Origin of the sequence: Corynebacterium sp. Marseille-Q4381 (genome assembly GCF_036881695.1) — a bacterium.
GTDB lineage: Bacteria > Actinomycetota > Actinomycetes > Mycobacteriales > Mycobacteriaceae > Corynebacterium.
In genome coordinates this window covers 1-57671 of record NZ_JBAJNR010000008.1, presented here as the reverse complement: position 1 = coordinate 57671, position 57671 = coordinate 1, and the positions used below count along the sequence as shown (strand labels likewise).

Sequence of the window (57671 nt, the reverse complement as noted above, 5' to 3'; positions counted from 1 at the left end):
GGTCGGCGGCTTGGCGGTGACCCTCTTGGTTATCGGCGTCGCCGTGGCCATGGTCCTGTCGGGCCTGTCCACGGCCCAGACGTTCACGGTGCAGCAACTACAGTCCCAGGAGCGCGCGTTAGAGAACGAGGTGGAGTCGCTCAGCCGCGACCTGGAGGACCTGCGTTCCTCGGCGGAGCTCGCGCAGCGCGCCGCGGAGGCCAACATGGTGGTGGCGAATCAGCCCGGCATCGTGGAGGTCGACGCCGACGGCCGGGTCGAGGAGCGGCGCGAGTTCAACCCCGAATCCGTCGCCCCGGTTCTGGACGTCAACGGCCAGCCCACCCGCGCAGGCCGCGCCACCAGCGACCAGCGCGCAACCGATGAGCTGGGCGACAACCTGACCCAGCTGCCCGGCGGCAACATGATGAACCCGCCCGCGGCCGCGCGCACGGACAACCTCGCGCCGTACCAGCCCAACGTTCCCGCAGCGTTCTAGCGTGTGGCGCGCCCTGAAACGAGCGCGCTGCGTGCAATATAAGGGTCGTTACGCAACCCGTCTCCGCAAACGAAGCAAGGTAGGTGAGAACGCACGTGGCCAGGCGCGAGCAACCGATGACGCAGTCGCAGATCACGAACCGCCGCGCCACGTGGCTGGCAGTTGCGTTCCTTGCCGTGGCTGCACTGCTCATCGGCCGGTTGTTCTGGGTGCAAGTGGTGTGGGGGCCGGACCTGCGCGAGCAGGCCAGCGCGCAACGCACCCGCACCTACGTGGACCCGGCGCGCCGCGGCGAGATCGTTGACCGCGAGGGCAACCGGCTCGCCTACACCATGCAGGCGCGCTCGCTCACTGTTTCGCCGGTGACGCTGCGCAAGGAAATCCAGGAGCAGCAGGAGCTCCAGATGCGTGTCGACGGCCTTTCGCAGGACTCCATCGACGCCCAAATAGACGCCCGCGTCGAGGACGTGCTGCGCACCATGGCCAACGAGATTCCAGCCATGATCGGGGAGCAGGCCGCCAAGGAGACCACCTCGCGCGACGCCCGTGCGACCGAGAACGTGAAGGTGGGCAACGTCTCCGCCCGCGAGATCTTGGACAAGCTGCACGCCGAGACGGACTACGAGGTGCTGGTGCGCAACGTCGACCCGGACGTGGCGGCGAAAGTTGCCTCCAACTTCCACGGTGTCGCGGCCGATCACCAAGACATCCGCCAGTACCCGAACGGCGCGATCGGCGAGAACATCTTGGGCAAGGTGTCCATGGACGGCCACGGGCAGTTCGGCCTCGAAGCGTCCAGCGACGCGATGCTCACCGGCATCAACGGACGCTCCACCGAAGACGTCTCCGCGGACGGGTTGGCCATCCCCGGTTCGCTGCGTGACGTGGTGCCCGCCGTCGACGGCTCCCGCATCGAGCTGACTATCGACCTCGACCTGCAGACGTTTGTTCAGCAGACGCTGCAGCAAGCGAAGGAGAACTCGCTGGCCAAGGAGGGGCAAGCGGTCGTCCTGGACGCGCGCACCGGTGAGGTGCTCGCGATGGCGAACACGGACACCATCGACCCGAACGGCGACTTGGAAAAGCAGCTCAAGGAGGGGCGCGATTTCGACAACAACTCGATTTCCCACCCCTTTGAGCCGGGTTCAGTGGCGAAAGTGATCACCGCTGCGGCGGCGATCGAGGAGGGGTTAACCGACCCGACCGAGGTCCACCAAGTGCCCGGCTCTATCGACATGGCAGGCGTTACCGTGAACGACGCGTGGAGTCACGATGTTGCGCCGTACACCACGGCGGGCATCTTTGGTAAGTCCTCTAACGTTGGCACCCTGCAGCTGGCGCAGCGACTCGGAGAGGACAAGTACTGGGAGTACTTGCAGCGATTCGGCATCGGCACCACTACCGGCATCGAGCTGCCCAACGAGTCGCCGGGGCTTCTGCCCGTGCGCGAGCAGTGGTCGGGCGGCACCTTCGCCAACCTGCCCATTGGGCAGGGCATGAGCTGGACGGCGCTGCAGATGGCGGGGGTGTACCAGGCGCTGGCTAACGGCGGCGAGCGCATCGAGCCGCGCATCATCGCCAGCGTGACCGGCCCTGACGGGGAGACTGTGGAGCAGCCGGAGCCGGCGCGCACCAGGGTGGTCAGCGAGGAAACGGCGCGGACCACCGTCGACATGTTCCGCTCTGTGTTCCAGTCGGACCCCTCGGGGCTGCAGTCCGGCACAGCCCAGGGCAGCGGGCTCGAGGGCTACCAGCTGGCCGGCAAGACGGGCACCGCGCAGAAGGTGAACCCCGATACCGGCGCGTACTCGCAGAGCCAGTTCTGGATCACATTCGCGGGCGTGGCACCAGCGGACGACCCGCGGTTCGTGGTGGCTGTGATGCTGGACGAGCCGCAGCGCGGCCCGCTCCGCGGGGGCGCCGGCGGCCAGTCCGCCGCACCGGTGTTCACCGAGATCGCGTCGTGGCTGCTCAACCGCGAGAATGTGCCGCCCAGCCCGCCAGCCGAGCCGTACGTACTTCAGGCGCAGTAAGGAGAGAAGCATGCAGACCACATTGCAGGTGCTTGCAACAATCGCTGGCGCGGAGACCGTCAACCCGCCGGCGGCGCCGCTGACCGTGACGCAGATAACCCTGGACTCGAAGGCGGTGGAGCCGGGCGGGATGTTCGCGGCACTTCCCGGCACGCGGGTCCACGGGGCGGAGTTCGCCGCCGCGTCCCCGGCGGGGTCGATCCTGACAGACCGCGAGGGCCTTCGCATCATCGAGGCTGCGGGCGATACGCGCCCGGTGCTGGTGGTGGACGACGTGCGCGCGGTCCTTGGGGTGGTGGCGGCTGAGGTGTACGGGTGGGCGTCGAAAAGCATGAAGCTCATTGGCGTCACCGGAACGTCGGGCAAAACCACAACCACGTACATGCTTGAGCGGGGGCTTGCGGCCGCCGGGTGCAAGGTGGGGCTGATCGGCACCACAGGCACGCGTATCGACGGCCGCGACGTCCCCTCCCAGCTGACCACCCCCGAGGCGCCGAAGCTGCAGGAGCTGTTCGGGCAGATGCTCGCCAGCGGGGTCACGCACGTAGTGATGGAGGTCTCCTCCCACGCGCTAATGCTGGGGCGCGTCGGGGGCACAGACTTCGACGTCGCCGGGTTCACCAACCTTTCGCAGGACCACCTCGATTTCCACCCTACGATGGAGGACTACTTCGCGGCGAAGGCGCTGTTCTTCGACCCAGCGTCGGACCTCGCCGCCCGGCGAAGCGTGATCTGCGTGGACGACGAGTGGGGCGAGCGGATGGCGGGCGTGGCCCAAACGCCAGACCTTGTTGGCACACGTGGACAGTCCGGGCTGACCGTGGCCGCCGAGCAGCGCGGCACGCACGCGAACGGCGCCCAAGACATCAGGCTCACCGTCGACGGCGCCGCGTACGACCTGCGGCTGCCAATGCCGGGGGAGTTCAACGTGGCGAACGCGGCGCTTGCCGTGGGCCTGGCGAACGCGGTGGGCGCGGACGTCGAAGCGTTCATCCGGGGGCTGGAAAACGCCGCCGTCCCAGGCCGCATGGAGCGCGTCGACGAGGGCCAAGGGTTCGTAGCGGTAGTGGATTACGCTCACAAGCCTGCGGCAATCGCCGCGGTGCTGGACACGCTGCGCAGCCAGGTCGCCGGGCGCGTCGGGGTGGTTGTGGGCGCCGGCGGCGACCGCGACGCCTCCAAGCGCCCCATCATGGGGGCCGAAGCCGCGCGCCGCGCGGATTTGGTGATTGTGACCGACGACAACCCGCGCACCGAGGACCCGGCCACGATCCGCGGCGCGGTGCTTAAAGGCGCCCGCGAGGCAGCTGGCCCGGACACCGAGATCCGCGAAGTCGGCGGCCGCGGCGAGGCGATTGCGCAGCTCGTGGCGTGGGCGCGCCCGGGCGACGCGGTGATCGCGGTAGGCAAGGGCCATGAAGTGGGCCAGATCATCGGCACCACCACACACCACTTCGACGACAGGGAAGCGATGCGCGAAGCGCTCGCTGCATCCAAGGAGGAAAAGGCATGATTCCGCTGACGCTTGCGCAGATCGCGGAGATCACCGGCGGGCAGTTGAGCCCGGAAGCGCAGCCCGGCGCAAGGGTGACCAGCTTCGTCGAGTTCGACTCGCGGAAGATCACCCCGGGCGGCCTGTTCGTCGCGCTTCCCGGTTCGAGGGTGGACGGCCACGACTTCGTCCCGAAGGCGGTTGAGCAGGGAGCCGCCGCGGCGTTGACCACGCGCGAGGTGGGCCAGCCGGCCGTAGTGCTTCAGAAGGTGAAACGCGCCGACGGCGACAACAGCGACCTCGCCACGAACGACCCGGACGGTTCGGCGGCAGGTGTTGTGCGCGGGATGAGCGCGCTGGCCGCCCATGTTGCGCGCGAGTTGGCCGCAAACAGCGGCCTTGTCATTGCCGGTGTCACCGGCTCCGCGGGCAAAACCTCCACCAAGGACCTGTTGGCCGCGGTGCTCTCGCGGGGCGGGGAGACGGTGGCCCCGCCCGGATCCTTCAACAACGAGATCGGCCACCCGTACACGGTGCTGCGATGCACCGAAGACACGCGCTTCTTAGTCGCGGAGATGTCCGCCCGCGGCATCGGCCACATTGCGCACTTAGCGCAGATCGCGCCCCCGAAGATCGGCGTGGTGCTCAACGTCGGCTCCGCCCACCTCGGCGAGTTCGGCTCCCGCGAGAACATCGCCCTGGCAAAGGGAGAGCTGGTGGAGTCGCTGCCCAGCGCCGCGGACGGCGGAGTGGCAGTGCTCAACGCCGACGACGACCTCGTCTCCGCGATGCGCTCGCGCACCAGCGCCCGCGTGGTCACTTTCTCCGCCGACGGCAACAACGACATCGCCTCCGGCAAGCCCGCGGACTACTACGCCACAGACGTCGAACTGGACGAGCTGGCCCGCGCAACCTTTACCCTCCACAGCCCCGGCGCGAAGCCGCAGCCGGTCCGCCTGAACGTCTTCGGCGCGCACCAGGTTTCCAACGCCTTGGCGGCCGCGGCGGTGGGCATCGAGTGTGGCATTGACGCGGCCACGGTGGCGGACGCGCTGAGCAACGCCTACTCGGTGTCGGTGGCCCGCATGGATGTCAACACGCGCCCCGACGGCGTGACGGTGATCAACGACGCCTACAACGCCAACCCGGAGTCCATGCGCGCCGCGATTGCCGCGCTCGGCTTCACCGCCGCCGCGCGCCCCGGGGTGCGCTCCATCGCGGTGCTCGGCGAGATGGCGGAGCTGGGCCAAGACGCCGCCCAGGCGCACGCAGCCATGGCCGAGGAGCTCGCCCGCTACCGCGTCTCCCACCTTGTCACCGTCGGCGACAACGACGCTGTCGGGGCGCTTGCGTCGAGCGCGCGCGAGCACGGCATCGCGGTCGAGGAAGTTTCGAACGCCGCGGCCGCGGCCGAGGCGGTGGAGGCCATTCTCGCCGCCGCGCCGAGCGGCGTCGCCGGCTGGCACGAGCGCGAACACCGCGATGTGGTGCTGGTGAAGGCGTCGAACTCGCTGGGCCTGTGGGCAGTGGCGGAGCGGCTCATGCCTGCGCATACCCTTGAGGGCGAACGATAGGAGAGACATGATTCAGCTCATCATCGCCGGCGTGGTCAGCTTCCTCACCGCTATCTTCACCACGCCCGCGCTCATCCGGTATTTCCACCGCCGCGAGATGGGGCAGGAGATCCGCGAGGACGGCCCGCAGTGGCACGCCAAGAAGCGCGGCACCCCGACGATGGGTGGCATCGCGATTTTGCTCGGCATCACGCTTGGGTATCTAGCCAGCGCCACCTACGCAGTCGCGGGCGGGCACGCGGGATTCACCGCCTCCGGGTTGATTGTGCTCGGGTTGACCCTGGCACTAGGGCTGGTGGGCTTCGCCGACGACGGCATCAAAATCTTCTTCAAGCGCAACCTCGGCTTGAACAAAACCGCGAAGTTGGTCGCACAGTTCCTCATTGCGATTGTGTTCGGGTTGCTGATTACCCGTTTCCCCGACAGCAGCGGCGTGACTCCCGGCTCGACCTTCTTGAGCTTCACGCGCGACATTGAAACGCTCGGCATCGGTGCCACCGGCGGCGTGATCGGCACCGTGGTCTTTTTGCTGTTCATCTACATTCTTTTGGCCGCCTGGTCGAACGCGGTGAACCTCACTGACGGGCTCGACGGGCTTGCCGCGGGCACCACCGCGCTGGTGATGGCCGCGTACACCTTCGTCACATTCTGGCAGTTCCGGAACTCGTGCGAGACCGCCGCGGCCCCAGGCTGCTACACGGTGCGCGACCCGCTGGAGCTTGCGGTGCTCGCCGCCGCCGGCTTCGGCGCGTGCATGGGCTTTTTGTGGTGGAACGCCGCACCGGCCAAGATTTTCATGGGCGACACGGGCTCGCTCGCGCTTGGCGGCCTGGTCGCCGGCCTGTCCGTCTGCTCGCGCACAGAGCTTTTGATGGTCATCATCGGCGCGCTGTTCGTGATCGAGGCTACGTCCGTAGTCATCCAGGTCGCGTCGTTCAAGACCACCGGCAAGCGCGTGTTCAAGATGGCGCCGTTCCACCACCACTTCGAGCGCAAGGGCTGGCCGGAAACCACGGTGGTCATCCGCTTCTGGCTGATCGCGTCGATGGCCGTGGCGCTGGGCCTCGCCGTGTTCTACTCCGAGTGGCTCTTCCAGATCGGGGTGCACCTGTGATTCCGGCCGAGTTCGACCGCGGGGTCATCGTCGCCGGCGCCGGGGTTTCCGGCATCGGCATGACAAAGCTCTTTCAGCACCTCGGCGTGCCGGTGATCGTCGCCGACGACCACGCCGAAGGCCGCGCCCGCGCTGAGGCGCTGGGGGCTGAGGCGGTCACCACAGACGCCGCTCGCGAGCGTTTTGCGGATGTCGGTGTGGTGGTCACGTCCCCAGGTTGGCGCCCCGAAAGCCCGCTGCTTGTCGACGCCGCGTTTGCCTCCCTCCCCGTCGTAGGCGATGTCGAGGCGTGCTACAGGCTCGACCGCGCCGGCTGTTTCGGCGAACCGCGCCAGTGGCTCGTGGTCACCGGGACCAACGGGAAGACCACCACGACCGGCATGCTGGCGGCGATGATGGCCGAGGCCGGCAAGGCAACCGGCAAGCGCGCCGCCGCGTGCGGCAACATCGGGGTGGCCGTCGCTGAAGCACTCATGGCCACCCCCCGAGTCGACGTGCTTGTTGCCGAGCTGTCCAGCTTCCAGCTCTTCTGGTCCGACCAGCTTGTCCCGGATGCGGGCGTGCTGTTGAACCTGGCGGACGACCATATCGACTGGCACGGCTCCTTCGAGCACTACGCGCTGGCGAAAGCGCGCGTGCTGCAAGCGCCGCACGCGGTGGCCGGCATCGACAACGAGCATGTCCGCGAACTTGTCGCCCGCTCGGGGCGCGACGACATCATCGGCTTCACCCTGGGCGAGCCTGGCCAAGGGCAGGTTGGTGTGGTGGACGGGCGCATCGTCGTTAAGCGCAATGCTTCCGCCACCGACCTCGCGTCCGCCGAAGGGATCGAGCCAGCCGGGGCCGCGGGCGTGCTCGACGCGCTGGCCGCGGCCGCTGTGGCGTGGACCCAGGGCGCGGCGCCGGAGCACATCCAGACTGCGCTGGAAGGCTACCGCGTCAGCGGGCACCGCGGTGCGGTCGTGCACTCGGCCCGCGGCGTGCAGTGGGTGGACAACTCCAAGGCGACGAACCCGCACGCGGCAGACTCCGCGCTCTCCGGTGCGGGCGACGTGGTGTGGATCGCCGGCGGGCAGCTTAAAGGTGCCGCGGTGGATGAGCTCGTTGCCGCCCACAAGGACCAGCTGCGCGCAGTTGCGCTCCTTGGCGCCGACCGGGAGGTGCTGCGCGAGGCGCTTGCGCGCATCGCGCCCGAGGTCGACGTCTTTGTCACGGACTCCACCGACCCGGATGCGGCGATGGAGGAGGTCGTGGGCTACGCCGCGGCGAAAGCTCTGCCCGGGGACACGGTGCTTTTGGCGCCGGCGGCGGCGAGCCTGGATATGTATCCGGGAATGTCTGCGCGTGGCGACGCGTTTGCCGCCGCCGCAATGAGACACTGCTAGGCAGCAACCTCAACTAGAGGTTTACACTGACCCCTAACGTAGCGATCTCGAGCGAAAGGCCAGATGCACCCGTGACGGTCCGCAACCCCGCCAGCACACCGGCCCCGCAGTCCGGCGTGGCCCGCCGAAACCGCAAGCTGCACCAGGTCATGGAGTCCTACCCGCAGCTGGACTACACCATGATCCGCACTATTGTGCTCGTGCTCGCGGGCCTTGGCGTGGTGATGGTGATGAGCTCCTCCATGGCCACCTCGTTCGCGCTGTCGGAGTCGCCGTGGGCGCTCGCCGCGCGCCAGACCATGATGGTCTGCGCCGGCCTGTTCGCGTTCTGGGTGGCGTTGAAGACGCACCCGGAACGGCTGTACAAGTGGTCGTCGTGGATCATGCTCGCCGCGGTGGCGCTTTTGATCGCCGTGCTCATCCCCGGCATCGGCACGGGCAGGGAAGAGGTGGGCTCCCAGTCGTGGATCGTCGTCGGCCCGCTGCGCCTCCAGCCGTCGGAGGTTGCCCGCGTCGCCATCGCGATCTGGGGCGCGCAGGTGCTCGCCGGGCGCGACCCGCGTTGGCTGTTCAAGGCCAACAACGGCTTCCCGCAGTTCATCGTCGTCTCGCTGATCTGCGTGTTCCTGATCGCCATGCAGGGCGACCTGGGCATGGCGATGTCTTTTGCCATCGTCGTCGGCTTCATCCTCCTTTTCGCTGGAGTGTCCTGGAAGGCGATCGGCATGATCGCGGCCGCCGGGCTTGTCGCGTTGACCATCGCGTTCCTCTCCGGGGGCTTCCGCTCGCACCGCTTCCACGTTTACTTCGACGCGCTGTTCGGCCACTTCGAGGACACCCGGGGCGTGGCATTCCAGTCGCACCAGGGCTTTTTGTCGCTTGCCGACGGCTCCCTGTTCGGCGTCGGCCTCGGCCAGTCCCGGGCGAAATGGTTCTACCTGCCGGAAGCCCGCAACGATTTCATTTTCGCGGTCATCGGCGAGGAACTTGGCCTGTGGGGCGGCGCACTGGTGATCTCCCTGTTCGCTCTTCTCGGCTACTTCGGTCTGCGCGCGGCGCGCCGCGCGCAGAGCCAGTTCCAATCGCTGATGGCGGCGGCGTTGACCGCTGGCGTGGTCTCGCAGGCGTTCATCAACATCGGCTACGTGGTCGGCCTGCTGCCGGTCACCGGCATCCAGCTGCCGATGCTGTCCGCCGGCGGCACCTCCGCCATTATCACCCTCGCCGCCATGGGCGTGCTCGCCTCGATCGCGCGCCACGAGCCCGACGCTATCTCCTCTATGCAGAACCACGGCCGCCCCGCCTTCGACCGCATGCTTGGCATCCGCGAACCGATGACCTTGGACCAGCTGCGCGGTGCTCGCCCCAAGCGAACCTCGGCCACCCCGCGGGCGTCGCGCCCGGCGCGTGCGCCGCAGGCGCAGCAGCGCCAAGCCCGCTACGGTACCCCGGTAACAGGCGCCCGCCCGCCGCGGCCGCCGCAGCCGGCCCGGCAGGCAACCGCGCGCCCGAACCAGCGCCGCCGCACCACCGCCTACGGTGCCCACGGGGCTAGCGGCGCCCGCGGCGCCCGGGCGAGCCGCGAGAGGGGCTAGAAAAGAAGTATGAGCGAGAAGCACCTAAGCGTTGTCGTCGCCGGCGGCGGCACCGCGGGCCACATCGAGCCTGCGCTTGCCGTCGGCGAAGTGTTGCGCGATATGTACCAAGCTAACGTGGTGGCGCTCGGCACTGAGCGCGGCCTGGAAACCAGCATCGTGCCGGCCCGCGGGTTCGAGTTGCAGCTGATTGACCCGGTACCGATCCCGCGCCGCAAGCCGTGGCTCTTGCCCGGCGTGCCGGTGAAGCTGGCCAAGTCGGTCAACCAGACGCGCCGGGTGCTGAAGAACGCCGGCGCGCAGGCTGTGTTCGGCACCGGCGGCTACGTTGCGGCCTCGGCGTACCTCGCGGCGCGCAGCCTGGGTCTGCCGTTTTACGTGCTGGAGACAAACGCGCTGGCGGGAATGGCCAACAAGCTTGGCGTCAAACTCGGCGGCGTGGGCCTGAACGCCGTGCCGAACTCAGGCATGCCGGGCGACGTGGTGGGCATCCCGGTGCGACCGGGTGTAGGTGTTGACCCCGACGGTGTGAAGGCCGAGCGCGGCCGTAAGATGTGGCACCTCGAGGAGGGCAAGAAGACCCTGCTGGTCACCGGCGGTTCCCAGGGCGCGGTACGCATCAACGACGCGCTTGCTGGTGCGATTGAACGCCTCACCGCCGACGGGTACCAAGTCCTGCACGCCTACGGCCGCAAGAACGATGCGCCGGCAGCGGTAGACGGCTACACCGCCGTGCCCTACATCGACGATATGGAGGCGGCGTACGCCGTGGCAGATGTTGTTTTGTGCCGCTCGGGCGCGATGACGGTGGCGGAAAACTCCGCGGCCTCGCTGCCCGCGATCTATGTGCCGCTGCCGCACGGCAACGGCGAGCAGGGGCTGAATTCTGCGCACCTCGTCGCCACCGGCGCCGCGCTGCGCATCGACGACGCCGACCTTAACCCCGACACGCTGTACCAGGCGGTGTCGCGCACGCTTGGGGACGATGCGGAGCTTGCCCGGATGCGCGCCGCGCTGAAAGAAACCGGCGCCGGCAACGTGGCAGAAGAAATCGCCCGCCGCATCGCCGAAGCGGCGGCGAAGTAAGCGGAAGAAGGAGACCGAAACCTTATGAGCACGAACGACACCCCTGTTGATCTCTCCCGCGTCCACCTCATCGGCATCGGCGGCTCCGGCATGTCCGGCGTCGCGCACATTCTTCTAGACCGCGGCGCGGTGGTGACCGGGTCCGACGTGAAGGACTCCCGCCCAGTGCGCACGTTGCGCAGCCAAGGGGCGCACGTCGCGGTGGGGCACGCTCGCGAAAACCTTGAGCTGGCCGGCGAGCTGCCCACCGTGGTTGTGACCAGCTTTGCGGCAATTCCGAAGGACAACCCCGAGCTGCTGCGCGCCGCGGAGGAGGGCATCCCTGTCATCCGCCGCTCCGACCTTTTGGGCGAGCTGATGGAAGGCCGCACCCAGGTGCTGCTCGCGGGTACCCACGGCAAGACGTCGACGACGTCGATGACGGTGGTCGCCCTGCAGGCCGCGGGCGCTGACCCGTCGTTCGCCATCGGCGGTCAGCTCAACCGGGCAGGCACGAACGCGCACCACGGCCAGGGCGATGTCTTCGTCGCCGAGGCCGACGAGTCGGACGCGTCGCTGTTGCGCTACAAGCCCGATGTCGCCGTGATCACCAACATCGAGCCCGACCACCTCGACTACTTCGGCTCCCGCGAGGCGTACTTCGAAGTTTTCAACGATTTCGCGGACCGCGTGGCACCCGGCGGCCATCTCGTGGTGTGCCTCGACGACGACAACGCGGCCGCATGCGGCAAGCTCGCCGCGGAGCGCGGGGTGCAGGTTGTCGGTTACGGCACCTCGGAGGCCGCGGCGCGCCACCCGGAGATTGCCCCGGGGGCAGTGCTTGTCGACGAAGCCTTGGACACCGCCGCCGTCGCCGTCACGGTGCAGCTGCGCGCGGGGGAGAGCGAGACGCCGCGCCAGCTGCGCTACACGCTCGCTATCCCGGGCCGCCACATGGTGCTCAACTCGCTCGCCGCCCTGCTCGCCGGCGCCCTGACTGGCGCGGACTCGGAGCGCCTCGCCGCGGGCTTGAGCGAGTTCACCGGCGTGCGCCGCCGCTTCGAGCTCAAGGGCGAGGTCACCGGGGGCGCGTTCGCCGGCACCCGCGTATACGACGACTACGCGCACCACCCGACGGAAGTCGCGGCCGTGCTCAACGCTGCCCGCGCTCAGGTTGAGGCCGAGGACGAGGGCGCGCGCGTCGTCGTTTGCTTCCAGCCCCATCTGTACTCCCGCACTCAGGAATTCGCCGTCGAGTTCGCCGAGGCGCTCTCGCTCGCCGACGCCTGCGTGCTCCTCGACATCTACGGCGCCCGCGAAACCCCTGTCGAGGGCGTCAGCTCCCGCATTATTGCGGAGCGGATGGACGCCGCGACCGAGGTCCGCCTCGAGCCGGACTTCTCTGCGGCGCCGGCAACCGTTCGATCGTTGACCCGCCCGGGCGACATGGTGTTCACCATGGGCGCGGGCAGCGTGACCCTGCTCGGCGACGAGATCCTCGCCGAACTCGCGCAGGGATAAGGGCGCGCCGATGTCGACAAAGGTGATCGAAGCGCCGCAGGAAGCCCCGAAGCGCGGCAAGCGGCGCGCGCTGATCTCGCTCGCCGCTTCCGCGGCGGTGCTCGGCGGCCTCGCGGCGGTGGCGCCGTTCACCCCGGTGATGCCGGTGCGCACAGTGGCAGTGGACGGAAACCACATCTTGAGCAGCGAGCGCGTGGAAGAGCTCGCCGCTATCCCGCCGGAGACCCCCATGGGCAAGGTCAACCTAAAGGACGCGGCGAACGGCGTCGCCTCCGACCCCTGGGTGAAGACGGTGACGGTGTCGCGCAACTGGCCGTCAACCATTGACGTTGCCCTCTCAGAGCGCGCTGCGGTGGCGTTCGTGGCGGAATCCGACGGCACGCACCTGATCGACGAGGAGGGGGCAGACTTCCTCATCGCCGACCCGCCGCCGGAGGCCATCGAGCTGGTCAACGCACCTGTGCAGGATCCGGAAGCGATGGCGGATGTGGTGGCTATCGCCGCGTCGATAAGCAACCGTGCTCGAGCTGCGGTAGCCGCAATCGAAGTGCAACCGAACAACTACGTGCTGCGCACGGTGGACGGCAAACGGATCACGTGGGGCGCGTCCGAGGACAACGAGAACAAGTCGTACGCCCTCGAGGCCGTGCTGCAGATGGAGGGCACCGAGTTCAACATCGTGAACCCTCAGCTCGTCGGCGTGAAATAGTTCCGCAAAACCCCAGGTCACAACCCTAAAGTAGAGGTTGAGGGTCGAGACACGCCGACTGGGAACACGAAAATCCGCGCCTTTTCCTTAATGATGGGAACCACGTTAACTACTTGCTTCCCCTCACTACGTTGAAAGGCGAGAATCCTCTCATGACCTCTCCCGCGAACTACCTCGCCATGATCCGCGTTGTCGGTGTCGGTGGCGGCGGCGTCAACGCTGTCAACCGCATGATTGAGGAGGGTTTGAAGGGCGTCGAATTCGTCGCCATCAACACCGACTCTCAGGCGCTGCTGTTCACCGATGCGGACACCAAGCTCGACATTGGCCGCGAGGCCACCCGGGGCTTGGGCGCCGGCGCTAACCCGGAGGTGGGCCGCACCTCCGCGGAGGACCACAAGCAGGAGATCGAGGAGTCGCTCAAGGGCTCCGACATGGTCTTCGTCACCGCCGGCGAGGGCGGCGGCACCGGCACCGGTGCGGCGCCGGTTGTTGCCGGCATTGCCAAGAAGATGGGCGCGCTGACCATCGGTGTTGTCACCCGCCCGTTCTCGTTCGAAGGCAAGCGCCGCACCCGCCAGGCGCTCGAGGGCATTGAGAACCTGAAAGAGGTCTGCGACACCGTCATCGTCATCCCGAACGACCGCTTGCTCCAGCTCGGCGACGCTGAGCTGTCCATGATGGACGCGTTCCGCGCAGCTGACGAGGTGCTCTACAACGGTGTTCAGGGCATCACCAACCTGATCACCATCCCGGGCATGATCAACGTGGACTTCGCCGACGTGCGCTCCGTGATGGCCGACGCAGGCTCCGCGCTCATGGGCGTCGGCTCCGCGCGCGGCGACAACCGCGTGATGACCGCGACCGAGCAGGCGATTAACTCCCCGCTGCTGGAGACCACGATGGAGGGCGCGAAGGGCGTGCTGATCTCCATCGCCGGCGGTTCCGACTTGGGATTGCAGGAAGTTCACACCGCCGCCTCCATCGTCGAGGAGAAGGCCGACGACGACGCCAACATCATCTTCGGCACCATCATTGACGACAACTTGGGCGACGAGGTCCGGGTGACCATCATTGCCACCGGCTTCGACGAGGTCGCCAACAAGCTGCCGCAGCCGAACGAGCCGGCACATCACGGCCAGCAGGCGGCGCAGGCCCCGGGCGCGGACAACGCCGGCGGCTCCACCGCGGTCAACGTCGAGCAGTCCGCCAAGCCCGCCGAGCCCGCGACCCCGGCGCCGGCGCGCGGCTCGCTGTTCGACGACCGCTCCTCCGGCGACGAGTACCAGGCTCGCCACCGCTACGAGGCGGACCGTCCGGGCCTGTTTACCAACCCCGAGACCGAGCGCCGCGAGGTGCCGCGCGAGGAGTACCGCACCGAGACCCGCCGCGGCGGTTTCGACGACGACTTCGACGTCGACGTGCCGGACTTCATGCGCTAGTTTGGCCGCATGGCAGATCTTTCTTCACGCCCCGTCCGCATGGTGTTCACCACCAGAGCAGGCGGGGCGTCGTCGTCCCCGTACGACTCGTTCAACCTCGGTGCCCACGTCGGCGACGATGCCGCGAGTGTGGCAGCCAACCGCGAGCGCCTTGCCCGGGTGTTGGGCATTGCGCCGGAGCAGTTTGTGTGGATGGAGCAGCTGCACACCAACACCGTCACCGTCGTCGACGGTCCGCAGGCGGAACCGGTCGAGGCAACCGACGCCGTGGTGACCCGCGAGGTGGGCCTTGCGCTTACCGTGCTGGTGGCCGACTGCGTGCCAGTCCTTTTGGCTGATCACGCGGCTGGCGTAATAGCAGCCGCCCACGCCGGGCGCCTGGGCGCGCGCAACGGGATCGTGAAGAAGACGGTGGAGACGATGGTGTCGCTGGGTGCCACCCCGGCAAACATCCAGGCGCTTCTGGGCCCGGCTGCGGCTGGAGCGTCGTACGAGGTGCCGGCGGAGATGGCCGCGGACGTCGAAAAGCACCTGCCCGGCTCGCGCACCACCACTGCGAAGGGCACAAGCGGGCTGGACCTGCGCGCGGGTCTCGTGCGGCAGCTGATGTCGTTGGGTGTGACCGCAATCGACGCAGACCCGCGCGACACCGTCACCGACACCGACTTCTTCTCCTACCGCCGCGAAGGAACCACGGGCCGCCAGGCCGGCGTGATCTGGTTGACGGGGGCGAAGTAGATGATTTCGGAAAACCTTGAGCAGGTGCGGGCGCAGATCCGCGAGGCTGAGGCGCGCGCCGGGCGGCCGGAAGGCAGCGTGGCGCTGTTGCCGGTGAGCAAATTCCACCCAGCCGAAGCGATCCGCGAGGTTGCGGCCTGCGGCATCACGCTGGTGGGCGAGAACCGCGAGCAGGAGGCGCGCGACAAGGCGGCCGAGCTGGGCGGGACCTGCGGGATCGCCATGATCGGCCAAATCCAATCGAAAAAGGCCAACGCCGTTGCGCGCTGGGCTCGCGAGGTGCACTCGCTCGACTCGGTCAAACTCGCGGCGGGGCTTGACCGGGGCATGGCGCTGGCGCTCGAGCGCGACGACCGCACGTCGAGCGTGCTGCCGTGCATGCTGCAGGTGTCCTACGATGGCGACACCTCCCGCGGCGGGGTGGCGCGCGAGGGGGTCGACGTACTCGTCGCCGCTGTGGAGGAGGCCGAGCACCTCCACCTCAAAGGATTCATGGTGGTGCCCCCGCTTCACACCGACCCGCGCGAGGTGTTCACAGAGCTTCGGCTGCTTACCGACGCCCACGCCGTATCCCTCGGCCGCCCCTTGCAACTTTCCGCGGGCATGAGCGGCGATTTCGAAGCAGCAATTGCGTGCGGCTCCGATATCGTGCGTGTCGGAACCGCTGTCTTCGGACCCCGGCCCGTAGGCTGATCTCACACCTCGTTTACACCCTAGGAGCAGCACATATGTCTTTTATCGGCACCGCCAAAGAGTTCTTCGGATTCGGCCCGTTCGACGATGCTGAAGACGCCTACTACGACGATCCCCAGTACCGCGAGCCGCGCGAGACCCGCGAGGTTGCCGCTCCGCAGCGAGCCGAGCGCCTTGAGCGTCCGGAACGCGTTGAGCGCCGCGAGCCGATCTCGCGGGCGTTCACCCCGGAGATCGTGACCACAGCGCCGCGCTCCTACAACGACGCGAAGGAGATTGGCGAGCCGTTCCGCGACGGCGACGCGGTCGTGATGGACTTAAGCGACCTCGAGGCCGCCGACGCGAAGCGCGTCGTCGACTTCGCTGCCGGGCTGTGCTTCGCGCTGCGGGGCAGCATGCTGAACCTGACCCGCGGCACCGGCAGCCGCCGCCGCGTCTTCGCCATCGTGCCAGAGAACGCGCGCATCACCACCGACGAGCTCAAGCGCGCCGCTCGCATCTAAGTGCTTTCGGCAGCTGCCTGGTCGCCGGTGTGCTGCGGCGAGATGGGTAGGGTGTGACCCGTGGCTTATTTCGGAGCGATTCTTTACGCCCTTGTCGGGCTGTACATGCTCGTGGTGATCATCCGCATCATCATCGAAATGGTGCAGTCTTTTTCCAAGCGGTTCGACCCGCCGTCGTGGTTCTCGGTGGTGGCTGAGCCGCTGTTCGTGGTGACGGACCCGCCGGTCAAAGCGCTGCGCCGGATGATTCCGCCGCTACGCCTGGGCGGGGGAGTGGGCCTCGACATGAGCGTTATTGTGCTGTTCATCGCGCTTGTGATCGTCCAGAGCCTCATTCAAGTGTTGCTGATCGCCCCGGGTTTGCGCGGATAGCGTTTGGCCTAAAAGGTCAACCTGTAGTGCAAACTGAGGGTATAACGATTACAGTATCTTCTATTCCTGACCTTATTCGACATCGAAGGGAACGTTCATGCCGCTGACTCCAGCAGACGTGCACAATGTGGCTTTTAGCAAGCCGCCGATTGGAAAGCGTGGTTACAACGAGGACGAGGTTGATCAGTTCCTGGATCTCGTCGAGGATACCCTCGCCCAGCTGCAGGACGAGAACGACGAGCTGCGCGCCCGCGTAGAGGAGCTTGGCGAGGGCAAGGGCCAGTCTGCCCCGGCTGCCGCTGCGCCGGCTGCGGCCGCCAACAACAATGTCGATGAGGCAGCGGTGCGCCGCCGCGTCGAGGAGGAGCTGCGCCGCGAGTACGAGGAGCGCCTCCGCAACGCGAAGCAGGCTCAGGAGCAGGCGCAGGCTGAAGCTGCCGCCGCTCGCGAGGACGCCAAGCGCGCTAAGGAGCAAGCCGCAAACGCGGAGAAGGCCGCCAAGGCTTCGCAGAACGCGCCGAAGGCGGACGCGAACCAGTCTCGCCTGGTGGAGCAGAAGCCGGCCGCAGCCCCCGCCGGTGTCGCCACCCCGGACACCCACGTGCAGGCAGCCAAGGTCCTCGGCTTGGCTCAGGAGATGGCAGAGCGCCTCACCTCCGACGCGCAGAACGAGGCGCAGACCATGCTGCAGGAGGCCAAGGCCGCTGCAGAGCGCCAGCTCACCGAGGCGGACACCAAGTCCAAGAAGCAGCTCGAGGACGCGCAGCAGCGCGCGACCCGCTTGGTCTCCGAAGCTGAGAAGAACGCCGAGCAGACCACCAACGAGGCCAACACCCGCGCCACTGAGCAGGTGCGCAAGGCTGAGGAGCAGGCCAAGCAGCTGCAGGCGGAAGCTGAGCGCAAGCACACCGAGATCATGAACACGGTGAAGCAGCAGCAGACCGCTCTCGAATCCCGCATCGCCGAGCTGCGCACCTTCGAGCGCGAGTACCGCACCCGCCTGAAGACGATGCTGACCTCCCAGCTGGAGGAGTTGGAGTCCCGCGACTCCTTCGCGCCGAACGCTGAGAAGTAGGCTTTCGAAGGTCCTACTGCGAACTCCACCTGCCGGATGAAATCTGGCCGGTGGAGTTTTCGCGTGTTCAATGCGCTATAGTTAGCGCTTACACGCGTTGATCCGGCCATCACCGGGGAGTGTTCCGGAAGAACGGTTCCGCGCACGCGGGCTCATTAGAACCGGACGTTCATGGAAGACGTCACTTCCTCCACAATGAAGCGGGGTTCCTCTACGGGGCTCAAGCAGGGTGGTACCGCGGGGCTGAAAGCCGCGTCCCTGCACTGGATATGTGGAGGAGATTTCATGGTAGGCGGCGTGTACCCCAAGGTCGACATGACCGGCGGCAGCAGCAAGTTCCCGGATATGGAACAACACGTGCTGGCGTATTGGAACGAAGACGAAACGTTCAAGGCATCGCTTCAGAACCGGCAGGGTGCCCAAGAGTACGTGTTCAACGACGGCCCGCCGTTCGCCAACGGCTTGCCACACTACGGTCACCTTCTCACCGGCTACGTCAAGGATATCGTCCCGCGCTACCGCACACAGGCCGGCTACCACGTGCCGCGTGTGTTCGGCTGGGACTGCCACGGCTTGCCGGCAGAGCTGGAGGCGGAGAAGCAGCTCGGCATCACCGACAAGGCCCAGATCGAGGACATGGGCCTGGAGAAGTTCAACGAGTACTGCGCAAGCTCGGTCATGCACTACGCGGACGAGTGGGAGGACTACGTCACCCGCCAGGCCCGCTGGGTGGATTTTGAAAACGGCTACAAGACGATGGACCCGGAGTACATGGAGTCCGTTATGTGGGCGTTCAAGACCCTCTACGACAAGGGCCTGATCTACCAGGGCTTCCGCGTTTTGCCGTACTCGTGGGCGGAGCACACCCCGCTGTCGAACCAGGAGACCCGCCTGGACGATTCCTACCGCGAGCGCCAAGACCCGACGGTGACGGTGACAATGCCGTTGACCGGTGCGCGCGCCGGCTTCGCCGCGGAAGCAGCGTGGGCCGAGCACCCGGAGCTGCACGACGCTGCCGCTATCGCCTGGACCACCACACCGTGGACCCTGCCGTCGAACTTGGCGCTGGCCGTTCACCCAGAGATGGAGTACGCGCTGGTGAAGGTGGGCGAGGATGGGGTTGAGGGCCTCGTCGGCAAGCAACTGCTCCTTGCATCGCAGCTGATCGGCGCGTACGCGAAGGAGCTGGGCGAATCGCCGGAGGTTGTGGCGACGTTTACCGGCGCGCAGCTGGAAGGCTTGGAGTACGAGCCGGTCTTCGACTATTTCCGCGACACCGAGAACGCGTTCATGATCCTGAACGCGGACTATGTCACCGCCGAAGACGGTACCGGCGTGGTGCACCAGGCCCCTGCCTTCGGTGAGGACGATATGTTCACCTGCGAGAAGTACGGTATCGGCCTGGTCATCCCGGTCGACGCGGACGGCAAGTTCACCGCGCAAGTGCCGGACTACCAGGGCAAGCTGGTCTTCGACGCCAACCGCGACATCATCCGCGACCTGAAGGCGCGCGGGCGCGTGGTGCAGGACAAGGTCATCGTCCACTCCTACCCGCACTCGTGGCGCTCCGGCGAGCCGCTGATCTACATGGCGCTGCCGGCGTGGTTTGTGAAGGTCACCGACATCCGCGACCGCATGGTCGAGCTGAACCAGGAGATCGACTGGATCCCGTCCCACATGCGCGACGGCCAGTTTGGCAAGTGGCTCGAGGGTGCGCGCGACTGGAACATCTCGCGCACCCGCTACTGGGGTTCGCCGGTGCCGGCGTGGGTCTCCGACAACCCGGAGTACCCGCGCGTGGACGTCTACGGCTCCCTCGACGAGCTGGAGCGCGACTTCGGCGTGCGCCCGGTGTCGCTACACCGCCCGCACATCGACGAACTGACGCGCCCCAACCCGGACGACCCGACGGGCAAGTCGACCATGCGACGCGTGCCGGACGTGCTGGACTGCTGGTTCGAGTCCGGCTCAATGCCGTTCGCGCAGTACCACTACCCGTTTGAAAACGTTGAGGAACACGACGCCCGCCAGCCGGCGGACTTCATCGTGGAGTACTCGGGCCAGTCGCGCGGCTGGTTCTACGTGCAGCACGTGCTCTCCACCGCGTTGTTCGACCGCGTCGCCTTCAAGAAGGTCGTCGCGCACGGCATTGTCCTCGGCAGCGACGGGCTGAAGATGTCGAAGTCGAAGGGTAACTACCCGAACGTGAACGAGGTCTTCGACCGCGACGGCTCCGACGCGATGCGCTGGTTCCTGATGTCCTCGCCGATCCTGCGCGGCGGCAACCTGATCGTGACCGAGCAGGGCATCCGAGAGGGCGTGCGCCAGGCGATCCTGCCGATCTGGAACGCGTACACGTTCCTGCAGCTCTACTCGTCTGAAGATGCGGTGTGGTCGGTGGATTCCACCGACGTGCTCGACCGCTACATCCTGGCCAAGACGCACGACATGGTCGCCGAGGTCGGTGCCGCGCTTGACGACACCCGCATCGCTGACGCCTGCGATGAGCTGCGCCGCTTCGCCGACACGTTGACGAACTGGTACGTGCGCCGCTCCCGCGACCGTTTCTGGGAGGGCCAGGAGGCGCACCCGGAGGCGTTCAACACCCTGTACACGGTTCTGGAGATCACCTGCCGCGCGGCGGCGCCGCTTCTGCCGTACATCACCGAGGTGATCTGGCGAGGGCTCACCGGTGAGCGCTCCGTGCACCTGACGGACTTCCCGCGCGCGGACGAACTGCCGTCGGATGATTCGCTGGTGGCGACGATGGACGCTACCCGCGGGGTGTGCTCCGCGGCGTCGTCAATCCGCAAGGCGCGCAAGCTGCGCAACCGCCTGCCGCTGCCGTCTTTGACCGTTGCGATGCCGAACGCTGAGGCGCTCGAGGAGTTCGCTCCGGTCATCCGCGATGAGGTCAACGTCAAGGACCTCGTGCTGACCAGCGACGTGGACTCCGCGGGCAGCTTCGAGGTCGTGGTGAACGCGAAGGTTGCGGGCCCGACACTGGGCAAGGACGTGCAGCGCGCGATCAAGAACGTTAAGGCCGGCAACTACGTCCACGACGGTGACAACGTGGTCGTCGACGGCGACATCGTGCTCACGCCGGATCTCTACACCGAGCGCCTGGTGGCCGAGAACCCGGATTCCACCGCCCGCGTAGAGGCAGACGGCGTGGTCGGTCTCGTGGTGCTGGACACCAACGTCACCGAGGAGCTGGAGGCCGAGGGCTGGGCCGCGGACGTCATCCGCGGCCTGCAGGACGCCCGCAAGCAGGCGGGCTTCGAGGTCTCCGACCGCATCGCGGTGCGCCTCGTGGTGCCGGCGGAGCGAGTTGAGTGGGCCGAGCGCCACGCCGGTCACATCGCCGGCGAGGTGCTGGCGACCGACTTCGCCGTGGTGCCCGCAGGTGAGGCGGGTGCTGTAGACGGCGCTGTCGACGTGGTGGAGGGCGTGCGCGCCACGGTGGCGAAGAACGCGTAAGCGGGGTTTAGGGGGGCGTCGTCAAGCCAGCTCCAGCTCTGCCACCTGCACCGACGCACCGGTGCTGGTGGCGATGAGCGCCCGGCCCATGCCTACCCAGCCGATGTGGGGCGAGTGGCGCAGCGTGACCGGCTGGTGGACGTGGCCGAGCAGCCACGCGCCGTAGCCTCGGGCATCCAGCTCGTTCACGGTGCACGGCAGGCAGGGGTTGTTGGACCACTCGCCGGTGACGGAGGTGTGGAGCACGCCCAGGTTGGGGCGGCTGTCCACCGCGGCGGGGAACGCAGGCACGAGCTTCCGGGGGTCCTTGTCCACCTCGACGGCCGCGGTGTGCACCGCCCAGTGGCCGAGGTTGTAGGTGGCCGGGGTGGTGCTCGCGTGAGTGACACCCGCCGGTAGATCCAGCGTGTGGTGGGTGTCGTGGTTGCCGGCGGTGAACAGGACCGTGTCGAACAGCTCGAGCCCGCGGGTGAAGAAGCGGTCCACCTCGTCGTAGGTGGCGTCGGTGAAGCGTTTGCGGTCGATGATGTCGCCGAGCATGATCATGTGCCCCGCGCCGGCGTCCGCGCCGCGCTCGAGCGCTGCGAGGGCCCAGTCGATGCCGGGCCCGACTTTCTTGTCGCCGTGCTGTTTGCGTCCAAGGTGAATGTCTGCCAGCGCGAGAATGGGATCCATGGGGCCCAAGGTAGCGTATGGGGCATGCCTCGCTGGGTGCTGCACATTGACATGGATGCGTTCTACGCCTCCTGTGAGCAGCTCACCCGGCCCACGCTGAAGGGCCGCCCGGTCCTGGTGGCGGGGGTATCCGGCCGCGGGGTGGTGGCCGGCGCGAGCTACGAGGCGCGGAAGTACGGCGCGCGTTCCGCAATGCCGACGCACAGGGCGGCGCGCTTGGTTGGCCCGCAGGCGGTGCTGGTCGCTCCAAGGCGCCCGGTGTATTCGGCGGCGTCGCGCCGGGTGTTCGAGATCATCGCCCGCCACGCCGACGTGGTGGAGCAGCTGTCGATCGACGAGGCGTTTTTGGAGCATGCTTCGCTTGCCGACGCCACCGTAAACACCATCACCGCCTTCGCCAACGAACTGCGCGCCGAGATCAAAAAGGAGACTGGGCTGCCGAGCTCGATCGGGGCAGGCAGCGGCAAGCAGTACGCCAAGATCGGCTCCGGCCTCGCGAAACCGGACGGCGTGTTCGTCATCCCGCACGACGAGCAGCTGGAGATCTTGCACCCGCTGCCGGTCAGCGAGCTCTGGGGTGTTGGCCCCGTGACCGGCGCAAAGTTGTCGGCGGCGGGAATTGCGACCATTGGCGATCTCGCGGCGCTGAGCGAGAAGGAGGTCGAGATCGCCCTCGGCGGGGTGGTGGGCAAGCAGTTGTGGCAGCTCGCCCGCGGCATCGACGACCGGCCGGTGGCGCCGCGCGCCGAGTCGAAACAGGTCTCCTCCGAGCACACCTACCCGACGGACCTGATCACGCCCGAGGAGGTCGACGCGGCGCTGCGCCGGGCGGCAGGGGATTCGCATCGCAGGCTGCTTGCCGACGGCCGCGGCGCCCGCACCGTAACCGTCAAGTTAAAGATGGCCGACTTCCACATCGAGTCGCGCTCAGCAACGCTGCCCTACGCCACCGACGACCTGGACACGCTGGTGGCCACCGCCTTCAAGCTGGTTCGCTACCCGGAGGAGGTGGGCCCGATCCGGCTGGTGGGTGTGAGTTATTCCGGTTTGGAGGAGTCGCTGCAGGACGTGCTGTTTCCGGAGCTGGACCAGGCGATTGTAAAGCCGCCGCGGATCAGTTCCGAGTACGAATCGGGGGTGAGCGACCACGCGGGTGGCCCGCCGGTCGAGGTGGTGGCGGAGGCCGCCCCGCAGGCGGGGCAGTGGCAGGCGACCCAGGACGTGTTTCACCCCGACTATGGCCACGGCTGGGTGCAGGGCGCGGGCAAGGGCTGGGTCACCGTGCGTTTTGAGACGCGCGCGACAGGGCCGGGGCGCATCAAGAGCTTGCGTAGCGACGACCCGTTGCTCACCCCCGCCGACCCCCTGGATTCCCTCGCGTGGGACGACTGGTTAGGGTGTTAAGATCGTACCTTAAGTGTGATTTGCGCCACTTTTTGTGAGGCGTTGACCTGGGGTTTTGTTCTTAGTGGGGTGCTTTCGGGCCTGGCCGGTCTGGTTTTGGCCTTGTTTTGGTCCGGGCGTGTTGGGTGCGGTTTCTATAGTTTGGCTCAAACGTTCGATGGGGATCGAAAAGGAGGGATCATGACCGCGGAACTGGCCAAGCTTGTCGACACGATCGGCCACGCCATGCTGCAAATCCGCGACATGTTCACCACCCCTGAGAACGTGGCGTTTATGGACGTGCACGAGTCGATGGAAAAGCTCGAAGGTTTCATCGAAGCCAAAGCGCTGATCGACGCCTCGTTCGCCCACATCTGCGACCGCGACGACGCCGGCCGCCTCGCCGGCTCCCCGCACGCCAGCACCTACTTGAAGCAGCACCTGGGCTGCACCCCGCGCGAGGCTTTCGACCGCCTCGCGCGCGGACGCGACCTGTTCGGCGAGCCGCCCGTGGATAACCCCGCTCCGGGCCCGGATTCCGGTTCTGACGGCGCCGGTGGTGAGGAGGGACTGTTTGATACTGGCGCTGATGCTGCCGCTGCTGCCGATGCTGCTGCCGCGCGGGAGCAGGCACGTAGGGATCAGGAAGCCGCCCGCAAACATGCCGCCGCCGTCAATACTGCAAAGCAGGAAGCCATCCGACAGGAGCTGGACAGGCTTGTCGACGCCGCCGCTTCCCAGCGCCCCCGCCTCCTCGCAGCAGCCATGAAGGAAGCACCGGACCGCGACGTCAAGGATTTGCGACGCCTCGTGCGCAAATGGGTCGACATCGAAAACAGGAAGGTGCGCCGTAAGAACCCCAATGCGGGCATGGAGCACCGCGCCGTGCACGAAGGCAAGCGCCGCTCTGACGGTAACTACGACTTCCATGCAGTGCTCACGCCCGACGGGATGGCGCTTGTAAAGGCGCTTTTGGATAAGGGCATGGCGCCGAACATGAACCTGCCGGAAGGCGTGGAGGAATACCGCACCCCTGCCCAGCGCCGGTACGACCAGCTGATGCGCCTTCTGAAGCACGTCGAGCACTGCGAGAAGCACCCGAGCGACGACGGCTGCGCATCCGTGGTCGTGACCGTTACCGTGGACGACCTAGCCGACGCGGACGCCGACAGCCTCTTCCAGACCAACACCGGGGTCGAGCTCGGCCCGATCGACTTGGTGCGCCTGGGTCTTGGCGGCACGCCGGACTACATCCTCACCGTCGATGAGATGTGTACCCGCCCGCTGCACTTGGGTCGCGGGGCACGTATCGCGTCGATTGACCAGCGCATCACCCTGCTCGCGCTGCAGGGGGTGTGCGCGTGGGCCGGCTGCAACGCGCCGCTGACCGAGTGCGAGGCCCACCACGTGGTGAGCTGGCTCCGCGGCGGCAACACCGACATCGGCAACCTGGCCGGGTTGTGCAGGCACCACCACCGGCACAACAACGACTTCTGGGACCACAAACACAACACATCACACATAGAACCCGACCCCGAAACCGGGCGGATGGGTTTAAGACGAAGCCCCGGCGCCGCGCTAGAGTTCAATACCTCCACCGGTGCCACGGAATCTGCTGCCAACCGGCTCAAGCAACGGCGCGCGACCAACACCGACCCACCACCAGGACAAGATCCATGCCCACCCTTCTGATAGGGCGAGGCGGCTGTAGGGGCGCGCTTAAAAGAAGTGGGACGGGTCCGTTCCCGTCGCGATGGCGGTGGCGAGCGCGATGCGCGCCTGCCCCGGAGACAGTGCCCCTGACGCGATAGCGCCAGCGGCACCGAGGGTGGCACCGCCGCCCGCGCCGCCGTACGCGAACTCGACGCCTCCGTCCGGGACAGAAGTGGCTACCACGACCGGGATCCCAGCGTCGACCGCGCGCCGCAAAGCCCCACCCATCCGATCCGAGACGTTGCCCGAGCCGAGCGCCTCCACCACAATGCCGTCGGGCCCCGTTGACGCCACGTAATCCACCAAAGCGCCGTCCGCGCCGGGCCACGCGCGGAGGATGGGGACGTTGACACCGGCCAGGGGCGCGCGGGGCACGGGCGCGGGGCGCGGCGAGGGCTCACCGGTGGTGAGGCCGAAGGGAGTCAAGGAGGTTGTGGAAGACTTGTACAACCCGCGGGCGGGCAATGTTTTCCCGCCGAAGTGGACTAAGACTCCCTGGGAGGAGTTGGCTGGGTCGGCAGCTGCCTCGATTGCACCGCGGAGGTTGCCGGGGCCGTCGGCGCGGTCGTGGTCGGCAGGCAGCTGGGCTCCGGTCAGCACGACGGGTTTCGCTGACGCGTGCATAAGGTCGAGGGCGAGGGCGGTTTCGGCCAGGGAGTCGGTGCCGTGGGTGATGGTGATGGCGGGGGCGCAATCAAGCAGCTGCTCCACGAGCGAAGCGAGTGCGTCGATGTCGGCGAGCGTCATCGAGGAGGAGTCGAGGCTGGCCGCGTCCACCGCTCGCACGCCGACGCCGGTGCCGCAGCGGGCGACAAGCTCGGCGGTGGTGAGTGTTGGCACCCGCGCGCCCTGGGAATTCGTGGTTGAGGCGATCGTGCCGCCGGTGCCTACGACGATGACTTCGTTGCGCATGTGATTAGAGTGCCAGATGGTTCATGGGTACGCTGACATGTATGAACGCATCCAAGATTGTCGCCGCCTCCGTCTCGCTCGGCCTCGCCCTCGGCCTTGCGGGATGCGGAAACGAAGACGCTGCGGTGGAGGAGACCACCGCCGCTACCTCCGCAGCCCCCGTCGAGACGCAGGCCGCTCCCGCCGCGCAGCTGCCCACCGCCGAGGAACTCAACGAGGTGCTGCAGCGCGCCGCGGACCCGAACCTGCCGATCGAGGAGCGCATGCACACCGTCCAGGGCGGCGAAACGGTGCCGGAGCTGTTCGACGTCATGTCGCAGTCCCAGGCCGAGTCCGGCGCGAACTTCCAGGTGGTCAAGCCGGTGCTGCCGGACTTCGAGCCGAACCAGGTGCTCGCGTCCGTGAACCTCACCGCGCCGGACACCGAGCCGACGCTGATTAACGACGTCACCTTTGTCTTTGAGGACGGCCAGTGGAAGCTGTCCCAGCAGTGGGCCTGCAACCTGGTCTCGTCCACGCTGCCGCCGGAGCAGGTACCGCAGATGTGCACGGCGAACGCGCCGGTCGCCCCGGCCCCGGTCGACCCGGCGCAGCCGCCGGCGGACGCGCCAGTTGAGGCCCCGGCCGAGAACTACCAGCCGGCACCGGGCCTGTAACGAGGCGAAAGCCCTAGATCTCGCCCTCGCGCCACACCTCGTTCGTCCACAAGGTGGCGAGGGTCACCACGCGAGCGCGGGTGTCGCCCTGCTGGATGCGGCGGCGCCACTGGCGCCTGATCCAACGGTCGTGGCTGGTGATGATCACCGTGCCGGCGAAATCGGTCAGTGCTTGCTCGAGCTCCTCGGCGAGGGCGAGCGAGAGGTGGTTTGTGGGCTCGTCGAGCAGCAGCAGGTCCGGGGGAGCGGCGAGGATGATGCCGAGGGAGACGCGCCGGCGCTGCCCCAGCGAGAGGTCGCTGAGCGGCTTCGCTACCTGCTCTTTTGAAAGCAGTCCCATCTCAGAGAGCGTGGGCGCGCCAGCGGGAGTCCGCTCCGCAAAGACCTCCTCCGCAGTGCGAGCCAGATCGCGCCAATCGTCGTCTTGGGCGAGGCGGGCAACGCTGAGCTCCTCCGGGATGATGAGCTCGCCCTCGTATCCGGTCAGCTCCCCGTCGATGATTTTCAGAAGCGTTGATTTCCCGGAGCCGTTCGGCCCCTCCACCAACAGCTGCTGACCAGGCTGCACCTTGATCGAGAGCGGCTGCAGCCTGTCAGTAACGCGCAAGTTGCGCGCCGTGACCGCGGGCACACCGATTGAGGTGGTGACGTGCGGCGGCAGCCCGCTGAACCGCAAGCGCTCTGGCGGGGCTGGGATGGCGGCGCGCTCGAGGGCATCCAGGCGCTGCTCCGCCCCGCGGCGCCTAGCACCGACGGTCTTGGCGGCGCGGTCGGCGTAGAACTTCGCCGCTGCTCGAGTCTCAGTCTTGTTCTCGTGGGAGTGGAAGACGTCCGCCTCGCCCACCGCCGCGGCCTTCTCCAACCGAGCCCGCTCGTGCTCTTGGGCGGCGAAGTCGGTTTCCCAGCGTCGCCGGCGCGCCTCGCGGGCGGCGAGGTAGTCGGAGAAGGCGCCGCTGAACCGCGACCCTTGCCGGGTCTCCTCCCCGTAGCCGCCCTCGGGGCCGAGGCCCGGGTCGAGGTCAACGATGCTGTCGCAGGCGGTGTCGAGGAAGTAACGGTCGTGGGAGGCGGCCAGCACCGGGCCTTTGAACGACTCCACCTCGCTGATGAGGAAGTCGACGGCTTCGTCGTCGAGGTGGTTGGTCGGCTCATCCAGCACCATCGCGTCCACGGGGCGCAAAAACAGCGTGGCGAGCGCAAAGCGGCGGCGTTGGCCGCCCGACATGTCGCCGAGGCGGGTGGTAAGCGGCACGTTGGCTAGACCAAGGCCCGCGAGCACGGTGCTGATGCGGGCGTCGAGCTCCCACACCCCGGAATTCTCTGCGCGGGCGAGCGCGCGGTCGAAGGTATTCGCGAGCGCCACGTTGTCGGGTTCTTCCGCCATGCGTTCGGAGACGGTGGCGATGGTCTCTTCGATGGCGCGGAGTTCGGAAACGGCTGCGTCGACAAGCACCTGCGCCGGCTCGCTAAACGGCAGTGAGGTTTCCTGCGCGATGAAGCCGGTGACCTCCGGGGTGATCAGCCGCCCGGCGTCGGGGGTGAGCTCGCCCGAGATGACGCCCAACAGCGTGGATTTGCCGGCGCCGTTTTCGCCGATCAAGCCTGTGACCGAGCCCGACGGCACCGCAAATGAGATGTCGGTGAGCACCCGGTTGCCGCCGGGGTAGGAAAACGAGATGCCGTCGAGCCCGATGTGCAGCGGTGCGACCACGGGGCTACTCCTTTCCGAACGTGACGGCGGAGGTCACGTCCTGCACCACGCTGAACTTCGCCGCATCGCCTTCGTAGACGAGGCGGGTCGTGGCCGCTACACGCCCTGCGGTGGGCAGCGGCTTCGTCAAATCCACGGTGAGGCGGCCGTCCGAAGTGGTGGAGGTGGACGCAACGTTCAGGCTCTGGCCGTCGAGCTCGCCCGCGGCCGAGTTGTCGATGCGCAGCGACGCCTGCGTGGGCCGTTCCTCAACATCCACGTCGAGCTCCACCACATCGCCGTCCATCGAAGCAACCGTGTAGGTGGTTGTGCGCAGCATGGTGGCGTCGCCGGTCACGCGCGACTCCACGGTCCAAGATCCGCCGACGCCGACCGGCTCGGACGGGAAGACCACCACGGTCGACATCAGCTGCAGCAGGGAGCGCTCGACCACCTCGCGGCCGGCCTCCGGAGAGTCCACCGGCGGCAACATCTTGACCGTCTGCACCTGGCCCGAATCCGCCGCCCGCCAGCGCATGATGAAGCCTTCGTTGTCCGCGACCTCGAGCCCCAGCTGTAGCTCGGAGTGCTCGCCGCCGCGGGTAGTCAGCGAGACTGCGCGGGCCGCCACCCCTTCACCTTCGCCCGGTTCGCCGGCGGCGTCAACAACCACAGTTAGAGGCAGGGTGGTGGTCATAACGTCGCCGCCAGCCGGGGCAATAGGGTCGACATCCTCGGCCCCGTCGGCCACCGACTGGGCAATGCCCCCGGCGACCTCGACGCCGGTCTCCCAGGCCTCACCACCGGAACCCGAGCCCGAACCAGAACCCTCATCGCGGTAGGCGAGCACCTGCGGATCCTCGCCCGCCTCAACCACCCGCACGCGCGCGGCATCCACCGGGAATGAGGGGATGCCCTCCAGCGGGTCTGGCTCACCCGCGCAGGCGCTTAAGCCGAGCGCCAGCGCCGCCGCCGCGACCGCAGCAAACGAACGGCCCGCGCGCCGGGAGGGGAAAGAACGATAACCAGCAGACGTTTCGTGCACTCCTCGAACCTACCCCACGCCTCACACACCCCCAGACCACAGCGACTAGCATGTTGCGGTGATGAAGGAGATGGACGGGCGCGGTTACCTGAAAGCGGTTGCCGCGATCATGGTGTTGGTGGCGGCGGTTGACCAGGGTGTGAAGCAGCTCATGCTGTCGTGGCTCGAGCCGGGCCAGCCGCAGCCGGTGATCGGGGACTGGTTCCGCTTCTACCTCCTGTTCAACCCGGGCGCGGCGTTTTCCATGGGCCAGAACATGACTTGGTTGTTCACCGCGTTCCAACTCGCGTTCGTGGTTGGCGCACTGATCTACGCGCCACGGATCGCTAACCGGTGGGAACTTGTAGGCATTGCGCTCATCGCGGGCGGTGCGCTGGGTAACCTGTGCGACCGGCTGTTCCGCGATCCCGGCTTTTGGTTCGGCCACGTGGTGGACTACATCTCCGTGGGCAACTTCGCCGTGTTCAACATCGCCGACGCCTGCATCACCGTGGGCGTTGTGGTCTTCATCGCGTCCATGCTCCTCCACCCGGACCACGAAACCCCCGCGGAGGCGAAGCAATGAGCGGCAAGTTCCGCTCGCTGCCGGTACCCGAGGGGCTTGCAGGCATGCGCGTCGACGCCGCGCTGGCCAAGCTCTTCGGCGTCTCCCGAGCCACGGCCGCAGAGATGGTGGAATCGGGCGATGTGCTTATCGACGCCACCCCAGTCCCCAAATCCCACCGCGTCACCGCCGGCGCGATGCTCGAGGCGACCCTGCCCGAGCCGAAGAAGGCGCCGGAGCCGGTCGCCGAAATCGTCGACGGGTTGACCATCCTCTACCAAGATGACGACGTCATCGCCGTGGACAAGCCGGTCGGCGTGGCTGCACACCCCACCCTGGGTTGGGACGGTCCGACGGTGGTCGGGGGTCTAAAGGCGATGGGCTTCACGCTTCCCGACGCCGGCCCGCCCGAACGCAAAGGCATCGTTCAGCGTTTGGATGTCGGCACCTCCGGCGTGATGGTCGTCGCCGCGAGCATCCCCGGGTACTCGGTGCTCAAACGCGCGTTCAAGGAGCGCACCGTGGACAAGACCTACCACGCGCTGGTGCAGGGGCTGCCGGATCCCATCGTGGGCACCATCGACGCGCCGATTGGGCGCCACCCGTCGTCGGGGTGGAAGTTCGCGGTGACTGAGGACGGACGCGCCAGCGTCACCCACTACGAGGTGATGGAAGCCTTCCGCCACGCGAGCCTGCTGGACGTCCACCTAGAAACCGGCCGCACCCACCAGATCCGCGTGCACATGTCGGCGCTCGGTCACCCGTGCGTGGGCGACCCAATGTACGGCTGCGACCCAAACCTGGCCAAGGCTCTCAAGCTCAACCGCCAGTGGCTGCACGCCACCTCGCTGGGATTCACGCACCCGCGCACCGGCGACTACATGGAGGTGCATTCCCCGTACCCGGCGGATCTGGAGCACGCGCTCGACACGATTCGGCAGATGTGACATGCGTCGCACGCACGCGCTCGCGGGGGTGGTTGGGCTGGCGGTCGCCTGCGCCGGTGTCTACGCCGTCGGGCTCGCTACGCCGGCCGCCCCGCCCGCTATCCAGGGCGACACGCTGGGCCCGCAGCGCGGGGAAACGTGGGGGGAGTACGGGGAGAGAAGCGCGGCGTCGTTAAGCATGAGCTCCGGTGCCGCGTTCGCGCTGGTGAGCTTCACCCACCCGCTCACCCCGGCAGAAGCTGCGCGTGCGGTGGCTCCCGCAGGCAGGGTCAACGGGCTGCTGCTTATCGACGCCCCCCTCCAACCCACCCCCGAACCAACCTCAACCACGACCCGCGCCGACGTCTTCGCGCGCGAGCTCGAGCGGCTGGCGGCGCGGGCGCGCGCAAACGGCGTGGAGGTGGATCCGCAGAGAATCGCCGCCGCCGTTGTCCACGACCAGGCTGAAACCCTGCGCGCCATCGCCGCAGACGATGCAGTCGCCGCTGTCGAGGTGCTGCCCGCCGACGCCTCGTGGGGGTCCTTCGCCGTCACCGCTTGGCAGGGGGATCACCCTGCCCGCGGTGTATAGTCACCGTGAGTTCAACGCACCCGTTCATGGAGGAATCACCTTGGTCAAGCGCCGCGATCCCAAGCGCACCGCCGCCGCCGTCATCGTCGCCGCCAGCCTCTTCGCCGCATCGTGCAGCGCCGGCGGGCTCGGCGGCGGAGACAACGCCGACGGCGACGGCCTCGCTCCGGGCGACTACACCATCGTGAACGCCGACGGGGTGTCCAGCAGTGTGGTGGTCAACGGCAAGATCGCCCCGGTGCGCGCCGTGTCGATCACCACGCCGCTGCAATCCGAGGTGCGCACGGTCGCTGTGGCGCCGGGCGACCGGGTGCAGGTCGAGCAGCTCCTCGCCGCGATGGACACCGACCAGCTCGAGCGCCAGCTCGCCGTCCAAGAGCAGCAGCAGGCGAACGCGCAGGCGGAGGCCATGGCGGGCGTTGAGCAGGCCCAGGCCCAGCTGAATTCGCTCAACGAGATGGTCAACAACGGCACCCACCCGACGATCCGCTCCGCGCAGTCCCAGGTGAACCAGGCGCAGGCGGCCTACAACGCCGCGGTGGCCGCGAACGGCGGCGCCCGCGCGGTGCGCGTGGCCAACGAGATGGCTGGCCAAATCTCTTCCAAGGTCCACAGTGTGGTGGGCGGCTACAACGAGCCGCAACTGCCCGCGAACCCGTTCCAGCCGGCGAACCCGGCGCAGCCCGCGGACCCGGCCGCGCCGGCACCAGCCAACCCGGCCCCCAACCCGGCGCAACCCGCGAACCCGGCCGCGCCCGGCGTGAGCGAAGCCGACATCGCGCAGCTGACCGGTGCCGGGGCTGGCGCGGGTGTGAGCGTCGACGAGGCGTACGCCGCGCTGCAGGACGCGAAGGCGAACCTCGCGGCGGCGCAGGCGCAGGTCGCGCAGGAGCGCAGCCAGCTGCAGGCGCAGGTGGATTCTGCGTGGCGCTCCGCTGAGGCCGCCAAGCTCGATTCGTCCGACGGCACCCTGGAGTACCAGGTGCAGGAGGCGACGATCTACTCGCCGATCAACGGCATTGTCACCAGCGTCGACGTCCAGGAGGGCGACATTCCCCAGGGCCGCGTGCTCAGCCTTGCCGACGATTCCAGCCTGCTCATCCGCGCCGACGTGCGCGAGGCGGACGTGCCCAGCATCGCCAAGGGCAACAAGGTGACGTTCACGTCCACGGCGACGGGGAAGAAGGAGTACACCGGCCGCGTGGTTCGTATCTCGCCGGCCGCGGCGCAGCCAACTGACCCGCAGGCTGCCCTCCAAGGCGGCGGCGACGCATCCAGCGTTGTGTTCCCGGTTGAAATCGAGGTCACCGGCGACACGGAGGGCCTGCTGCTCGGCGGCAGCGTGCGCGCCGAGATCATCACGCAGCAGGAGGACGACGCGCTCAACGTGCCGTTGGACGCCGTGTACGACAACGAGGGTGCGAAGAAAGTCCTCGTCCTCGCCACCGATGGCGACGGTGCTCGCTCCGGGCGCATCGAGGAGCGCACCGTGGAAACCGGCGCGTCCAACGACGTGGACATCGCGATTACCGGCGGCGACCTGCAGGCCGGCGACATCGTTGTGAACTGGCCGGAGGAGTACACCGACCGCATCGGCGAGACAGTGAAGATCACCGACTCCGGCTTCGACCCCGAGGATGTCGTCGCGGCCCGCGAGGGCGGCGAGAAGGAAGAAAAGGGCCGCACCACCGCCACGGTGACCGTGACCAGTACGCGAACCCACGCCCCTGAGGAGGCCCCGGAAGAGGCTCCGGCGTCGTGAGTACCCCGTTTTCGCGCTTCCGCCGCGGCAAGCACGCCGCCGAGCCGGAGGCAGAGGCACAACAGCTTAACGACGACCCGTTTTTCTTCGGCGCCGAGCCCGCGACGGATGAGCAGCCGCAGGTTGAAGAGCCCGTCGTCAAGCAACCAGCTCCCGCGGAGCCTGCGGGCCTCGCTGATTCCGGGCGCCTGATTGACATCCGCAACGTGGTCAAGACGTACAACCTCGGCGAACCCAGCGAGCTGACGGTGCTCCACGGCGTGGACTTCTACGCCGACCACAACGAGTTCGTGTCCATCGTCGGCCCCTCCGGCGGCGGCAAGTCGACGCTGATGAACATCATCGGCATGCTGGACCGGCCCACCGAGGGCGCCTACGCGTTCAACGGGGAACCGGTCTACGCCAAGACCGACCGCGAGCTTGCCGGCTACCGCAGCCGCAACATCGGCTTCATCTTCCAGAACTTCAACCTCATCGGGCGCATGGACGCGCTGCAGAATGTGGCGATGCCGATGATGTACGCGGGCGTCGACAAGAAAGCCCGGGAGGCCCGCGCCGAGGAGCTGCTGGGCATGATGGGGATGGGGGACCGCATCCACCACAACCCGAACGAGCTGTCCGGCGGCCAGAAGCAGCGTGTCGCCATCGCGCGCGCCTTGGCGAACGACCCTGACCTGCTGCTCGCCGACGAGCCGACCGGCGCCCTCGACTCCAAGACGGGCCGCCTTGTCATGGACCTGTTCCACCAGCTGCATGAGGAGATGGGCAAGGCCATCGTGTTCATTACACACAACCCGGAACTGGCCGAGGAAACCCAGCGCATCGTCGAAATCATGGATGGCCGCATCGCGGGGGTCCGCACACCGTGAACATCAGCGAATCAATCAGGCTCGCCGCGTCGAGCCTGAACACCAACAAGCTGCGCTCCCTGTTGACCCTGCTCGGCATCATCATCGGCATCATGGCCGTGATCGTCATCATGACCCTCGGCCGGGGCCTGGAAAACCAGGTGCTCAAAGGCCTTGAAGGTGTGGGCACCACAACCCACCCCGTGATGATCCACGAGCGGCCGGACGAGGAAGCGGAATCGGACGACCCGTTCGCGGCGTTTTCATACATGCCGCCGACCGACGAGGAAGACGGCATGACGCTCGACGACTTGCGCGAGCTGCAGGAGCACTTCGGAGGCCGGGTCCGCGCCGTCGACATTGATAACAGCGGCGAGGGCGAGGTCACCCGCGGCGACACCACCGCAAGCACCAGCGTGAACGCGGTGCTTGCTGGCTCACTCGATATGCGCGGGTTGAACGTGCAGTACGGGCGCGGGATCACGCAGGCAGACATGGACGGCGAGCGCCCCGTCGCGGTCGTGTCTCCGGAGTTCGTCGAGGCGCTCTTCGATTCGGATCCGGCCAAGGCGCTCGGGCAGCGTTTCGACGTCACCGTAGGCGGCACTCCTGCCGTCTACACCGTCGTTGGCGTGTTGGAACCGCACAACGCGGGCGGCGCGCTGGGCGGCCTGCAATCCTTCGCCGAGATCTACGTCCCGTCCACGTCGATGGATAGGTTGGGGCAGGAGTCGAACTGGGTGTCGTCGTTTAGCGTGCAATCAGCCCCCGACGAGGACTCCGCAGTGTTCCAAGCCGACTTGCAGAAGTACCTCGACCGGCTCTACGCGGGCAACGACGAGTTCGTCGCCGAGGTGCTCGACCTGTCGTCGTCCCTTGAACAGCTGACCGGCGTGTTCCGAATCATGTCGAGTGTGCTGTCCGCGATTGGCGGCATTTCGCTGCTGGTCGGCGGCATTGGCGTGATGAACATCATGCTGATCACCGTTACCGAGCGCACCCGCGAGATCGGCGTGCGTAAGGCCCTTGGCGCGACGCAGGCTGATATCCGTGTGCAGTTTATTGTCGAGGCGATGATGGTCTGCCTGCTCGGCGGCGTGATCGGCGTGATTCTGGGCGGCATCGCCGGCATGATCGGCACCGCAGCCTTCGACGCGTTCACGTGGCCGCCGCTCAGCGCCGTGCTGTTTGCGTTGCTGTTCTCCCTGGCCACAGGCGTGTTTTTCGGCGCTTACCCCGCGTCGCGGGCGGCGAAGATGCAGCCTGTGGACGCGCTGCGCTACGAGTAGGCCGGGCGAGCTTCACACTTGTAATTCGAGTTGCGGCCGCGGATATGATGATCGGCATGGCCAAGCATTCCTCGTTCGTGCACCTGCATAACCACACGGAGTTCTCCATGCTCGACGGCATGGCCAAGGTGGACTTGCTGGCCGAGGAAGTGGCGCGCCAAGGGATGCCGGCCGTAGGCATGACAGACCACGGCAACATGTTCGGCTCCAACGCGTTCTACCGCCGCATGGTGGACGCCGGGATCAAGCCGATTATCGGCATCGAGGCGTACATGGCGCCGGGATCGCGCTTCGACAAGAAACGCCAGCTGTGGGGAACACCGGACCAGAAGTCAGACGACGTGTCAGCCTCCGGCGCCTATCTGCACCAGACCATGTTGGCGGAGAATGCGACGGGGCTGCGCAACCTGTTCAAGCTGTCGTCGCTCGCGTCATACGAGGGCCAGCTGGGCAAGTGGCCGCGCATGGACGCGGAACTCATCGCCGAGCACGCGGACGGCATCATCGCGACGACGGGGTGCCCGTCGGGCGACGTGCAGACGCGCCTGCGCCTCGGACAGTACGACGCGGCGCTGGAGGCCGCGGCAATGTGGCAGGACATCTACGGCCGCGACAACTACTTCCTGGAGTTGATGGACCACGGTCTGCACATCGAGCGCCGGGTGCGCGACGATCTGCTGCGGATCGGCCAGGCGCTGGATCTGCCGCCGCTGGTGACTAACGACTGCCACTACGTCCTCGAGTCGCAGGCGCCGTCGCACGAGGCGATGCTGTGCGTGCAGACCGGTAAGACCCTGCTTGACCCTGACCGGTTCAAATTCGACGGCACGGGGTACTACATCAAGTCGGCCGAGCAGATGCGCGAGCTGTGGGATTCCACTGTGCCGGACGGGTGCGATAACACGCTGTGGATCGCCGAGCGCGTCGGCGATTACGGGGAGCTGTGGGAGGAGCACCCGCACGACCGTATGCCGATCGCCGATGTGCCGGAGGGGCACACACCGACCTCGTGGTTGATGGAGGAAGTCCTGCGGGGCTTGAGCGACCGGTTCGACGGGGCAGAAGTGCCGGAAGAGTACCTCGAGCGCGCGCGCTACGAGGTCGAGGTCATCGACATGAAGGGCTACCCGTCGTACTTCCTGATCGTCGCGGAGCTGATTAAGCATGCGCGCGAGATCGGCATCCGCGTCGGACCCGGCCGCGGCTCAGCCGCCGGCTCGCTCGTGGCGTACGCGCTGACGATCACCAACATCGACCCGATGGAACACGGCCTGCTCTTCGAGCGATTCCTGAACCCGGAGCGCCCGTCCGCCCCCGATATCGATATCGACTTCGACGACCGCCGCCGCGGCGAGATGATCACCTACGCCGCCCAGCGCTGGGGCGAGGACAAGATCGCCCAGGTGATCACCTTCGGCACGGTGAAGACGAAACAGGCGATCAAGGACTCGGCGAAGGTGAACTTCGGCCAGCCCGGCTTCCAGATGGCGGACCGCATCAACGCGGCCCTGCCGCCCGCCATCATGGCGAAGGACATCCCGCTGGCCGGCATCACCGACCCTGGGCACGCCCGCTACGCCGAGGCTGCGGAAGTGCGATCGCTGATCGAGACCGACCCGGATGTGGCCAAGATCTACGAGACGGCCCGGGGTCTCGAGGGTGTGGTGCGTCAAGCAGGTGTGCACGCCTGCGCCGTGATTATGGCGTCGGTGCCACTGATGGACCACATCCCGATGTGGAAACGGCCCGCCGACGGCGCGCTGATCACCGGCTGGGACTACCCGGCATGCGAGGCCATCGGGCTGTTGAAAATGGACTTTCTGGGCCTGCGAAACCTCACGGTGCTCGGCGACGCGCTGGAGAACGTGGAGAAGAACCGCGGGGAAACCATCGACCTCGAGGGGTTGGAGACCGACGACCCGGCTGTGTACGAGCTGCTCGGACGCGGCGACACCCTGGGTGTGTTCCAGCTGGACTCCGGCGGCATGCAAGAGCTGCTGAAGCGCATGAAGCCGACCGGGTTCAACGACATTGTCGCGTCGCTCGCGCTCTACCGCCCCGGTCCGATGGGTGTGAACGCGCACTGGGACTACGCTGACCGCAAAAACGGGCGCAAGCCAATCACCCCGATCCACCCGGAGCTCGAAGAACCGCTCAAGGAGATCCTGGACGAGACATACGGTCTGATTGTCTACCAAGAGCAGATCATGAACATCTCCCAGAAGGTGGCCAACTACTCAGCAGGCCAAGCGGACGGCTTCCGCAAAGCCATGGGTAAGAAGAAGCCCGAGGTGCTGGCCAAGGAGTACGAGACGTTCTCGGCGGGCATGTTCGCCAACGGCTACTCCAAGTCAGCAGTCGACGCGCTGTGGGGCACGATCGAGCCGTTCGCCTCCTACGCGTTCAACAAGTCGCATGCCGCGGGCTACGCGCTCGTGTCGTACTGGACCGCGTACATGAAGGCGAACTACACCGCCGAGTACATGGCCGCGCTTCTGACCTCGGTGGGCGACAAAAAGGACAAGTCGGCTATCTACCTCGCCGACTGCCGCCACATGGGTGTGTCCGTGCTGCAGCCGGACATTAACGAGTCGGAGGAGAACTTCATCGCTGTGGGCGAGGACGTCCGCTACGGCCTCGCCGCGATCCGCAACGTCGGTGTGGAGGTGGTGGAATCGATCAAGGAAACACGGCGCACCAAGGGCAATTTCACCAGCTTCTCGGACTACCTGGACAAGATTGACCTTGTGGCGTGCAACAAGCGCATCACCGAATCCTTGATCAAGGCTGGCGCGTTCGACTCGCTGGGCCACCCGCGCAAGGGGCTCATGCTGATTCAGGAGGACGCGGTCGACTCAGTGCTTTCCACAAAAAAGGCCGCCGACAAGGGGCAGTTCGACCTCTTCGCTGCGCTCGGCGGGGAGGACGAGGCGGCGGCCGCGGCGTTCGCGATCGAGGTGCCGGACGACGAGTGGGAGCGCAAGCACCGCCTCGCGCTCGAGCGGGAGATGCTCGGTCTCTACGTTTCTGGGCACCCGCTCGACGGGTTCGAGGAGGCCATCGACGCCCAAACGGACACGGAGCTGACCACCATCCTCGGAGGCGAGCTGCGCCACGGTGCGGAGGTGACCATTGGCGGGTTGATCTCGTCGGTGGACCGCCGCTTCTCCAAGAAGGACGGCTCGCCCTGGGCGATCGTGACACTCGAGGACCACCACGGCGCGCAGGTCGAGGTGCTGCTGTTCAACAAGGTCTACGCCCTCGTTGCTCCGCAGATCGTCGAGGACAATATCATCTTGGTCAAGGCGCACATCTCGATTCGGGACGAACGGATGAGCCTGTTCGGCGACGACGTGAAGGTGCCAGAACTCGGACCCGGCAACGGCGCCGGCTTGCCGCTGAGGCTGACGATGCGCACCGACCAGTGCACCATCGACAACATTGCCAAACTCAAAGGCGTCCTAGTGAACAACCCCGGCGACACGGACGTCTACTTGAACCTCGTCAACGGGGATCAGAGCCAGCTGCTGGTGCTCGGCGACCACCTGCGCGTTGACCGCTCCGCCAACCTGATGGGCGACCTCAAAGCCTCAATGGGGCCCGGCATTCTCGGGTAGCCGGAGGTTTCGCTGGCGGAGCGGGGGCGTACCCTTTGTGTTGGACGTATCACCTACATACGCATTGGAGTGAATGCCCACATGGCAACCCAGAAGATCCGCACCACACACGTCGGCTCCCTGCCGCGCACCGACGCTCTGCTTGAGGCGAACGAGCGACGCGCGAACAACGAGATCAGCGACGAGGAATTTTTCGGTGTTCTCGAGACCGCCGTCGACGAGGTGGTGAAGCGCCAGGTCGATATGGGCATCGACATTGTCAACGAGGGCGAGTACGGCCACATCACCTCGGGTGCCGTGGACTACGGCGCGTGGTGGAACTACTCCTTCTCCCGCCTCGGCGGCCTGACCATGACGGACGAGGACCGTTGGGCGAGCCAGGAGGTCAAGCGCTCGACCCCGGGCAACATCCAGCTGACGAGCTTCCCGGACCGCCGCGACCGCGCCCTGTTCGCTGACGCCTACAACGACCCCAACTCCGGCATCTTCACCGGCCGCGCCAAGGTGGGTAACCCGAAGTTCACCGGACCGATCACCTACATCGGCCAGGACCAGGTGGAGACCGACGTAAAGCTGATGCGTGCCGCGATGGAGAAGGCCGGCGCGACCGACGGCTTCGTCGCCGCGCTGTCCCCGGGCTCCGCCGCGCGCCTGAAGGACGAGCACTACGGCAGCGACGCAGAGCTGGTGCAGGCGTGCGCCGACGCGATGGCGCACGAGTACAAGGCGATCACCGACGCCGGTTTCACCGTGCAGCTCGACGCGCCGGACCTGGCCGAGTCGTGGGACCAGATCAACCCCGAGCCGTCTATCGAGGACTACCGCGCATGGCTGCGCATCCGCATCGACGCGATCAACTCCGCGCTTGAAGGCCTGCCGAAGGAGCAGACTCGCCTGCACATTTGCTGGGGCTCTTGGCACGGCCCGCACGTCACCGATGTGCCGTTCGAGGACATCATCGACGAGATCCTGCGCGCCGAGGTCGGCGGCTACTCCTTCGAGGGTGCGTCGCCGCGCCACGCCCACGAGTGGCGCGTGTGGGAGAACCGCGAGCTGCCGGAGAACACCTTCATCTACCCGGGTGTGATTTCCCACAACACCAACGCGGTCGAGCACCCGCGCCTGGTGGCAGACCGCATCCTGAAGTTCGCTGAGGCGGCAGGTCCTGAGCACGTCATCGCGTCCTCCGACTGTGGTCTGGGCGGCCGCCTGAACCGCCAGATTGCCTGGGCGAAGCTCGAGTCCCTCGTTGAGGGCGCCCGCATCGCTTCCGAGGAGCTGTTCGGCTAGAAGGCGAAAGGCGAAGCCCCCGCTTCTCCGGCGCCGTCGGCGGCCGGGGAAGCGGGGGCTTTCAGTCTTCTGCGGCTGAGCTGCTGGAGCCGGTTAAATATCTAGGCTCTCCAGCCAGGCGCGCAGTTGGTCGACCATCTCGGGGTTCGACGCCAGCACGGCCGTCGCCACCTGGATCGCGATGCCGAGGACAGTGAGCACGGCGTTGATGACCATGAAGATGGTCTGGCCGCGCTCAGAAAGCGTGCTCAGCTCCATCATCTTGGAGCTCGCGTCTGTGGGCTTCGGCGGGGTGTAGGTGACGGTGGTGGGCTCGGCTGTCACCGACTCGACGACCGTGGTGACGCCGTCAGAGCCCACCACCGTGGACGTCGCCGTGACCGGGTAGGTTGTCGTCGGCGTGGCGATGGGGGTCGTGGTTGGGGTTGCGGTGACGGTGGCGGACGCAACCCCGTTCGAGCTGGAGCTGCCGTTGGCCGCGTTGGCCGCGTTGGCCGAGGCGACACCGGTCAGGCCGAGGCCCGCCGCAGTGAGCAGCGCGATGGCGGTACGAGATTTCATAACTGTAGTTTCTACTCCACTGGGCCGGCTATCGGAAGCACTCGGTTACGCGTGATTAAAACAGGGTGAAGTGAGGAAGGCCCAGGCCGAAGTTCGCGTTCAGCAGGTCGACCGCCTTGTTGATGCCGGCCGGGTTGGAGAACACGATGATCGCGGTGGTGAGCACTGCGGAGGTGATGCCAGTCGCTGCGGCGACCAGCTTGCCCGTGGAGGAACCGCTGTTCTTCGCCGGCTTGGAAGGTTTCTTGTCGCCTGGGTTCTGGCTATCAGCCTTGTCGGTGCCGGTCTTGTCTTCGCCAGTAGGCTGGCCCTCGGCAGCGCCGTTGGTGGTGGCGGTGACTCCGGTCTCCGGCTGCGGTGCGGCGGTCTCGGCGCCGGCCGGGGTCAGGGCGAGGCCGGTGGCAACGGTGGCCGCAACAAGAGCGGTAGAAATGCGCTTCATCTGAGGTCTCCTAAGAAAGCGAAGGAAAGGGAAAATACCGGGTAAAAACCTAGCAGGTTTGCCTGCAAATGACAGCCCGTGATCAGCCTGCGCCCACACGGAACGCAGAGCGCGCCCCGGCGGGGGATAGGATGTAACACCATGACTTCCGCGAAGTTCCAGCCCGTGCACGCCGCCGATATTCAGGCCGCGCAGGCCCGCATCTCGTCGGTGATTGATCCGACGCCGCTGCAGTACTGCCCGCGCCTGTCGGAGCAGTATTCGGCGAATATTTATCTGAAGCGCGAAGATCTTCAAGACGTGCGCTCGTACAAGATCCGCGGCGCCTACTTCGGTATCTCAGGGCTCAGCCACGAGGACCGGGCCAAAGGTGTGGTCGCGGCGTCGGCTGGCAACCACGCGCAGGGTGTGGCGTACGCGTGCCGCACGCTTGGCATCCAAGGCAAGATCTTTGTGCCGAAGCCGACGCCGAAGCAGAAGCGCGATCGCATCCGGGTGCACGGCGGGGACGCCATCGAGCTCGTGGTCACCGGAAACACCTTCGACGAGGCGGCGCAAGCCGCGCGCGAGGACGCTTCCGCCCGCGGCGCGAAGATGATTGAGCCGTTCGACTCCCGCGACACGGTCATTGGGCAGGGCACAGTTGCAGCAGAGGTACTCGCGCAGCTGACAGGACTGGGGCATGAGGTGGACACGATTGTGGTTCCAGTCGGCGGCGGCGGCCTGATCGCGGGTGTGACGTCCTACTTCGCAGACATGTCGCCGCGCACTGCTGTGGTGGGGGTGGAGCCGAGGGGCGCGGCGTCGTTAAGCGAAGCCCTGAAACAGGGTGAGCCGGTGACGCTCACCGACATCGACCCGTTCGTCGACGGCGCGGCGGTGAAGCGCATCGGGGCGTTCCCGTTCGAGGTCGTTGAGCGAAACCAGGGCCGCACGCACCTGCTTGCCGTGGACGAGGGCGCTGTGTGCACCGAAATGCTGGCGCTGTACCAGAATGAGGGCATCATTGCGGAACCCGCCGGCGCGCTCGCCGTGACCGGCCTGAACGCGATGACGATCCAGCCGGGCTCGACCGTGGTGTGCATTATCTCCGGCGGCAACAACGATGTGCTGCGCTACGCCGAGGTGATGGAGCGCTCCCTGGTGCACCGGGGTCTGCGCCACTACTTCCTGGTGAACTTCCCGCAGGAGCCGGGACAGCTGCGGACGTTCCTCACAGAGATCTTGGGCCCGGACGACGACATCGTGCTGTTCGAGTACTTAAAGAAGAACAACCGCGAAACTGGCGCGGCGCTGGTCGGTTTGGAGCTCACGCGCGCCAGCGATCTTGATCCGTTGCTCGAGCGGATGGCGGACTCGCCGATTGAGTGCCGCCGCCTCGAGCCGGGGACCCCGGAGTACGAATACATCGTCTCCGGGTAGACGGCCGTGCCTCGGCGTCGACTTACCGCTGCTTGATCAGGGCGAAGCCCCACGGGTCGAGCACGGTCTCGTTCTCACCCACCTCAGGCGAGGTAAACGAGTAGAGCAGCTCGCCGCCGGCTGGGACGGTGGCGGGCTCGGCGCTGAAGTTCGCGGCGAAGATGACGTCGCCGCCGCGCTCGCCCATGAGCAGCCAGCCGCCGCTCGTTTCGCCGTCGCCGGCCCTGCCGTGTTCGACGGAGAGTTCGCGGAGATCGTCGCGCGCGGGGGCGTGGGTGCGCCGGAAAGCAAGAAGCTGCTTGTACGCGGCCAAGATCTCCGCCTGCTGGGCGGTGTGATCCCACTCGAGGCGCGCCGAGTCGAACGTCGACTGCTCCGCGGGGTCCGGCACCTCGGCCTGGTTCCAGCCCTGGCGGGAGAATTCCTGCATGCGGCCCTCGCGCGTCATGCGCACCAGCTCGGGGTCGGAGTGCGAGACAAAAAATGCGAACGGCGTGTCAGCGCCGAACTCCTCGCCCATGAACAGCATCGGGGTGAACGGGGACATAAGGATCGTCGCCGCGCGCAGCACAAGCTGCTGGGGCGTGTGGGTTGCGGTCGGGCGGTCGCCGGCGGCGCGGTTGCCGGTCTGGTCGTGGTTGGTGGTGTAGGTGATCATCCGCCACGGGGCCACGTGCGCTAGATCCAGCGGGCGGCCGTGGGTGCGCTGGCGGTACTCGGACCAAGTGTCGCGGAAGCGGTAGGCGTTGCTGAGCGTGGCGGCGAGCTGCTCGATCGAGCCGTAGTCCACGTAGTAGCCCTGGCGCTCGCCGGTAATCAGCGAGTGCACGCAGTGGTGGAGGTCGTCGCACCACTGGGCCGACAGACCGTAGCCGCCGCGGGTTTCGTCGTTGACAATGCGCGGGTCGTTCTGGTCAGTCTCGCCGATGATGGTGCGGGGGATCCCGGTGCGCTCGGCGATGTCGTCTGCCACCCAACGGATTTCCTCCATGATGGAGTACGCGCGACGGTCGTCGTACGCCTGCACAGCGTCGAGGCGCAAACCGTCGACGTGGAACTCGCCCAGCCACTGGCGCACCGCGTCCAGGATGTAAGCGCGCACTTCGTCTGAGCCCGGGCCGGAGATGTTGACTACGTCGCCCCAGCTCGTGTGGCCCGCGGTGATGTAGGGGCCGAAGCACGGGTTGTAGTTGCCCTCGGGGCCGAAGTGGTTGTAGACCACGTCCATGATGACGGCGATGCCGCGGTTGTGGGCCGCGTCGACAAGCTTCTTCAGCCCCTGCGGGCCGCCGTAGGACTGCTGCACGGCGAACCAGTCGACGCCGTCGTATCCCCAGTTGCGCTCGCCGGCGAACGGCTGGACGGGGAGCAGCTCAATCGAGTTCACACCCAGGTCGGCGAGGTAGTCCAGCTTGCTGATCACCCCGTCGAAGGTTCCCTCAGGCGTGAAAGTACCCACGTGAAGCTCGTAGAGCACCTGGTCCTTCAGATGCAGGCCCGACCAGTCGCTGTCGGTCCACTCGAAGTCCGCCGGCACGACCTCGGAGGGGCCGTGCACGCCGTCGGGTTGGAGGCGGGTGCGCGGGTCGGGGAGGGGTTTGGACCATGATGTGCCGTCGAAAAGCGAAAAAGCGTAGCGCTGCCCCTCGCGCGGTTCTTCGTCGGAGTCCCACCAGCCGCGCCCGCGCTCGGCCATGGGGTGCTCGGATCCGTCGATCACCACTTTCACGTCTCGTGCGTACGGAGCCCAAACCTCAAAACCAGACATACCGCCACCGTACTATCTTGGAAACGATGCGTACCTCCTACGAACGCCCAGCGACAAGGCTGGTGACCCACGAGTTCGAGATCAAACGCTCCCGGTTCATCACGTGGGTCAACCGCGCAGCCACCGAGGACGAAGCACGTGAGCTGATTGCTAAGGCGCGCGAGGCGTACCCGGACGCGCGCCACCACTGCTCCGCGTTCATCGTCCACGTCGACGGCGCGCAGCCCATCGAGCGCTCCTCGGACGACGGCGAGCCCTCGGGCACTGCTGGCAAACCCATGCTGGAGGTGCTGAAAGGCTCCGGCATGCTCGACGTCGCCGCGGTGGTGATCCGCTACTTCGGCGGGGTGAAGCTTGGCACCGGCGGGCTGGTCAGCGCGTACACGAACTCCGTGTCCGAGGCGCTGGAGCAGGTCACCCGCACCACTCGGGCGGTCAAGGAGCTGGTCACCGTCGACCTGCCGCACGCGGAGGCGGGACGCATCGAGGCCGAGCTGCGCAACGCCGGCACCGAGGTGGTGGGGGTGGAGTACGGCTCGCTGGCGCGCTACACGCTCGGCTTTGCGCCGGGGGAGCGCTCGCTTATCGACGCCCACCTAGCCTCCCTCACCCAAGGCACCGCCACCGTCAAAGCAGCAGGGCAGACGTGGGTAGAATTAACCCCATGACAATGCAGCCGCGACCCAACAACCCCATCGAGCAGCGCAAGCAGGCCATGCGCAAGCACATGAACGCGGCCGCTGCCTGGACCGGCGGCGGCGTAGCCGGCGGCGTGGTGCTGCTGCTTCTGACCGGCCAGTGGAGCCTGCTTGTCCTCGGTTTCGTCGTCGCCGTCGTGGGCGGGTACGTGAACTGGAACAAGGCCCAAAAGATTGTCAACCACGTCGACGAGTACTAAGACCTGCCGTTTATGACCCAACCCGATGGTTCCGCCGTCCGCATCGACGCATGGCTGTGGGCGGTGCGGATCTTTAAAACGCGCAGCCAGGCCGCCGAAGCAGTGCGCGCCGGCCACGTGAAGCTGAACGAGGAGACCGTGAAGGCCGCGACCCAGGTTGTCCCGGGCGATCACGTCCGCGTGTGGAAGGACCACCGTTACCTCGAGTTCGAGGTCACGGCTACGGTGCGCAGGCGCGTCGGTGCTCCGGTCGCCCGCCAGTGCTACATCGACATCTCCCCGCCGCCGCCCCCGATGGACATCTTCGCCACGTTGCCGAAGCGCGACCGGGGAGCGGGTCGCCCGACAAAGAAGGAGCGCCGCCAGACCGACCGGTTGCTGGGGCGAGAGCGCTAGTGGTTGTTGGGGGTTAGGCGCTAGGCGCCTCGCAGCAGGGCGAGGCGCCGCGTGAGACGTTCCCTGCGCTCCTTCGGCCGGTTTCCGGCGTCCCAGGTTTTATCGATGTGCTCCGATCCGAAGCGGTTGAGTAGCAGGTCGTCCACGATACGCACCTGGCCCGGGACGAACGGGTGGGCGAGAGCGTTCTTGACCGCCTCGACGTCCGCTGGATTGGTGAGCTCAGACAACTGCCCCACCTGCTCGATGCCGTGGGTGCGCAGCAGCTCGTTGAGGAAGCGGTAATCGTTCGCCCGCGAGAGCGGGAAGTGCGAACCGAGCATGATAGTCAGCAATCCGGGGAGCGTCTCCGGTGAGATCTCAGCGTCCTCGGCGCCCACGGTGTGAGCCTTCTGTGGCCCTGCGATGCCTGCGATCTGGTCAAACTGCTGGTCAGCTAACTCAATCAACCCGGCGGCGAGGGTGAAGGCGCGGTCAATCTCGGGATCGAGGCGCACGCCCGCGGACCGTTTGTAGCGGATGTCGTGCTCAAACTCCGCCCACGCGTGCTGGAGCACGGTGCGCACCTGCACCTCGAAGACGGTGCCGACGTAGCGCTCGAGGCCTTCCGATTCTTCGGTGACGCGCACCTGCAGGTGGTGGGAGCCGTAGCCGAATCCGCCGGCCACCCGCGTCTCCTGCGCCTTGTCTACGCTGCGCAGCACCTCAAACTGGTCCGCCAGCAGCCGCTGCACGGCCGGGATCTCCGTCGAGTGCAGCACCGTGATGCGCGCGCCGATGATGTCGCGGATGTCGTTCCACGGATCGGGGTAGAGCGGCTCGCCGTCCGCCCCCAGCTTGCGGGCCTTCGCTTTTAACGACGGCCACGTTTTCACCCGCACTTCGACCCGGTCGAAGTTCACGCCGGCGTCGCGCATCAGCTCGTTGAGCGCGTCGCGGAACACCGCCGCAACGCCCTCGTTTGCACGGACCCACTCCGCGTAGGTGGAGCCGAGGCGCGAGATCGTCTCGTCAGAAACCTTCTTCTGTTTGCCCACCGGCTACCTCTCGCTCGTTTTCAGCAGCAAAGCACAAGGTAGCTCGGTGAGCACGTCCGCCACCTTCACGGTGCCGGAAAAGGTTCGGCCGCTAAACCGGTCGCGCCACGCGCCGTCGGGCAGCTGCACCGTTGTCGCGCCCCAGCCCCCGCGGGCTTCCAACCCCAGCGGCAGGCGGGTGGCGAGCGCAATTGCTTGGTCGGCGCGGGCGATGCCGACCAAATGGTCCTTCGCCTCTCCGACAGCGAACACCGCCTGGTGGCTGCCTTCGAGGAAGACCTCGGGGTGCTCGCGCCGGGCGTTGAGGCCCTCGCTAACTACGATCTGTTTGGCCACGCTGGCGCCTGCGCCGGTGAGATCGCCACCGAGATAACCGGTGAGCCTCTCCTCGACATCGCGTTCGCGGTACTGCGCCAATGTCTGAGCGCGGGCGGTGTAATCGACAAATCGGCGGTTATCGGGGTCGACCAGGGAGAGGTCGAAGTACTCCTGGCCCTGGTACGTGTCGGGGACACCGGCGCCGGCGATCTGCATCAGCTTCCTGCCAAGCGAAACAGTCACTGCGCCGCGGTGCAGGCGGGCCACAAACTGCGTGATCGGTCCAGCCACAGGGCCGAACAACACCGCGTCGATCCAGTCCGTCACCGCAGCCTCGTACTCCGGTTCCTGGTGGAACCAGGTCGTGTTCACACCGGCCTCGCGCACCGCCTTGATCGCGTAGGCGTGGAGGCGCTCCTGCAGGGTCTCGGTCACCTCGCCGTCGGCGGGCCACACACCAACGATGTTCTGCAGCAGGAAATGCCCGGTGGCCGTGTCCGGCGGCGCAACAATGGCGAAGATCTGGCGGGTCAGCTCAGCGTACTCGTCGGCAACCTCGGCGATCTCGCCGATGCGGGCGCGCGTGTCCTCGGTGCGCTTCGTGTCGTGCGTTGTGAGCGAGGTCATCGCGTGCGGCCACAACTGCGCGCGCTCCTGCTGGAGGAGATGGAACTCGGCTGCGCCGACACCGAAACGCCCCGGCGCGCCGCCGACCTCCTGCAGCGAAACGAGGCGGTTCGCCCGGTAAAACAGCGTGTCTTCCACGCCCTTCGCCATCACCGCGCCGCAAACCTGGGCAAAGCGCATCTTGGCCTCGCCCTCGGCGAGCATTGCCGCGGCGATGAGGTCCAAAGCGTCGCGCCTCGCCGGCTGCTTCCGCGCCATTTCCGCAACCACCGTCGAGGTGATGCGGGACAAAGAACGGTAGTCGGCGCGGTAGACAGGTATCGAGGCCAACAGCTCGACCATCGTGTCTGTGAGGTCGCCCTCACTCACGTCTTGGCCCGCGGTGGAAAAGTTGTCCCGGCGCATGGCGCGCACGAGGCGCTGCAGCTCGGCGCCGAGCTCATTTTGTGCGACGTCGCGTTTGAGCTGGTGCTCCGCCGCCTCAATCGCGGCCTCGTCCCAGGTGGAGCCGCATTGCTGCAACGCGAGCATGGACATCGTGTCCTCGGCGTCGGGGTTGATGAAGATGCCGTCGAGTTCTCGCAGGGCGTCGTAGCCGGTGGTGCCGTCGACGTTGAGGCGCGGGTCCAGCGGCTCGTTGACGGCGAGGATCTTCTCGATAACTAGCCACCGGTCCTGGCCGATGAGTTTGCGCAGGCGGGTGAGGTAGCCGAACGGGTCGGTGAGGCCGTCTGGGTGGTCGACGCGGATGCCGTCGATCAAGTCTTCGTCGACCAGCTGCCGCAGGGCTCGGTGGCTGTGCTCGAACACTGCCTCGTCCTCCTGGCGGATGCCGGCGAGCCCGTTGACAGAGAAGAAGCGGCGGTAGGAGATCACGCCGTCGCGCCAGTACATCAGCTTGTAGGACTGTTTGGCGTAGACCTCCACGGGGTCGTCGGCAAGCGAGCCGAAGGTGCCCGGGCGCACCGGGAAGTAAGAGTCGAAGTACTTCAGCACCACCTCGCCGCCGGGGGCGGCGCCGGCGGGGAACTCCTCGGGCCCGAGCTGGACGAGCTCAAGCTTTTCCTCGTCGCCCTCAACCGCAAGGACGGGCAGACCGAGCTTGCCGCCGGCGCCGTTGTCCTCGTGCCAGTCGATGTCGAAGTAGGGCTCGAACTCGGAATCGCGCCCGTGTTTGAGCACATCCCACCACCAAGCGTTCGTGCGCGGGGTCTCCACACCGAGGTGGTTCGGGACAATGTCCAGCACGAGACCCATGCCCGCGTCGTGCGCCACCCGCGCGAGCTCCCGCAAACCTTCGATGCCTCCCAGCTCCGGGTTGATCTCGGTCGGGTCGATCACGTCGTAGTTGTGGTTCGACTCGCGTACCGCGGCGAAGATGGGGGAGAGGTAGATATGGCTGACCCCGAGATCGCGCAGATAAAGCACCTGCTCTGCAGCTTCTGCGAACCCGAACTTGCGGCCGGACGGGTCAGCGTTGGGTCCGCGCAGCTGGAGGCGGTAGGTGGACGTGATGGGCCGGCGCATGGTTCAACTTTCTTCTTGGCTTGCAGCCGCGTTGAGGTTGCGGCAGACGTGTTCAACCATAGTGATTGGCCGCGCCCGCCGGCGCTAGCGCAAGAGCAGCGGGAAACCCAGCGAGTAGCGCATGAGCGCAACCGGGCCCAACGCGCGCGTGATGTCGTCGCGGTGCGCGTCGAAAATGAACAGCTCCCGCTGGTCGCGCGAGAAGTAGCTAAGTTCGCCCGTGGGGGCCAGCACGGTGGAGAAATGTCTGTGGATGACTTCAAAGGTTCTCGGGTGGGCGAGCCACGCCGCCGCCGTGTGCGTCCCGCCGCGGATCTCGACCCCGGGCGGCGCGCCGTCGCCCAGCGCAACGGTGGCGGGGCGCGACCAAAACTCCACGTCTCCCTCCGTCACAGCGGTAGCGCGCAGCGTCTCGGCGGCCGCGTTCCACGCCTGGTGCGCCGTGAGCCCCAGGGAGCCGATCTGCTGGTGGGTTAAGGCCTCGCCGTGACCGGCCGCGGCAATCCCGTCGAACACGCAGACCAGCCCGGGCGATAAGGAGATAAACGCCGTGGAAGCGCTAAACCCCGGGGTAATCCACGCTTTTGCACCGCCCGCGGTGATCTCCTCGCGGCGAGCGAGGCGGGGGTGAAGCTGCTGGTGCGGAAACGGCGCCGGAGCAAAGGGCGAAACGGGGTAAGCGAGGGCGTGCGTCATGTGTATTAGACGCGCGGGGGAGGGCGGCGGTTCCGTCGCCAAGCAAAAATCTTTTTGCCCTACCGCTCGTAGCCGAGGGCGTCGAGCAGCTGCTCCGCGGTCCAGATCTGGATCTCCTGGCCCTTGTCCTGCAGCTCGCGGGCGCGTTTCTCCTTGGACGTCATAGTGGCCCACTCGCCGGTGACGAGGATGGTGGTCTTCTTCGTCACGTTCTTGCCCACCTGGCCGCCGTGGTGCGCGATACCCGCCCATAGCTCGCCCTTGTCGTAGGGCTCGAAATCGCCGGTCAACGTGACGTTCTCACCGTAGAGCGCGGAATCCGGGTCAGCCTTCGGGTTCGGGTCCGGGATGGTGTCCGGGGTCGCGACAGCCTGCCACGGCGGGGCGCTGCGCTTCGCCTTACCCCCGCTCGCCGGCTCGGACGCGGCCGGAGCGGTATCCGAAGCCTGCTCCGCCCCGCGCGATGGGCCGTCGCCCTGGTTGTTGCCCTGCGGCTGCGAGACCGCGTCGACCGCAGCAGACATGCCGCCGCCTTGCACCTTCTGCACCTGCAGCGCGCGCATGGCACCGGAACGGTCCCGCAGCACCGGGGTGACGCGGTCGGCGTCGATGGAACCGAGCGCGAAACCCGCGTCGTGGACGAAGCCCATCAGCGACCCCTCGTACGCAGCTTGGCGCGCGAGACCGACCATGATGCCGGCGCACGCGAAGGCGTCTGCACCAGCGTCGTGGTGGTTATCCAGCGCCACGCCGAAGTGCTCGGCGAGCGTCGGCAGTTTGTGGTTCACCACGTCGAGCTTGGTGGCACGGGCCTGCGCCAGGGTGCAGGCGAACATCAGCTTCGGCACCGCAACACCGGAGGCAACGGCCGCGTCGCGCAGCGCGGATGCGTCGAACTGGGCGTTGTGCGCAACTAGGGGCAAATCGCCGACGAACTCTTCAACCGACGCGATGAGCTCGCCCACGCCCGGGCAATCGGCCACCGATTCCTGGGTGATGCCGTGGATGCCCACGTTGAACGGGTCGAAGGCGTCGATGCCCTTCGGCGGGCAGCACTTCCACATCACGCGGTCGACTTCCTCGCCGTCGACGATCTTCACCATGCCGATCTGGCAGATGGAACCCCAGTTCTGGTTCGCCGTCTCCACGTCGAACGCGACGAAGTCGAACCCGGGGATACCAGCCTGCCCGTCCGCCGCGGCCGCGTCCGGGGCGTCGCCGCGCAGCGCCTTGTCCACCATCGCTTTCAACGCGTCCGGGCCGTCGCTGTCGCCGGGGCTGAACTCGATTACCTCGGTCCCGCGGGCCGTGGCAAGCTCCACGCGGCCTTCATCCCACGCGTCGCCGGGGTGGACGGTGACGTTTGTGATAGCGGCCAGCTCCACCAGGGTGTCGGAGGAGCTCGCCTGCAACGACGCCGCCAGGGCGGTGGGGGTCACCACCACTTCACTCGCCGTGACAGAAATCCGCGCGCGCTTAGCGGTAATCATTCTGGCCCTCCTTGAGATACCAATCCGGTGAAAGCGTCTAGCGTACCGGCGGCTCGACCTGCTTCAGAACCAGCGTGGAGCGCGCAGGCACCGTGGTGGTGTCGCCGGCCTTGAGCACCGACTTCTCCGCCGGGTAGCCGAGCGGCTCGGTGGTGTCGATCAGCACCTCCCAGCTCGCACCGTACTGCTCCGGCGGGGCTGTGAAGTCGATGGCCTCGTAGTGCGCGTTGAACATGAGCACGAAAGAGTCGTCGCTGACCTTGCGGCCGCGGCGGTCCTGCTCGGTGATGCCGTCGCCGTTGAGGTAGACCATCAGCGACTTGCCGAAGGCGTAGTCCCAGTCGTCCTGCGTCATCAGTTTGCCGTCCGGCACCAGCCAGGCGATTTCGCGGTCCACCACGTCCTCGCCCAGCGCGCCGCCAGAGAGGAAGCGCCGGCGGCGGAACACCGGGTGCGCTTTTCGGATGGCGATGAGGCGTTTGGTGAACCCGTGGAGATCCTCGGCCTCTTCCAGCCGGTCCCAGTTCATCCACGCGATCTCGTTGTCCTGGCAGTACACGTTGTTGTTGCCGCCCTGGGTGCGCGCGAACTCGTCGCCGTGGGCGATCATCGGCGTGCCCTGGGACAAAAGCAGGGTGGTCAGGAAGTTGCGGCGCTGCTGCGCGCGGAGCTGCTGGATCTCCGGGTTGTCGGTCGGGCCTTCCTCACCGCAGTTCCAGGAGCGGTTGTGGCTCTCGCCGTCGCGGTTGTCCTCGCCGTTTTCCTCGTTGTGCTTCTCGTTGTAGCTCACCAGGTCGTTCAGCGTGAACCCGTCGTGGGCGGTGATGAAGTTGATCGAGTGCGAAGGGCGGCGGCCGTTGTGCTGGTAGAGGTCCGACGAGCCGGTCAGGCGGGACGCGAACTCGCCGAGGGTGGAGGCTTCGCCGCGCCAGAAGTCGCGCATGGTGTCGCGGTACTTGCCGTTCCACTCGCTCCACAGCGAGGGGAAGTTGCCCACCTGGTAACCGTTCTCGCCCACGTCCCACGGCTCGGCGATCAGCTTGACCTGTGAGACGATCGGGTCCTGCTGCACGAGATCGAAGAAGGTCGCCAAACGGTCCACGTCGGAAAACTCGCGCGCCAGGGTGGAGGCGAGGTCGAAGCGGAAGCCGTCGACGTGCATCTCGGTGACCCAGTAACGAAGCGAGTCCATGATCAGCTGCAGCGAGTGAGGGTCGCGCACGTTCAGCGAGTTGCCGGTGCCGGTGTAGTCCATGTAGTGGAACTTGTCGCCGTCAACTAGACGGTAGTACGCCTCGTTGTCGATGCCGCGGAACGCAATAGTCGGGCCCATGTGGTTGCCCTCGGCCGTGTGGTTGTACACCACATCGAGGATGACCTCCATGCCCGCCTCGTGGTAGGCGCGCACCATCTGCTTGAACTCCGCCACCGCGTCGCCGGGGCGGTCGGTGGAGGCGTAGTTGTTCTCCGGGGCGAAGAAACCGAAGGTGTTGTAGCCCCAGTAGTTGCGCAGCCCCAAGTCGCGCAGGCGGTCGTCCTGCAGGAACTGGTGGACGGGCAGCAGCTCGATGGACGTCACGCCGAGGTCCTGCAGGTAGTCGATCATCACCGGGTGCGCCATGCCGGCGTAGGTGCCGCGGAGGTTCTCCGGGATGTCCGGGTGCGTCATCGTCATGCCTTTGACGTGGCACTCGTAGATCACGCTCTCCTCGTCCGGGATATTCGGGCTGCGGTCGTCACCCCAGTCGAAGAACGGGTTGATCACCACGCTGAGCATGGTGTGTCCCAGCGAATCCTCCTCGTTGCGGCCGGTGCCCGGCTCCTCGGCGTGGATGTCGTAGGAGAACAGCGAGGAGTGCTGGTCGAAGTCGCCGTCGAACGCGCGCGCGTACGGGTCGACGAGAAGTTTGTTCGGGTCGCAGCGCTTGCCGTTGGCCGGGTCCCACGGGCCGTGAACGCGGTAGCCGTAGCGCTGCCCGGGGGCGACACCCGGCAGGTACGCGTGCCAGACGTAGTTGTCCACTTCGTCGAGCTCGACCCGGGTCTCGTTCATGTCCTCGTCGATCAGGCAGAGCTCGACCTTGTCGGCGGCGTTCGAGAACAACGCGAAGTTGGTTCCTGCGCCGTCGTAGGTGGAGCCGAGGGGGTAGGCGGTACCCGGCCACGTTTCCGGTGCGGGAGTCGCGGCGGGCTGCTCGTGAGTGGCTTCAGTCATGCCGACTGATCGTAGTCGAGACCCCCTACACGCCTTCGCCAACCGCGCCCAGGCCGCGCAGGAGCAGCTGCACAGCGGTTCGGTGTTGAGCCTCCGCCTCGACGGGGGAGAGCTCCGCCGCTGTCTCGCTCCCGGTCGCCGCAGCAAGCTGAGCGCCAGACTGCTCCACGGACGCAGCACCAAGGGTCAGGTGCAGCAGCCCGTTGGCTGCGGCGAGCTGCTCGCTTGCCGACGCCCGCCTAGTCCCACCTACCCACCCCGCCACAGCAGCCGCGAACGCGTCCACCAATTTCCCCCGCAGGGCGGTGCCCGGCTGCCCGATCGCGGCGACCGCAACTTCCGCACCGTCGCGCACGCTCAACAGCGACCGGCGCAAAAGCGCGCTGAGCTCTGCAGGGTCCCCTGGAGCGCCGTGCTCGAGCACCGGGCGGACTATCTCCGCGGCCATGTTGGAGATGAGCTCCTGCTTGCTTTCGATGTGCCAGTACAGCGCGCCGGGGGCCACGCCGAGGGAGGTGGCGAGTCTGCGCATCGACACATCCGCCAGGCCGTACTGGCGCAATATATTCATCGCGGCCTGCGTAATTGCGTCCTGGCTGAGTTGCATGGTCGTACACAGTACTCACAGACAACGTTCAGAGCCTTGGCTAGTTCGATGCACGGATGCGCCAGAAACCCGTTGGTAGAATGCTCAAAGAACTTTCAACCGCGAGGAGATGTTGCAGTGACCCTTTCCACCGCCTCAATGTCGGCAGCGAAGTCCGCGGCGGGTGCAATCGCCGCCGCCGCGCTTTCGCTCACCCTGGTGTCGTGCGGCTCCGACACCGAAACGACCGGCGGCGGGTTGTCCACCGCGGCGACGGCGCCGGGCGAGGCCACGGTTGCTGACGCAGCGCAGGACGCTGCCACATCCGCGGCGGCCGAGCCAGCGACGCCGGGGGACAACGGCGACGCGGCCAGGCCGGGGGACGGCAAGCCGAACGATGGGGAGAAGCCGGCGGATGACGCCGCGGCTCCTGCGCCGAACCAGCAGGGCGACCAGGCCATCCCAACCATCATCAACCCGCTGGAGGAGGGCTTCGAGGTGCCGACCTACGAGCCGGTTGCCGGCGGGCGCGAAGGCACGGCGGCGGAGCGCCGCGAGATCGAGGAGGTCGTGCGGAAGGTCACCAACCCCGAGTCCTTCGCAAAGTGGACCCGCGTCATCCTCGACAACTCCTGCGCCGCGGTGCGCGAACCGGCGCTCGAGGAGTTTGAGAAGCAGGGCTTGACCCTCGACATGGTCGAGCAGATCATGGCGGCCCAAGAGGAGCAAGGCTCCGCGATCGAGATGCCGAAGACCGAGGTGTCAGTAGCGGACGTGCGCGTCGATGGTGATCGCGCCTCCGCCACCGTGACCTCGAAGGCTGCGGGCAACACCTCCGAAAACGTCCAGCTGTTTGCCAAGGAGGATGGCCGCTGGAAGGTCTGCAACAGCTAAACTCGCCGGCTGTGACCGAGCCACAACTCATTCAAGCCCCGACCCCGGTGCGCCGACGACTGCCCCGCGCAATCGGCGCCGGGGCAGGGCTTTTGGCCGCCGCGCTCCTCCTCGGCATTGTCGGCGGCGCAGTGTGGGGGTTCGCCCGCCCCGCGTTTGTCATTGAGGTGGTCGACGGCGTGCCCATCGTCGACCAAGACGCCAGCTCCCCCAACGCCGCGTTTGCTGGTGTTGGTTGGTTCTGTCTCGCTGCCGCGGTGATCGGGGCGGTGCTCGCCGCGGTTGCGTGGGCGCAGGTGCGCCGCGGCAAGGCTCGCGGGGGCCCGCTGTATCTCCTGTGGCTGGCGGTGTGCGGTGTTGCGGCCACGTTCGCAGCGCTCGCCACCGGGGACGTGGCCGCCGGTCTGCTCCACCGCAGCGACCCGTCCCGGGTTGCCCCGCCGGTGACGGAGCCAGTGGTCTGGCTGGTCGCCCCGTTTATCGCGGCGTTTACGTTTTGGATACGCAGCGTCATGGCTTACGCGGCGGAAGGCCGGTAAGCGGCGGCGACCCCTGATCTGCAACGACCACTGAAGTGTGCGCGCAGCCCCTGTTTCTGCCTGCGCGCGGCGGTTAACGTTTCGCCCAGACCGCTCACCTGTTAAAAGTCACCCGGGGGAATTCATGGGCTCAAACGTTTCGATCGACACCGACGCACTCCACATCGCGACCAAGCTCTTGCGCGCCGAAGCGCGTTCGTTGCTCGCCGACAACCTCGGCGGCTTCCGCCCAGGCCTGGCGGGGTACTCCCAGGCGTCGGGTTTTCGCGAAGCCGGCCGATCCCTAGGCAAGGTTTCCAGCTTTCACGCGCCCGAGGCGTTCCGCGTGATGGCGGCGCAGCTCAACGACACGGCGCACGCCGCCGAAGTCAACCTCGCCAACATGGAGCGAACCGACGGCACGTTGGCAGGGGCGTTTCGCAGCATTGAAGCGGGAGGGCAGCATGCGCTTGGCGGCGCTACGGGTTCCCTCCAACCCGCCCACCTTCCCGCCCACGCCGCGTCTACCCCGATCACCGCACTTCCGCCAGTCGCCGTCGCGCCCCCAAATCTGCGGCTGCTCGAGCGCCTGATGTCAACCTCCCGAGTTTCCGCCGCCTCAAGCGAAGCCGCTTACTGGGGCCACGTCGCGGGTCGGCTCGACGCTGCCGTCCATTCCCTTTTCGGGGTGCGGCAGAAGCTCGCGACGTCGCTTGACACGGCGTGGGTGCGCCGCGCGGATGAGCGGGTAAATAAGATCCAGCGCGCGGCGAGCATGTACGCCATGCGAGCCCGCGCCATGTCCGCGCACAACACCTCGCTGGCTACCACCACTTCGGCGGAAACGGCCCTGGCCGCGGCAGCAGCGGCGGTGGCGGCAGCGCTGCCGCTGCACATCCGCCCCGTCTACGAGGCGACGTTTCTTTCCGCCTTCGGCCCGCGCGCGAGCGCGTCGCTGACAACAACGGTGCCGGCGTTCAGCAAGCTCTACCCGGATTTGGACCGCATTTCGGGCAACCCATTCCGCATCGGCGAGATGCCGCAGCCTGCTGCGCCCTCCTTCGAGCGCTCGCCGCTGCCGGAGATGGTCCGCGATTCCTTCGTGGCCATCGGACACGCCGATTTGGCGCACGCCGTGACCCCGGACGACGTGGTGCACGCCTACGGCCAAGTGACGCCGGACGTCGTGGAGGCGATCAGGGCGGGCGCAACCCAGACGCAGGTGGCGTCGGCCGCCTCGCCCACCATGCCCCCGAGCCTGCACCCGGGACTGAACTCGGGCGCTGCGGCGCTGCGTGTGTCAGGCATCGGCACCGCCGCGGCTGGAGTTGTAAGCAGCGCCGCATCCGCAGGGTTGGCTCTGCCGGCGCTGGCCGCCCCGCGGGCGCACAACGCGCCGGGCCAGCGTGCGCCAAGCGCCTTGTCCCCGGCTGGCGCCGCGGGAAATCCGAGCGCGGCAGTGGCCACGCACGGTGGGCAGACGGCAGCGCCGCCGGCGGTGGCCGGCGCCCCGGGAACGGCGGGAGCGAGGACTAAGGCGCTTCCTGCGCCCGCACTACTCGGCGGCGGGGCTGCCGGGCCGTTACCGGCAGGCTTCGGCCCCGCGGTCCCGGGCGCTCCGGGACGCGTGGTCGCGCACACCGACGCGTTGTCGCGAGGGGCGCGCACCGCAGGAGCGCTTGGCCGCTCGGCTGACGCTGCAGCTCAGCTCGCGAACATCGCGTCCGCGCCGGCGAACGCAGTTGGTTTCGGCGGGGGCGCGGTGCCGAGGCCGAACGGGGTGAACCGCAGCGGCGCGGTTCCGGCCGGTGCGGGGGCACACGTGGGAGAGCTAGGCGTACACGCCGCGCCGGGTTCGGCTTCAGGGGCAGCCGCGCCGATGGGGTCCATGGGGGTGCCCGGCGCGCCGGGCGGGGGAGCCGGCGCTACCCCTCACGGCACCCACGGCACCTACGGCGGCGCTGGTACAGCTGGCTCCGCTGCCGGTGGCGCTCACGCAGCGGGCGCGAACGGGGGAATCCGCCCGGTGATCGCGGGCGGTGCACCGGTTGCTGGCGGCCGGGCG

General features: G+C 67.1%; 47 protein-coding genes and 1 pseudogene (1 of these 48 running past the window's edge). 35 read left to right on the top strand and 13 right to left on the bottom strand.

The features are described from left to right. The 17 genes from V6D40_RS08090 to ileS form a co-directional block, all read left to right on the top strand. On the top strand, window positions 1-478 hold the 3' portion of the coding sequence (locus V6D40_RS08090) for a hypothetical protein (protein ID WP_334289849.1). 185 nt of this gene lie to the left of the window's left edge; the window shows 478 of its 663 coding nt (coding positions 186-663); its start codon lies beyond the left edge, outside the window; the stop codon is at window positions 476-478. 116 nt (window positions 479-594) lie between these two features. Next, window positions 595-2511 (top strand): peptidoglycan D,D-transpeptidase FtsI family protein, encoded by a 1917-nt coding sequence (locus tag V6D40_RS08085; protein ID WP_334289935.1) that lies wholly within the window; start codon window positions 595-597, stop codon window positions 2509-2511. Window positions 2512-2521: 10 nt separating this feature from the next. Further along, window positions 2522-4024 (top strand): UDP-N-acetylmuramoyl-L-alanyl-D-glutamate--2,6-diaminopimelate ligase, encoded by a 1503-nt coding sequence (locus V6D40_RS08080; protein WP_334289848.1) that lies wholly within the window; start codon window positions 2522-2524, stop codon window positions 4022-4024. Further along, window positions 4021-5577: a UDP-N-acetylmuramoyl-tripeptide--D-alanyl-D-alanine ligase gene (locus V6D40_RS08075; protein ID WP_334289847.1), complete on the top strand. Its 1557-nt coding sequence runs from the start codon at window positions 4021-4023 to the stop codon at window positions 5575-5577. Before V6D40_RS08080 ends, V6D40_RS08075 begins: the two co-directional genes overlap by 4 nt. Before the next feature lie 7 nt (window positions 5578-5584). Beyond that, a complete protein-coding gene (gene mraY, locus V6D40_RS08070) occupies window positions 5585-6691 on the top strand; it encodes a phospho-N-acetylmuramoyl-pentapeptide-transferase (protein ID WP_334289846.1) in 1107 nt (368 codons plus the stop codon). After that, window positions 6688-8076, top strand: coding sequence for a UDP-N-acetylmuramoyl-L-alanine--D-glutamate ligase (gene murD, locus V6D40_RS08065; RefSeq protein ID WP_334289845.1), 1389 nt, complete (start codon window positions 6688-6690; stop codon window positions 8074-8076). The genes mraY and murD overlap by 4 nt, the downstream gene beginning before the upstream one ends. A 71-nt stretch (window positions 8077-8147) precedes the next feature. Further along, window positions 8148-9671: an FtsW/RodA/SpoVE family cell cycle protein gene (locus V6D40_RS08060; protein WP_442891904.1), complete on the top strand. Its 1524-nt coding sequence runs from the start codon at window positions 8148-8150 to the stop codon at window positions 9669-9671. Between the two features lie 9 nt (window positions 9672-9680). After that, window positions 9681-10757, top strand: a complete 1077-nt coding sequence (locus V6D40_RS08055) for a UDP-N-acetylglucosamine--N-acetylmuramyl-(pentapeptide) pyrophosphoryl-undecaprenol N-acetylglucosamine transferase (RefSeq protein ID WP_334289844.1) — start codon at window positions 9681-9683, stop codon at window positions 10755-10757. 24 nt (window positions 10758-10781) lie between these two features. Continuing rightward, a complete protein-coding gene (murC, locus tag V6D40_RS08050) occupies window positions 10782-12257 on the top strand; it encodes a UDP-N-acetylmuramate--L-alanine ligase (protein WP_334289843.1) in 1476 nt (491 codons plus the stop codon). Window positions 12258-12267: 10 nt separating this feature from the next. Further along, on the top strand, window positions 12268-12966 hold the full coding sequence (locus V6D40_RS08045; RefSeq protein ID WP_334289842.1) for a cell division protein FtsQ/DivIB: 699 nt from the start codon (window positions 12268-12270) through the stop codon (window positions 12964-12966). 152 nt (window positions 12967-13118) lie between these two features. Next, window positions 13119-14408, top strand: a complete 1290-nt coding sequence (gene ftsZ / locus V6D40_RS08040; RefSeq protein WP_334289841.1) for a cell division protein FtsZ — start codon at window positions 13119-13121, stop codon at window positions 14406-14408. A gap of 9 nt (window positions 14409-14417) precedes the next feature. Further along, on the top strand, window positions 14418-15146 hold the full coding sequence (pgeF, locus tag V6D40_RS08035) for a peptidoglycan editing factor PgeF (protein ID WP_334289840.1): 729 nt from the start codon (window positions 14418-14420) through the stop codon (window positions 15144-15146). Next, window positions 15147-15839 carry a YggS family pyridoxal phosphate-dependent enzyme gene (locus tag V6D40_RS08030; RefSeq protein WP_334289839.1) on the top strand — a complete coding sequence of 231 codons (693 nt, stop codon included), beginning with the start codon at window positions 15147-15149 and terminating at the stop codon, window positions 15837-15839. A 35-nt stretch (window positions 15840-15874) separates the two neighbouring features. Beyond that, a complete protein-coding gene (locus V6D40_RS08025) occupies window positions 15875-16342 on the top strand; it encodes a cell division protein SepF (RefSeq protein ID WP_334289838.1) in 468 nt (155 codons plus the stop codon). A gap of 60 nt (window positions 16343-16402) precedes the next feature. After that, on the top strand, window positions 16403-16714 hold the full coding sequence (locus V6D40_RS08020) for a YggT family protein (RefSeq protein WP_334289837.1): 312 nt from the start codon (window positions 16403-16405) through the stop codon (window positions 16712-16714). A gap of 97 nt (window positions 16715-16811) precedes the next feature. Beyond that, window positions 16812-17789, top strand: a complete 978-nt coding sequence (locus V6D40_RS08015) for a DivIVA domain-containing protein (protein WP_334289836.1) — start codon at window positions 16812-16814, stop codon at window positions 17787-17789. Window positions 17790-18074: 285 nt separating this feature from the next. After that, window positions 18075-21269, top strand: a complete 3195-nt coding sequence (gene ileS, locus V6D40_RS08010; protein ID WP_334289835.1) for an isoleucine--tRNA ligase — start codon at window positions 18075-18077, stop codon at window positions 21267-21269. Window positions 21270-21290: 21 nt separating this feature from the next. Here ileS and V6D40_RS08005 read toward each other — a convergent pair whose 3' ends face one another. Then, the gene (locus V6D40_RS08005) at window positions 21291-21944 is read right to left on the bottom strand and encodes a metallophosphoesterase family protein (RefSeq protein ID WP_334289834.1); all 654 of its coding nucleotides are present in this window, start codon (window positions 21942-21944) and stop codon (window positions 21291-21293) included. A 24-nt stretch (window positions 21945-21968) separates the two neighbouring features. On the opposite strand from V6D40_RS08005, the gene V6D40_RS08000 reads away from it, so the two are divergent. After that, window positions 21969-23348 (top strand): DNA polymerase IV, encoded by a 1380-nt coding sequence (locus V6D40_RS08000; RefSeq protein ID WP_334289833.1) that lies wholly within the window; start codon window positions 21969-21971, stop codon window positions 23346-23348. Between the two features lie 180 nt (window positions 23349-23528). Then, complete coding sequence (locus tag V6D40_RS07995; protein ID WP_334289832.1) at window positions 23529-25019, top strand: HNH endonuclease signature motif containing protein; 1491 nt, start codon at window positions 23529-23531, stop codon at window positions 25017-25019. A 27-nt stretch (window positions 25020-25046) separates the two neighbouring features. On the opposite strand, the gene V6D40_RS07990 is transcribed toward V6D40_RS07995, so the two are convergent. Then, a complete protein-coding gene (locus tag V6D40_RS07990; protein ID WP_334289831.1) occupies window positions 25047-25952 on the bottom strand; it encodes an asparaginase in 906 nt (301 codons plus the stop codon). 41 nt (window positions 25953-25993) lie between these two features. Here V6D40_RS07990 and V6D40_RS07985 point away from each other — a divergent pair, with 41 nt between their 5' ends. Next, on the top strand, window positions 25994-26608 hold the full coding sequence (locus tag V6D40_RS07985) for a hypothetical protein (RefSeq protein ID WP_334289830.1): 615 nt from the start codon (window positions 25994-25996) through the stop codon (window positions 26606-26608). 13 nt (window positions 26609-26621) lie between these two features. Here the strand turns inward: V6D40_RS07985 and V6D40_RS07980 are convergent, their stop codons facing one another. Both V6D40_RS07980 and V6D40_RS07975 read right to left on the bottom strand, forming a co-directional pair. Continuing rightward, window positions 26622-28319, bottom strand: a complete 1698-nt coding sequence (locus V6D40_RS07980) for an ABC-F family ATP-binding cassette domain-containing protein (protein ID WP_334289829.1) — start codon at window positions 28317-28319, stop codon at window positions 26622-26624. A gap of 4 nt (window positions 28320-28323) precedes the next feature. Continuing rightward, window positions 28324-29343: a DUF6263 family protein gene (locus tag V6D40_RS07975; RefSeq protein ID WP_334289828.1), complete on the bottom strand. Its 1020-nt coding sequence runs from the start codon at window positions 29341-29343 to the stop codon at window positions 28324-28326. 61 nt (window positions 29344-29404) lie between these two features. On the opposite strand from V6D40_RS07975, the gene lspA reads away from it, so the two are divergent. The 8 genes from lspA to V6D40_RS07935 all read left to right on the top strand — a co-directional run bounded on the left by lspA (window position 29405) and on the right by V6D40_RS07935 (window position 40211). Next, entirely contained in the window at window positions 29405-29908 is a 504-nt protein-coding gene (lspA, locus tag V6D40_RS07970) for a signal peptidase II (RefSeq protein WP_334289933.1), read from the top strand. After that, on the top strand, window positions 29905-30834 hold the full coding sequence (locus V6D40_RS07965) for an RluA family pseudouridine synthase (RefSeq protein WP_334289827.1): 930 nt from the start codon (window positions 29905-29907) through the stop codon (window positions 30832-30834). The genes lspA and V6D40_RS07965 overlap by 4 nt, the downstream gene beginning before the upstream one ends. Window position 30835: 1 nt before the next feature. Then, the gene (locus V6D40_RS07960; RefSeq protein WP_334289826.1) at window positions 30836-31405 is read left to right on the top strand and encodes a hypothetical protein; all 570 of its coding nucleotides are present in this window, start codon (window positions 30836-30838) and stop codon (window positions 31403-31405) included. 40 nt (window positions 31406-31445) lie between these two features. Continuing rightward, window positions 31446-33167, top strand: a complete 1722-nt coding sequence (locus V6D40_RS07955) for an efflux RND transporter periplasmic adaptor subunit (RefSeq protein ID WP_334289825.1) — start codon at window positions 31446-31448, stop codon at window positions 33165-33167. Between the two features lie 188 nt (window positions 33168-33355). Continuing rightward, window positions 33356-34036, top strand: a complete 681-nt coding sequence (locus tag V6D40_RS07950; RefSeq protein ID WP_334289932.1) for an ABC transporter ATP-binding protein — start codon at window positions 33356-33358, stop codon at window positions 34034-34036. Continuing rightward, window positions 34033-35304 (top strand): ABC transporter permease, encoded by a 1272-nt coding sequence (locus V6D40_RS07945; RefSeq protein WP_334289824.1) that lies wholly within the window; start codon window positions 34033-34035, stop codon window positions 35302-35304. Before V6D40_RS07950 ends, V6D40_RS07945 begins: the two co-directional genes overlap by 4 nt. A 56-nt stretch (window positions 35305-35360) precedes the next feature. Further along, complete coding sequence (gene dnaE, locus V6D40_RS07940; RefSeq protein WP_334289823.1) at window positions 35361-38921, top strand: DNA polymerase III subunit alpha; 3561 nt, start codon at window positions 35361-35363, stop codon at window positions 38919-38921. Window positions 38922-39002: 81 nt separating this feature from the next. Continuing rightward, window positions 39003-40211 carry a cobalamin-independent methionine synthase II family protein gene (locus tag V6D40_RS07935; RefSeq protein WP_334289822.1) on the top strand — a complete coding sequence of 403 codons (1209 nt, stop codon included), beginning with the start codon at window positions 39003-39005 and terminating at the stop codon, window positions 40209-40211. A gap of 93 nt (window positions 40212-40304) precedes the next feature. Here the strand turns inward: V6D40_RS07935 and V6D40_RS07930 are convergent, their stop codons facing one another. Together V6D40_RS07930 and V6D40_RS07925 are read right to left on the bottom strand one after the other, a co-directional pair. Then, window positions 40305-40772: a hypothetical protein gene (locus tag V6D40_RS07930; RefSeq protein ID WP_334289821.1), complete on the bottom strand. Its 468-nt coding sequence runs from the start codon at window positions 40770-40772 to the stop codon at window positions 40305-40307. A 55-nt stretch (window positions 40773-40827) separates the two neighbouring features. Continuing rightward, on the bottom strand, window positions 40828-41214 hold the full coding sequence (locus tag V6D40_RS07925; protein ID WP_334289820.1) for a hypothetical protein: 387 nt from the start codon (window positions 41212-41214) through the stop codon (window positions 40828-40830). A 141-nt stretch (window positions 41215-41355) separates the two neighbouring features. On the opposite strand from V6D40_RS07925, the gene ilvA reads away from it, so the two are divergent. Then, window positions 41356-42636, top strand: a complete 1281-nt coding sequence (gene ilvA / locus V6D40_RS07920) for a threonine ammonia-lyase IlvA (protein WP_334289819.1) — start codon at window positions 41356-41358, stop codon at window positions 42634-42636. Window positions 42637-42658: 22 nt separating this feature from the next. Here ilvA and treZ read toward each other — a convergent pair whose 3' ends face one another. After that, window positions 42659-44404, bottom strand: a complete 1746-nt coding sequence (gene treZ, locus V6D40_RS07915) for a malto-oligosyltrehalose trehalohydrolase (RefSeq protein WP_334289818.1) — start codon at window positions 44402-44404, stop codon at window positions 42659-42661. 26 nt (window positions 44405-44430) lie between these two features. Here treZ and V6D40_RS07910 point away from each other — a divergent pair, with 26 nt between their 5' ends. The 3 genes from V6D40_RS07910 to V6D40_RS07900 are packed head-to-tail and all read left to right on the top strand — an operon-like array spanning window position 44431 to window position 45698. Then, window positions 44431-45072 carry a YigZ family protein gene (locus V6D40_RS07910; protein WP_334289817.1) on the top strand — a complete coding sequence of 214 codons (642 nt, stop codon included), beginning with the start codon at window positions 44431-44433 and terminating at the stop codon, window positions 45070-45072. Then, entirely contained in the window at window positions 45069-45302 is a 234-nt protein-coding gene (locus V6D40_RS07905; RefSeq protein ID WP_334289816.1) for a hypothetical protein, read from the top strand. Before V6D40_RS07910 ends, V6D40_RS07905 begins: the two co-directional genes overlap by 4 nt. Before the next feature lie 12 nt (window positions 45303-45314). Next, window positions 45315-45698, top strand: coding sequence for an RNA-binding S4 domain-containing protein (locus tag V6D40_RS07900; protein WP_334289815.1), 384 nt, complete (start codon window positions 45315-45317; stop codon window positions 45696-45698). 20 nt (window positions 45699-45718) lie between these two features. Here the strand turns inward: V6D40_RS07900 and V6D40_RS07895 are convergent, their stop codons facing one another. The 6 genes from V6D40_RS07895 to V6D40_RS07870 form a co-directional block, all read right to left on the bottom strand. After that, window positions 45719-46735 carry a GTP pyrophosphokinase gene (locus V6D40_RS07895; protein WP_334289814.1) on the bottom strand — a complete coding sequence of 339 codons (1017 nt, stop codon included), beginning with the start codon at window positions 46733-46735 and terminating at the stop codon, window positions 45719-45721. 3 nt (window positions 46736-46738) lie between these two features. After that, complete coding sequence (treY, locus tag V6D40_RS07890; RefSeq protein WP_334289813.1) at window positions 46739-49207, bottom strand: malto-oligosyltrehalose synthase; 2469 nt, start codon at window positions 49205-49207, stop codon at window positions 46739-46741. An 84-nt stretch (window positions 49208-49291) separates the two neighbouring features. Continuing rightward, complete coding sequence (locus tag V6D40_RS07885; RefSeq protein WP_334289812.1) at window positions 49292-49903, bottom strand: hypothetical protein; 612 nt, start codon at window positions 49901-49903, stop codon at window positions 49292-49294. Between the two features lie 59 nt (window positions 49904-49962). Then, on the bottom strand, window positions 49963-51393 hold the full coding sequence (locus tag V6D40_RS07880) for an exonuclease domain-containing protein (RefSeq protein WP_334289811.1): 1431 nt from the start codon (window positions 51391-51393) through the stop codon (window positions 49963-49965). Window positions 51394-51430: 37 nt separating this feature from the next. Next, the gene (glgX, locus tag V6D40_RS07875) at window positions 51431-53608 is read right to left on the bottom strand and encodes a glycogen debranching protein GlgX (RefSeq protein WP_334289810.1); all 2178 of its coding nucleotides are present in this window, start codon (window positions 53606-53608) and stop codon (window positions 51431-51433) included. 25 nt (window positions 53609-53633) lie between these two features. Next, on the bottom strand, window positions 53634-54215 hold the full coding sequence (locus tag V6D40_RS07870) for a TetR/AcrR family transcriptional regulator (protein WP_334289809.1): 582 nt from the start codon (window positions 54213-54215) through the stop codon (window positions 53634-53636). A 117-nt stretch (window positions 54216-54332) separates the two neighbouring features. Between V6D40_RS07870 and V6D40_RS07865 the strand changes: the two genes are divergently transcribed. From V6D40_RS07865 to V6D40_RS07855, 3 genes and pseudogenes are all read left to right on the top strand, one after another. After that, a complete protein-coding gene (locus V6D40_RS07865; RefSeq protein WP_334289808.1) occupies window positions 54333-55088 on the top strand; it encodes a hypothetical protein in 756 nt (251 codons plus the stop codon). 11 nt (window positions 55089-55099) lie between these two features. Beyond that, window positions 55100-55627, top strand: coding sequence for a hypothetical protein (locus tag V6D40_RS07860; RefSeq protein ID WP_334289807.1), 528 nt, complete (start codon window positions 55100-55102; stop codon window positions 55625-55627). Between the two features lie 124 nt (window positions 55628-55751). Further along, window positions 55752-57671: pseudogene (locus V6D40_RS07855) on the top strand (hypothetical protein); the annotation flags it as partial.

Excerpts from the sequence above, each read along its gene's own strand:
- V6D40_RS08085 (WP_334289935.1), top strand. The coding sequence starts at position 595 with ATGACGCAGTCGCAGATCACGAACCGCCGCGCCACGTGGCTGGCAGTT.
- V6D40_RS08080 (WP_334289848.1), top strand. The coding sequence starts at position 2,522 with ATGCAGACCACATTGCAGGTGCTTGCAACAATCGCTGGCGCGGAGACC.
- V6D40_RS08075 (WP_334289847.1), top strand. The coding sequence starts at position 4,021 with ATGATTCCGCTGACGCTTGCGCAGATCGCGGAGATCACCGGCGGGCAG.
- mraY (WP_334289846.1), top strand. The coding sequence starts at position 5,585 with ATGATTCAGCTCATCATCGCCGGCGTGGTCAGCTTCCTCACCGCTATC.
- V6D40_RS08055 (WP_334289844.1), top strand. The coding sequence starts at position 9,681 with ATGAGCGAGAAGCACCTAAGCGTTGTCGTCGCCGGCGGCGGCACCGCG.
- murC (WP_334289843.1), top strand. The coding sequence starts at position 10,782 with ATGAGCACGAACGACACCCCTGTTGATCTCTCCCGCGTCCACCTCATC.
- V6D40_RS08045 (WP_334289842.1), top strand. The coding sequence starts at position 12,268 with ATGTCGACAAAGGTGATCGAAGCGCCGCAGGAAGCCCCGAAGCGCGGC.
- ftsZ (WP_334289841.1), top strand. The coding sequence starts at position 13,119 with ATGACCTCTCCCGCGAACTACCTCGCCATGATCCGCGTTGTCGGTGTC.
- pgeF (WP_334289840.1), top strand. The coding sequence starts at position 14,418 with ATGGCAGATCTTTCTTCACGCCCCGTCCGCATGGTGTTCACCACCAGA.
- V6D40_RS08030 (WP_334289839.1), top strand. The coding sequence starts at position 15,147 with ATGATTTCGGAAAACCTTGAGCAGGTGCGGGCGCAGATCCGCGAGGCT.
- V6D40_RS08025 (WP_334289838.1), top strand. The coding sequence starts at position 15,875 with ATGTCTTTTATCGGCACCGCCAAAGAGTTCTTCGGATTCGGCCCGTTC.
- V6D40_RS08015 (WP_334289836.1), top strand. The coding sequence starts at position 16,812 with ATGCCGCTGACTCCAGCAGACGTGCACAATGTGGCTTTTAGCAAGCCG.
- ileS (WP_334289835.1), top strand. The coding sequence starts at position 18,075 with ATGGTAGGCGGCGTGTACCCCAAGGTCGACATGACCGGCGGCAGCAGC.
- V6D40_RS08005 (WP_334289834.1), bottom strand. The coding sequence starts at position 21,944 with ATGGATCCCATTCTCGCGCTGGCAGACATTCACCTTGGACGCAAACAG.
- V6D40_RS08000 (WP_334289833.1), top strand. The coding sequence starts at position 21,969 with ATGCCTCGCTGGGTGCTGCACATTGACATGGATGCGTTCTACGCCTCC.
- V6D40_RS07995 (WP_334289832.1), top strand. The coding sequence starts at position 23,529 with ATGACCGCGGAACTGGCCAAGCTTGTCGACACGATCGGCCACGCCATG.
- V6D40_RS07990 (WP_334289831.1), bottom strand. The coding sequence starts at position 25,952 with ATGCGCAACGAAGTCATCGTCGTAGGCACCGGCGGCACGATCGCCTCA.
- V6D40_RS07985 (WP_334289830.1), top strand. The coding sequence starts at position 25,994 with ATGAACGCATCCAAGATTGTCGCCGCCTCCGTCTCGCTCGGCCTCGCC.
- lspA (WP_334289933.1), top strand. The coding sequence starts at position 29,405 with ATGAAGGAGATGGACGGGCGCGGTTACCTGAAAGCGGTTGCCGCGATC.
- V6D40_RS07965 (WP_334289827.1), top strand. The coding sequence starts at position 29,905 with ATGAGCGGCAAGTTCCGCTCGCTGCCGGTACCCGAGGGGCTTGCAGGC.
- V6D40_RS07960 (WP_334289826.1), top strand. The coding sequence starts at position 30,836 with ATGCGTCGCACGCACGCGCTCGCGGGGGTGGTTGGGCTGGCGGTCGCC.
- dnaE (WP_334289823.1), top strand. The coding sequence starts at position 35,361 with ATGGCCAAGCATTCCTCGTTCGTGCACCTGCATAACCACACGGAGTTC.
- V6D40_RS07935 (WP_334289822.1), top strand. The coding sequence starts at position 39,003 with ATGGCAACCCAGAAGATCCGCACCACACACGTCGGCTCCCTGCCGCGC.
- V6D40_RS07930 (WP_334289821.1), bottom strand. The coding sequence starts at position 40,772 with ATGAAATCTCGTACCGCCATCGCGCTGCTCACTGCGGCGGGCCTCGGC.
- V6D40_RS07925 (WP_334289820.1), bottom strand. The coding sequence starts at position 41,214 with ATGAAGCGCATTTCTACCGCTCTTGTTGCGGCCACCGTTGCCACCGGC.
- ilvA (WP_334289819.1), top strand. The coding sequence starts at position 41,356 with ATGACTTCCGCGAAGTTCCAGCCCGTGCACGCCGCCGATATTCAGGCC.
- treZ (WP_334289818.1), bottom strand. The coding sequence starts at position 44,404 with ATGTCTGGTTTTGAGGTTTGGGCTCCGTACGCACGAGACGTGAAAGTG.
- V6D40_RS07910 (WP_334289817.1), top strand. The coding sequence starts at position 44,431 with ATGCGTACCTCCTACGAACGCCCAGCGACAAGGCTGGTGACCCACGAG.
- V6D40_RS07905 (WP_334289816.1), top strand. The coding sequence starts at position 45,069 with ATGACAATGCAGCCGCGACCCAACAACCCCATCGAGCAGCGCAAGCAG.
- V6D40_RS07900 (WP_334289815.1), top strand. The coding sequence starts at position 45,315 with ATGACCCAACCCGATGGTTCCGCCGTCCGCATCGACGCATGGCTGTGG.
- treY (WP_334289813.1), bottom strand. The coding sequence starts at position 49,207 with ATGCGCCGGCCCATCACGTCCACCTACCGCCTCCAGCTGCGCGGACCC.
- V6D40_RS07885 (WP_334289812.1), bottom strand. The coding sequence starts at position 49,903 with ATGACGCACGCCCTCGCTTACCCCGTTTCGCCCTTTGCTCCGGCGCCG.
- V6D40_RS07880 (WP_334289811.1), bottom strand. The coding sequence starts at position 51,393 with ATGATTACCGCTAAGCGCGCGCGGATTTCTGTCACGGCGAGTGAAGTG.
- glgX (WP_334289810.1), bottom strand. The coding sequence starts at position 53,608 with ATGACTGAAGCCACTCACGAGCAGCCCGCCGCGACTCCCGCACCGGAA.
- V6D40_RS07870 (WP_334289809.1), bottom strand. The coding sequence starts at position 54,215 with ATGCAACTCAGCCAGGACGCAATTACGCAGGCCGCGATGAATATATTG.